This window comes from Massilia sp. Bi118 (assembly GCF_918697865.1).
Lineage (GTDB): Bacteria > Pseudomonadota > Gammaproteobacteria > Burkholderiales > Burkholderiaceae_D > Telluria.
The window spans coordinates 1-57671 of the sequence record NZ_CAKKMV010000022.1; the positions used below are offsets into that span (position 1 = coordinate 1).

The 57671-nt window shown below is 64.8% G+C and carries 43 protein-coding genes and 1 tRNA gene (1 of these 44 running past the window's edge); 33 read left to right on the top strand and 11 right to left on the bottom strand.

Annotation, left to right across the window (positions count from 1 at the left end):
* From LQV39_RS23985 to LQV39_RS24070, 18 genes are all read left to right on the top strand, one after another.
* The coding region (locus LQV39_RS23985; RefSeq protein WP_230023530.1) for an elongation factor Tu at positions 1-242 on the top strand (242 nt) is incomplete at its 5' end.
* Positions 243-350: 108 nt separating this feature from the next.
* A tRNA-Trp gene (locus LQV39_RS23990) sits at positions 351-426 on the top strand.
* Between the two features lie 37 nt (positions 427-463).
* Positions 464-853 (top strand): preprotein translocase subunit SecE, encoded by a 390-nt coding sequence (secE, locus tag LQV39_RS23995; protein WP_230029705.1) that lies wholly within the window; start codon positions 464-466, stop codon positions 851-853.
* Entirely contained in the window at positions 853-1467 is a 615-nt protein-coding gene (nusG, locus tag LQV39_RS24000; protein ID WP_230029706.1) for a transcription termination/antitermination protein NusG, read from the top strand. Before secE ends, nusG begins: the two co-directional genes overlap by 1 nt.
* Before the next feature lie 111 nt (positions 1468-1578).
* Positions 1579-2010, top strand: a complete 432-nt coding sequence (rplK, locus tag LQV39_RS24005; RefSeq protein ID WP_230029707.1) for a 50S ribosomal protein L11 — start codon at positions 1579-1581, stop codon at positions 2008-2010.
* The gene (gene rplA / locus LQV39_RS24010; RefSeq protein WP_230029708.1) at positions 2011-2706 is read left to right on the top strand and encodes a 50S ribosomal protein L1; all 696 of its coding nucleotides are present in this window, start codon (positions 2011-2013) and stop codon (positions 2704-2706) included. It abuts the gene before it with no gap.
* 285 nt (positions 2707-2991) lie between these two features.
* Positions 2992-3528 (top strand): 50S ribosomal protein L10, encoded by a 537-nt coding sequence (rplJ, locus tag LQV39_RS24015; RefSeq protein WP_230029709.1) that lies wholly within the window; start codon positions 2992-2994, stop codon positions 3526-3528.
* Between the two features lie 54 nt (positions 3529-3582).
* Complete coding sequence (gene rplL / locus LQV39_RS24020; RefSeq protein WP_230029710.1) at positions 3583-3957, top strand: 50S ribosomal protein L7/L12; 375 nt, start codon at positions 3583-3585, stop codon at positions 3955-3957.
* Positions 3958-4241: 284 nt separating this feature from the next.
* Positions 4242-8351, top strand: coding sequence for a DNA-directed RNA polymerase subunit beta (rpoB, locus tag LQV39_RS24025; protein ID WP_230029711.1), 4110 nt, complete (start codon positions 4242-4244; stop codon positions 8349-8351).
* A 155-nt stretch (positions 8352-8506) separates the two neighbouring features.
* Positions 8507-12754 (top strand): DNA-directed RNA polymerase subunit beta', encoded by a 4248-nt coding sequence (gene rpoC, locus LQV39_RS24030; RefSeq protein ID WP_230029712.1) that lies wholly within the window; start codon positions 8507-8509, stop codon positions 12752-12754.
* Positions 12755-13141: 387 nt separating this feature from the next.
* Positions 13142-16156 carry a TonB-dependent receptor gene (locus LQV39_RS24035; protein WP_230029713.1) on the top strand — a complete coding sequence of 1005 codons (3015 nt, stop codon included), beginning with the start codon at positions 13142-13144 and terminating at the stop codon, positions 16154-16156.
* A gap of 59 nt (positions 16157-16215) precedes the next feature.
* The gene (locus LQV39_RS24040) at positions 16216-16770 is read left to right on the top strand and encodes a cysteine hydrolase family protein (protein ID WP_230029714.1); all 555 of its coding nucleotides are present in this window, start codon (positions 16216-16218) and stop codon (positions 16768-16770) included.
* Between the two features lie 50 nt (positions 16771-16820).
* On the top strand, positions 16821-17405 hold the full coding sequence (locus tag LQV39_RS24045; RefSeq protein ID WP_230029715.1) for a helix-turn-helix domain-containing protein: 585 nt from the start codon (positions 16821-16823) through the stop codon (positions 17403-17405).
* A complete protein-coding gene (locus tag LQV39_RS24050) occupies positions 17402-17923 on the top strand; it encodes a GNAT family N-acetyltransferase (RefSeq protein WP_230029716.1) in 522 nt (173 codons plus the stop codon). Before LQV39_RS24045 ends, LQV39_RS24050 begins: the two co-directional genes overlap by 4 nt.
* Before the next feature lie 71 nt (positions 17924-17994).
* Positions 17995-18570, top strand: coding sequence for a superoxide dismutase family protein (gene sodC / locus LQV39_RS24055; RefSeq protein WP_230029717.1), 576 nt, complete (start codon positions 17995-17997; stop codon positions 18568-18570).
* 106 nt (positions 18571-18676) lie between these two features.
* Positions 18677-21388, top strand: coding sequence for an ATP-binding protein (locus LQV39_RS24060; RefSeq protein ID WP_230029718.1), 2712 nt, complete (start codon positions 18677-18679; stop codon positions 21386-21388).
* Between the two features lie 246 nt (positions 21389-21634).
* On the top strand, positions 21635-22651 hold the full coding sequence (locus tag LQV39_RS24065; RefSeq protein ID WP_230029719.1) for a hypothetical protein: 1017 nt from the start codon (positions 21635-21637) through the stop codon (positions 22649-22651).
* Between the two features lie 135 nt (positions 22652-22786).
* Positions 22787-23476, top strand: coding sequence for a LamG-like jellyroll fold domain-containing protein (locus LQV39_RS24070; protein WP_230029720.1), 690 nt, complete (start codon positions 22787-22789; stop codon positions 23474-23476).
* Between the two features lie 146 nt (positions 23477-23622).
* Here the strand turns inward: LQV39_RS24070 and LQV39_RS24075 are convergent, their stop codons facing one another.
* The 3 genes from LQV39_RS24075 to LQV39_RS24085 form a co-directional block, all read right to left on the bottom strand.
* Positions 23623-25245, bottom strand: coding sequence for a M28 family peptidase (locus tag LQV39_RS24075; RefSeq protein WP_230029721.1), 1623 nt, complete (start codon positions 25243-25245; stop codon positions 23623-23625).
* Between the two features lie 35 nt (positions 25246-25280).
* Positions 25281-27620 carry a M28 family peptidase gene (locus tag LQV39_RS24080; RefSeq protein ID WP_230029722.1) on the bottom strand — a complete coding sequence of 780 codons (2340 nt, stop codon included), beginning with the start codon at positions 27618-27620 and terminating at the stop codon, positions 25281-25283.
* A 78-nt stretch (positions 27621-27698) separates the two neighbouring features.
* Positions 27699-28370, bottom strand: coding sequence for an energy transducer TonB (locus LQV39_RS24085; RefSeq protein WP_230029723.1), 672 nt, complete (start codon positions 28368-28370; stop codon positions 27699-27701).
* A gap of 197 nt (positions 28371-28567) precedes the next feature.
* Here LQV39_RS24085 and LQV39_RS24090 point away from each other — a divergent pair, with 197 nt between their 5' ends.
* The 7 genes from LQV39_RS24090 (at position 28568) to LQV39_RS24120 (ending at position 36837) form a co-directional block, all read left to right on the top strand.
* Positions 28568-29218: a response regulator transcription factor gene (locus LQV39_RS24090; RefSeq protein ID WP_230029724.1), complete on the top strand. Its 651-nt coding sequence runs from the start codon at positions 28568-28570 to the stop codon at positions 29216-29218.
* A 145-nt stretch (positions 29219-29363) separates the two neighbouring features.
* On the top strand, positions 29364-30242 hold the full coding sequence (locus LQV39_RS24095; RefSeq protein WP_230029725.1) for a hypothetical protein: 879 nt from the start codon (positions 29364-29366) through the stop codon (positions 30240-30242).
* Positions 30239-31753 carry an ATP-binding protein gene (locus LQV39_RS24100; protein ID WP_230029726.1) on the top strand — a complete coding sequence of 505 codons (1515 nt, stop codon included), beginning with the start codon at positions 30239-30241 and terminating at the stop codon, positions 31751-31753. The genes LQV39_RS24095 and LQV39_RS24100 overlap by 4 nt, the downstream gene beginning before the upstream one ends.
* A 38-nt stretch (positions 31754-31791) precedes the next feature.
* Positions 31792-33480: a M14 family zinc carboxypeptidase gene (locus LQV39_RS24105; protein ID WP_230029727.1), complete on the top strand. Its 1689-nt coding sequence runs from the start codon at positions 31792-31794 to the stop codon at positions 33478-33480.
* Between the two features lie 22 nt (positions 33481-33502).
* Complete coding sequence (locus LQV39_RS24110) at positions 33503-35206, top strand: PQQ-dependent sugar dehydrogenase (protein WP_230029728.1); 1704 nt, start codon at positions 33503-33505, stop codon at positions 35204-35206.
* A gap of 149 nt (positions 35207-35355) precedes the next feature.
* On the top strand, positions 35356-35931 hold the full coding sequence (locus tag LQV39_RS24115) for a type IV toxin-antitoxin system AbiEi family antitoxin domain-containing protein (protein WP_230029729.1): 576 nt from the start codon (positions 35356-35358) through the stop codon (positions 35929-35931).
* Between the two features lie 3 nt (positions 35932-35934).
* Positions 35935-36837 carry a nucleotidyl transferase AbiEii/AbiGii toxin family protein gene (locus tag LQV39_RS24120; RefSeq protein ID WP_230029730.1) on the top strand — a complete coding sequence of 301 codons (903 nt, stop codon included), beginning with the start codon at positions 35935-35937 and terminating at the stop codon, positions 36835-36837.
* A gap of 58 nt (positions 36838-36895) precedes the next feature.
* Here LQV39_RS24120 and LQV39_RS24125 read toward each other — a convergent pair whose 3' ends face one another.
* The 3 genes from LQV39_RS24125 to LQV39_RS24135 all read right to left on the bottom strand — a co-directional run bounded on the left by LQV39_RS24125 (position 36896) and on the right by LQV39_RS24135 (position 40612).
* Complete coding sequence (locus LQV39_RS24125; protein ID WP_230029731.1) at positions 36896-38707, bottom strand: DUF885 family protein; 1812 nt, start codon at positions 38705-38707, stop codon at positions 36896-36898.
* A gap of 84 nt (positions 38708-38791) precedes the next feature.
* Positions 38792-39940: a branched-chain amino acid ABC transporter substrate-binding protein gene (locus LQV39_RS24130; protein ID WP_230029732.1), complete on the bottom strand. Its 1149-nt coding sequence runs from the start codon at positions 39938-39940 to the stop codon at positions 38792-38794.
* Positions 39941-40126: 186 nt separating this feature from the next.
* Positions 40127-40612, bottom strand: coding sequence for an Lrp/AsnC family transcriptional regulator (locus tag LQV39_RS24135; RefSeq protein ID WP_230029733.1), 486 nt, complete (start codon positions 40610-40612; stop codon positions 40127-40129).
* A 163-nt stretch (positions 40613-40775) separates the two neighbouring features.
* Between LQV39_RS24135 and LQV39_RS24140 the strand changes: the two genes are divergently transcribed.
* Entirely contained in the window at positions 40776-42866 is a 2091-nt protein-coding gene (locus tag LQV39_RS24140; RefSeq protein WP_230029734.1) for an aminotransferase class V-fold PLP-dependent enzyme, read from the top strand.
* A 150-nt stretch (positions 42867-43016) separates the two neighbouring features.
* The gene (locus tag LQV39_RS24145; protein WP_230029735.1) at positions 43017-43904 is read left to right on the top strand and encodes an outer envelope protein; all 888 of its coding nucleotides are present in this window, start codon (positions 43017-43019) and stop codon (positions 43902-43904) included.
* Here LQV39_RS24145 and LQV39_RS24150 read toward each other — a convergent pair whose 3' ends face one another.
* Positions 43905-44390, bottom strand: a complete 486-nt coding sequence (locus LQV39_RS24150; protein WP_230029736.1) for an Lrp/AsnC family transcriptional regulator — start codon at positions 44388-44390, stop codon at positions 43905-43907.
* 75 nt (positions 44391-44465) lie between these two features.
* On the opposite strand from LQV39_RS24150, the gene ilvB reads away from it, so the two are divergent.
* Together ilvB and LQV39_RS24160 are read left to right on the top strand one after the other, a co-directional pair.
* Positions 44466-46190, top strand: a complete 1725-nt coding sequence (gene ilvB, locus LQV39_RS24155) for a biosynthetic-type acetolactate synthase large subunit (RefSeq protein WP_230029737.1) — start codon at positions 44466-44468, stop codon at positions 46188-46190.
* A gap of 118 nt (positions 46191-46308) precedes the next feature.
* Positions 46309-47970 (top strand): CehA/McbA family metallohydrolase, encoded by a 1662-nt coding sequence (locus LQV39_RS24160; RefSeq protein ID WP_230029738.1) that lies wholly within the window; start codon positions 46309-46311, stop codon positions 47968-47970.
* A gap of 12 nt (positions 47971-47982) precedes the next feature.
* Here the strand turns inward: LQV39_RS24160 and LQV39_RS24165 are convergent, their stop codons facing one another.
* Complete coding sequence (locus LQV39_RS24165) at positions 47983-48558, bottom strand: TMEM165/GDT1 family protein (protein WP_230029739.1); 576 nt, start codon at positions 48556-48558, stop codon at positions 47983-47985.
* Between the two features lie 134 nt (positions 48559-48692).
* Between LQV39_RS24165 and LQV39_RS24170 the strand changes: the two genes are divergently transcribed.
* The gene (locus LQV39_RS24170) at positions 48693-50318 is read left to right on the top strand and encodes a serine hydrolase (RefSeq protein WP_230029740.1); all 1626 of its coding nucleotides are present in this window, start codon (positions 48693-48695) and stop codon (positions 50316-50318) included.
* A gap of 36 nt (positions 50319-50354) precedes the next feature.
* Here the strand turns inward: LQV39_RS24170 and LQV39_RS24175 are convergent, their stop codons facing one another.
* The 3 genes from LQV39_RS24175 to LQV39_RS24185 form a co-directional block, all read right to left on the bottom strand.
* Complete coding sequence (locus tag LQV39_RS24175) at positions 50355-51293, bottom strand: hypothetical protein (RefSeq protein WP_230029741.1); 939 nt, start codon at positions 51291-51293, stop codon at positions 50355-50357.
* A gap of 2 nt (positions 51294-51295) precedes the next feature.
* A complete protein-coding gene (locus LQV39_RS24180) occupies positions 51296-52831 on the bottom strand; it encodes a S1C family serine protease (RefSeq protein WP_230029742.1) in 1536 nt (511 codons plus the stop codon).
* Positions 52832-52919: 88 nt separating this feature from the next.
* Positions 52920-53693 carry a class I SAM-dependent methyltransferase gene (locus LQV39_RS24185; RefSeq protein ID WP_230029743.1) on the bottom strand — a complete coding sequence of 258 codons (774 nt, stop codon included), beginning with the start codon at positions 53691-53693 and terminating at the stop codon, positions 52920-52922.
* Between the two features lie 322 nt (positions 53694-54015).
* Here LQV39_RS24185 and LQV39_RS24190 point away from each other — a divergent pair, with 322 nt between their 5' ends.
* From LQV39_RS24190 to LQV39_RS24200, 3 genes are all read left to right on the top strand, one after another.
* Positions 54016-55653 carry a TldD/PmbA family protein gene (locus LQV39_RS24190; RefSeq protein ID WP_230029744.1) on the top strand — a complete coding sequence of 546 codons (1638 nt, stop codon included), beginning with the start codon at positions 54016-54018 and terminating at the stop codon, positions 55651-55653.
* An 18-nt stretch (positions 55654-55671) separates the two neighbouring features.
* Positions 55672-57009, top strand: a complete 1338-nt coding sequence (locus tag LQV39_RS24195; RefSeq protein ID WP_230029745.1) for a TldD/PmbA family protein — start codon at positions 55672-55674, stop codon at positions 57007-57009.
* A gap of 107 nt (positions 57010-57116) precedes the next feature.
* Positions 57117-57671, top strand: partial view of a TldD/PmbA family protein gene (locus tag LQV39_RS24200; RefSeq protein WP_230029746.1) — the start only. The gene runs 1083 nt beyond the window's last position; 555 of the gene's 1638 nt are visible here — the first part of the coding sequence; it begins with the start codon at positions 57117-57119; the stop codon falls past the right edge of the window.

The following is a 57671-nucleotide window of genomic DNA, read 5'->3' on the forward strand; positions in this document are numbered from 1 at the left end:
ACGAAGGTGGCCGTCACACCCCGTTCTTCAACAACTACCGTCCGCAGTTCTACTTCCGTACCACCGACGTGACCGGTTCGATCGTTCTGCCGGCCGACAAAGAGATGGTCATGCCGGGCGACAACGTATCGATCACCGTCAAGCTGATCGCTCCGATCGCGATGGAAGAAGGTCTGCGCTTCGCAATCCGCGAAGGCGGCCGTACCGTCGGCGCCGGCGTGGTTGCCAAGATCATCGCCTAAGTAACAAGCAGCACCCTCGGGAGGAACGATTCTGTTCCTCCCAACAACAGAGTATTGCGCGGTGCCACCGCACCGCGTATAATGCTCGATTCAGCTAGAAGTTTATGTAGGGGAGTAGCTCAATTGGCAGAGCGTCGGTCTCCAAAACCGAAGGTCGCGGGTTCGATTCCCTCCTCCCCTGCCACCGAATTCGGTGCTTAGCACCCGAAAGTAAATTAAGTATGTCTAATCAATCCGTGCAAACCGTCAGCACCTCGAATGACAAGTTCAAGGTAGCGCTGGCAGTGGTTGCTACGATTGCAGGCGTGGTTGGCTTTTTCATTCTGAAAGGCCAGAACAAACCAGCTCTGGTGTGCGCAGGCGCACTTGTGGCTGGTTTGGTCGTTGCCGTCCTGCTGTTGTGGACTTCCGCTACCGGTCGTGACTTCCTGGGCTTCGCCAAAGAGTCCGTACGTGAGACGAAGAAGGTTGTTTGGCCCACCCGCAAGGAAGCCACCCAGATCACCATGGTGGTCTTCGGTTTTGTGCTGGTGATGGCGATTTTCCTGTGGGGCACGGATAAGATTCTTGAGTTCCTGATGTACGACGTGATCCTGGGGTGGAAACAATAATGAGCGATAACGTGCAGCAAGATGACGTGCCGGGCAATGCTCCGGCACAAGACGCTGGTGCGCCGCTGAGTACTCCGGTCAGCAACAAGCGCTGGTACGTCGTGCATGTCTACTCCGGTATGGAAAAGAGCGTCATGCGCGGCCTGCTGGAGCGCATCGAGCGCGGCGGCATGCAAGAGCAGTTCGGCCAGATCCTGGTCCCGACCGAAGAAGTGGTCGAGGTCAAGAATGGCACCAAGTCGGTATCCGAGCGCCGCTTCTTCCCGGGCTATGTGCTGGTCGAGATGGAAATGACCGACGAGTCCTGGCACCTCGTGAAGAACACGCCGAAAGTCACCGGCTTCATCGGCGGCAAGAGCAACAAGCCGACCCCGATCCCGGCCCGCGAAATCGACAAGATCATGCAGCAGGTGCAGGAAGGCGTCGAAAAGCCCCGCCCGAAAGTGCTGTACGAAGTGGGCGAGCAGGTGCGTATCAAGGAAGGCCCGTTCACCGACTTCAACGGCAACGTCGAGGAAGTCAACTACGAAAAATCGAAGGTGCGTGTCACTGTCACCATCTTCGGCCGCGCAACTCCGGTGGAACTGGAGTTCGGGCAGGTAGAGAAAGTCTAAAACGCCGAATCGGAGCGTCGCAGCAGCAAGGCGGAATCCGATAAGAGGAGCTCCGCCTGATAAGTGGTACAGGTGGAGCGCTACCACTCAATCGAGAGATTAGGAGCCATCATGGCAAAGAAAATCATCGGTTTTATCAAGCTGCAAGTGCCGGCTGGTAAAGCAAACCCGTCCCCTCCGATCGGCCCGGCCCTTGGCCAGCGCGGTCTGAACATCATGGAATTCTGCAAGGCGTTCAACGCCCGTACCCAAGGCGTCGAGCCGGGCATGCCGATTCCGGTGGTGATCACCGCCTTCGCGGACAAGTCTTTCACCTTCGAGATGAAGACCCCGCCGGCAACCTACCTGATCAAGAAAGCCGCCGGCATCACCAAGGGTTCGCCGAAGCCGCATACCGACAAGGTCGGCACGCTGACCCGTGCCCAGGCTGAAGAAATCGCAAAAACCAAACAGCCGGACCTGACCGCTGCCGATATGGATGCTGCCGTGCGCATCATCGCCGGCTCGGCACGTTCGATGGGCATCACGGTGGAGGGTATCTAAATGGCTAAGCTGTCCAAGCGCGTCAAAGAAATGAAAGCCAAAGTGGATCGTAACAAGGTCTACGCTTTCGATAACGCCGTTTCGATCATCAAGGAATTCGCGACCGCCAAGTTCGACGAGTCGATCGACGTCGCCGTCCAGCTGGGCGTGGATCCGAAGAAATCGGACCAGGTCGTCCGCGGTTCCGTGGTTCTGCCGGCTGGTACCGGCAAGACCGTCCGCGTCGCCGTGTTCGCCCAGGGCGACAAGGCCGAGCAGGCTAAAGCCGCCGGCGCCGACATCGTCGGCATGGAAGACCTGGCTGAGATGGTTAAAGCCGGCAACATGCCTTTCGACATCGTGATCGCTTCGCCGGACACCATGCGTATCGTCGGTACCCTGGGTCAGATCCTGGGCCCGCGCGGCCTGATGCCGAACCCGAAGGTCGGCACCGTGACCCCGGACGTCGCTACCGCCGTCAAGAACGCCAAGGCCGGTCAGGTCCAGTACCGTACCGACAAGGCAGGTATCATCCACGCCACCATCGGCCGCAAGTCCTTCTCGGACGAGCAGCTGAAGAGCAACCTGGTCGCGCTGATCGACGCCCTGAACAAAGCCAAGCCGGCTTCGTCGAAGGGTATCTACCTGCGCAAGGTCGCTCTGTCGTCGACCATGGGCGCTGGCGTCCGTGTCGACCAGGGTACCCTGGCTGCCTAATTGGCAAGAATGTAGGGTGGGCACTCTGTGCCCACCAATACGCAAAGAATTAAGTCCTTGTAGAACATCACAAGGCGGATCTTTGGGCTGGCAGTGAAAGCTGCCAGGCAATCAAAGACCGTTGGGCCGAATGCAGCAGGCAGGCAGGAGGTTAATAGATCACCCAACGCAGATGGCGAACCCGAACAAGTTTTGTAGTCGATGCTATGTCGTACTTCTTAACTTCGGACGCCGTGTTCGAACCGATGCGGGGGATGTCCCTCACATCATTTAAGGAGATTGACCGTGGGTCTTAATCTGAATGACAAAAAGGTCGTCGTCGAAGAAGTTAGCGCAAAAGTAGCAACCGCGCAAACCATCGTCGTCGCCGAGTACCGTGGCATCCAGGTTAGTGCTCTGACGAAACTCCGTGCAAATGCTCGTTCGCAGGGTGTGTACCTGCGTGTTCTGAAGAACACGCTGGCACGTCGCGCTGTGGAAGGCACCCAGTTCGCCTCCCTGGCTGACTCCATGGTTGGTCCGCTGATCTACTCGATCTCGGACGACGCCGTGGCAGCAGCCAAGGTCATCAGCGACTTCTCCAAGACCAACGACAAGCTCAAGGTCATGGGTGGTAACTACGCTGGTAAGAATCTGGATGTCGCTGGCGTCAACGCGCTGGCAAGCATCCCGAGCCGTGAAGTCCTCATCGCCCAGCTGCTGGGCGTCATGCAGGCTCCGGTTTCCGGCTTTGCACGAGTTCTGGCTGCCGTGGCAGCACAAAAAGGCGAAGGTTCCGCAGCTCCGGCAGAAGCCGCAGCGGAACCGGCAGCGGCTGAATAAGCCCTGGCCTTTTTGCTCAAGTACTAATCACACACTAAATATTTGGAGTTTCAAATGGCAATTAGCAAAGAAGAGTTCCTGGACGCAGTTGGCGCAATGTCGGTCATGGAACTGAACGACCTGGTCAAGGCTTTCGAAGAGAAGTTCGGCGTGTCGGCAGCTGCAATGTCGGCACCGGCTGCTGGCGGCGGCGCTGCTGCTCCGGCTGCTGAAGAGCAGACCGAATTCAACGTCGTGCTGTCGGAAGTCGGCGCGAACAAGGTCGGCGTCATCAAGGCCGTCCGCGAAATCACCGGTCTGGGCCTGAAAGAAGCCAAGGACCTGGTCGACGGCGCACCGAAGACTGTCAAGGAAGCCCTGCCGAAAGCTGACGCTGAAGCCGCCAAGAAGAAGCTGGAAGAAGCTGGCGCCAAGGCCGAGCTCAAGTAATACATACGCAATGGGCGCCGGCAACGGCGCCCAAAGCCGGAGTCAAAGCTTGCAGACCCCCGCCGGAAGGTGGGGTATGCGGCTTTGGCTCTTTTGTCGTCCCTGCGACAAACACGCGTTAGCCCTGCAGTAGCAGTACCGAAGCACCGAAGTAATCGTAACACAGCAGTACGGCTGTCCTTATTACCTGGCCGAACGCGGCGAGATTTGAGGGCTTGCATGTGGTGGTCTCACCACTGGCAATCCCTGAAGTCTCATCCCTTTCTGTCACTCACGGAGTGTCCATGCACTACTCATTTACTGAGAAGAAACGCATTCGCAAGTCGTTCGCGAAGCGCGCCAACGTTCACAACGTTCCTTATCTCCTGGCCACGCAGCTGGAGTCCTACGAGAATTTCCTGCAAGCGGACGCAGCGCCGTCCGTGCGCAAGAACGAAGGCCTGCAGTCGGCTTTCTCCTCAATCTTCCCGATCGTGTCGCACAATGGCTTTGCGCGTCTCGAATTCCTCTCTTACGTGCTGGGTGACCCCGCTTTCGACGTCAAGGAATGCCAACAACGCGGCCTGACTTTCGCGTCGCCGCTGCGTGCGAAAGTGCGCCTGGTGATCCTGGACAAGGAATCGCCGACCAAGCCGGTCGTGAAGGAAATGAAGGAACAGGAAGTGTACATGGGCGAACTGCCGCTCATGACCGCCAATGGCTCGTTCGTCATCAACGGCACCGAGCGCGTCATCGTCTCGCAGCTGCACCGCTCGCCGGGCGTGTTTTTCGAGCACGACCGCGGCAAGACCCACTCCTCGGGCAAGCTGCTGTTCTCGGCACGTATCATTCCTTACCGCGGCTCGTGGCTGGACTTCGAATTCGATCCGAAGGACATCCTGTTCTTCCGCGTCGACCGCCGCCGCAAGATGCCGGTGACGATCCTGCTGAAAGCCATCGGCATGACGCCGGAGCAGATCCTCGCCAACTTCTTCGTGTTCGACAATTTCAACCTGCGTTCGGAAGGCGCGGAACTGGAATTCGTGGCCGAGCGCCTGCGCGGCGAAGTCGCGCGCTTCGACATCGTCGATCCGAAGTCGGGCAAGACCCTGGTGCAGAAAGACAAGCGCATCAACGCCAAGCATGTGCGTGACATCGACGCCGCCGGCATCACCTATATCTCGGTGCCGGAAGACTACCTGGTCGGCCGCGTGCTGGCCACCAACGTGGTCGACGGCGACACCGGCGAGATCATCGCCAGCGCCAACGACGAGCTGACCGACGAGCTGCTGGGCAAGCTGCGCGACGCCAACATCCCGGCGATCCAGACCCTGTACACCAACGACCTGGACCAGGGCGGCTACATCTCGCAGACCCTGCGCACCGACGACACCGCCGACCAGACCGCCGCGCGCGTGGCGATCTACCGCATGATGCGTCCTGGCGAGCCGCCGACCGAAGAGTCGGTGGAAGCCCTGTTCAACGGCCTGTTCTACAGCCCGGAACGCTACGACCTGTCGGCTGTCGGCCGCATGAAGTTCAACCGCCGTATCGGCCGTGACGAACTGACCGGCGACATGACCCTGTCGAACGAAGACATCCTGGCCGTGATCAAGATCCTGGTCGAGCTGCGCAATGGCCGCGGCGAAGTCGACGACATCGACCACCTGGGCAACCGCCGCGTGCGTTGCGTGGGCGAACTGGCCGAAAACCAGTTCCGCGCCGGTCTCGTCCGCGTCGAGCGCGCCGTCAAGGAGCGCCTGGGCCAGGCCGAAGCCGACAACCTGATGCCGCACGACCTGATCAACTCGAAGCCGATCTCGGCCGCAATCCGCGAGTTCTTCGGTTCGTCGCAGCTGTCGCAGTTCATGGACCAGACCAACCCGCTGTCGGAAATCACGCACAAGCGCCGTGTTTCCGCACTGGGCCCGGGCGGCCTGACCCGCGAGCGCGCCGGCTTCGAAGTCCGCGACGTGCACCCGACCCACTACGGCCGCGTGTGCCCGATCGAAACGCCTGAAGGCCCGAACATCGGCCTGATCAACTCGCTGGCACTGTACGCCCGCCTGAACGAATACGGCTTCCTGGAAACCCCGTACCGCAAGGTCGACGGTTCGAAAGTCACCGACAAGATCGAATACCTGTCGGCGATCGAAGAAGGCCGCTACATCATCGCCCAGGCAAACGCCGCGATCAACGAAGAAGGCCAGCTGGTCGACGAACTGGTGTCGGCACGTGAAGCCGGCGAAACCATCCTGGTCTCGCCTGAGCGCATCCAGTACATGGACGTGGCCCCGGGCCAGGTCGTGTCGGTGGCAGCTTCGCTGATTCCGTTCCTCGAGCACGATGACGCGAACCGTGCACTGATGGGCGCCAACATGCAGCGCCAGGCCGTGCCCTGCCTGCGTCCCGAGAAGGCGTTTGTCGGTACCGGCATCGAGCGTACCGTGGCGGTCGACTCGGGCACCACCGTGCAGGCAACCCGTGGCGGCCTGGTCGACTACGTCGACGCCGGCCGCGTGGTGATCCGCGTGAACGACGACGAGGCGCAAGCCGGCGAAGTCGGTGTGGACATCTACAACCTGATCAAGTACACCCGTTCGAACCAGAACACCAACATCAACCAGCGTCCGATCGTGAAAGTGGGCGATCGCGTGGCACGCGGCGACGTCATCGCCGACGGCGCCTCGACCGACCTGGGCGAACTGGCACTGGGCCAGAACATGCTGGTGGCCTTCATGCCGTGGAACGGCTTGAACTTCGAGGACTCGATCCTCATCTCGGAGAACGTCGTCAAGGACGACCGCTACACCTCGATCCACATCGAGGAACTGTCAGTGGTTGCCCGCGACACCAAGCTGGGCCCTGAAGAAATCACCCGCGACATCTCGAACCTGGCTGAGAACCAGCTGGCGCGTCTGGATGAATCCGGCATCGTCTACATCGGCGCCGAAGTGCAGGCCGGCGACGTGCTGGTCGGTAAGGTGACCCCGAAAGGCGAGACCCAGCTGACCCCGGAAGAGAAGCTGCTGCGCGCGATCTTCGGCGAAAAGGCGTCCGACGTGAAGGACACCTCGCTGCGCGTGCCGTCGGGCATGGTCGGTACCGTGATCGACGTGCAGGTCTTCACCCGTGAAGGCATCGTCCGCGACAAGCGCGCCCAGCAGATCATCGACGACGAGCTGAAGCGCTTCCGCCTGGACCTGAACGACCAGCTGCGCATCGTCGAAGGCGACGCCTTCCAGCGTCTGGAACGCCTGCTGGTCAACAAGACCGTCAACGGCGGTCCGAAGAAGCTGAACAAAGGCGCGGTCATCACCAAGGAATACCTGGCTGACCTCGACAAGTTCCACTGGTTCGACATCCGTCCGGCCGACGACGAAACCGCCAACGCACTGGAGGCGATGAAGGAGTCGATCAACGAGAAGCGCCACCAGTTCGACCTGGCCTTCGAAGAGAAGCGCAAGAAGCTGACGCAAGGCGACGAGCTGCAGCCTGGCGTGCAGAAGATGGTCAAGGTCTACCTGGCCGTCAAGCGCCGCCTGCAGTCGGGCGACAAGATGGCAGGCCGCCACGGTAACAAGGGTGTGGTCTCGCGTATCGTGCCGGTCGAAGACATGCCGTTCATGGCCGATGGTACCCCGGCCGACGTCGTGCTGAACCCGCTGGGCGTGCCGTCGCGTATGAACGTCGGCCAGATCCTCGAAACCCACCTCGGTTGGGCGGCGAAGGGCCTGGGCCTGCGTCTCGGCGAAATGATCAAGGCCAAGGCACAGACCGAGCAGCTGCGTGCCTTCCTGGGCAAGATCTACAACGAGACCGGCAAGTCGGAAGACCTGGACAACTTCAGCGACGAAGAGATCGTCGAACTGGCGAACAACCTCAAGAACGGCGTGCCGTTCGCGACCCCGGTGTTCGACGGTGCGCACGAAAGCGAAATCCGCCGCATGCTGGACCTGGCTTTCCCTGACGAGATCGCGACCCACCTGGGCATGACCCCGTCGAAGAACCAGGTCACGATGTACGACGGCCGCACCGGCGAAGCGTTCGAGCGCAAGGTCACCGTCGGCTTCATGCACATGCTGAAGCTGCACCACCTGGTCGACGACAAGATGCATGCCCGTTCGACCGGCCCGTACTCGCTGGTGACGCAGCAGCCGCTGGGTGGTAAAGCCCAGTTCGGCGGCCAGCGCTTCGGTGAGATGGAGGTGTGGGCACTGGAAGCCTACGGCGCCTCGTACGTGCTGCAGGAAATGCTGACCGTGAAGTCGGACGACGTGAACGGCCGTACCAAGGTGTACGAGAACCTGGTCAAGGGCGACCACGTGATCGACGCAGGTATGCCGGAATCGTTCAACGTGCTGGTGAAAGAGATTCGTTCGCTGGGTATCGACATCGATCTCGAGCGCAGCTAACACCAGGGCGAACCGCCGCCCTATGAGCCGTCGTCCCCGCGCAGGCGGGGACCCAAGTTTGGCGATATGCCGCGAACTTGGACCCCCGCCTTCGCGGGGGCGACGGAGAGGCAGCGGCAGTAGTACGTAAAGAATTCAATCACCCGGAGTGATAAATGAAAGCACTGCTCGATCTATTCAAGCAAGTTCAGCAAAACGAGAGCTTCGACGCCATCAAGATTGGCCTGGCGTCGCCCGAGAAAATCCGTTCGTGGTCCTACGGCGAAGTCAAGAAGCCGGAGACCATCAACTACCGTACCTTCAAGCCGGAGCGTGACGGCCTGTTCTGCGCCAAGATCTTTGGCCCGATCAAGGACTACGAATGCCTGTGCGGCAAGTACAAGCGCCTGAAGCACCGCGGCGTGATCTGCGAAAAGTGCGGCGTCGAAGTCACCCTGGCCAAAGTGCGCCGTGAGCGCATGGGCCACATCGAGCTGGCCTCGCCGGTCGCCCACATCTGGTTCCTGAAATCGCTGCCGTCGCGTCTGGGCATGGTCCTGGACATGACCCTGCGCGATATCGAACGCGTTCTGTACTTCGAAGCATATGTCGTGACCGATCCGGGCATGACGCCGCTGAAGAAGTGCCAGATCATGTCGGAAGACGACTACGCCGCCAAGTACGAAGAGTACGGCGACGACTTCACCGCATTCATGGGCGCCGAAGGCATCCGTGAACTGCTGCGCTCGATCGACATCGACCGCGAAGCCGAAGCGCTGCGCGTCGAACTGAAAGAGTCGAAGTCGGAAGCGAAGATCAAGAAATACGCCAAGCGCCTGAAAGTGCTCGAGGCGTTCCAGCGTTCGGGCATCAAGCCTGACTGGATGATCATGGAAGTGCTCCCGGTCCTGCCGCCGGAGCTGCGTCCGCTCGTCCCGCTGGATGGCGGCCGTTTCGCGACCTCCGACCTGAACGACCTGTACCGCCGCGTCATCAACCGTAATAACCGCCTGAAGCGCCTGATGGAACTGCGCGCGCCGGAAATCATTACGCGTAACGAGAAGCGCATGCTGCAGGAAGCAGTGGACTCGCTGCTGGACAACGGCCGTCGCGGCAAAGCGATGACCGGCGCCAACAAGCGTCCGCTGAAGTCGCTGGCTGAAATGATCAAGGGTAAGGGCGGCCGTTTCCGTCAGAACCTGCTGGGCAAGCGCGTCGACTACTCGGGCCGTTCGGTCATCGTGGTGGGTCCGCAGCTGAAACTGCACCAGTGCGGCCTGCCGAAGCTGATGGCCCTCGAACTGTTCAAGCCCTTCATCTTCAACAAGCTGGAGTTGATGGGCCTGGCCACCACGATCAAGGCGGCGAAGAAGCTGGTCGAACAGCAGGAACCGGTGGTCTGGGACATCCTGGAAGAGGTCATCAAAGAGCACCCGGTCATGCTGAACCGTGCGCCGACCCTGCACCGTCTGGGTATCCAGGCGTTCGAGCCGGTGCTGATCGAAGGTAAGGCAATCCAGCTGCACCCGCTGGTCTGCGCGGCGTTCAACGCCGACTTCGACGGTGACCAGATGGCAGTCCACGTCCCGCTGTCGATCGAAGCACAGATGGAAGCCCGCACCCTGATGCTGGCTTCGAACAACATCCTGTTCCCGTCGAACGGCGAGCCGTCGATCGTCCCGTCGCAGGATATCGTGCTGGGTCTGTACTACGCGACCCGCGAAGCGATCAACGCCAAGGGCGAAGGCATGCTGTTCCCGGACGTGTCGGAAGTCATCCGCGCGTACGACAACAAGGAAGTCGAACTGGCGACCCGCATCACCGTGCGTATCGTCGAGTTCCCGAAGAACGAGCAGGGCGGCTTCGACCAGACCCTGACCCGCTACGAGACCACGGTCGGCCGTGCGATCCTGTCCGAGATCCTGCCGAAAGGCCTGCCGTTCTCGGTGCTGAACCGCGCGCTGAAGAAGAAGGAAATCTCGAAGCTGATCAACACCTCGTTCCGCAAGTGCGGCCTGCGTGCGACCGTCGTGTTTGCCGACAAGCTGATGCAGTCGGGCTTCCGCCTGGCGACCCGCGCCGGTATCTCGATCGCCGTGGACGACATGCTGATCCCGGACGTCAAGAAGTCGATGATCGCGACCGCCGAAGCGGAAGTGAAGCAGATCGAGCAGCAGTACGCTTCGGGTCTGGTCACCGCCGGCGAGCGTTACAACAAGGTCGTCGACATCTGGGGCAAGACCTCGGACGAAGTCGGCAAGGCGATGATGGACCAGCTGAAAGTGGAACCGGTCACCAAGCGTGACGGCACCGAAGGCACCCAGGAATCGTTCAACGCGATTTACATGATGGCCGACTCGGGCGCCCGTGGTTCGGCAGCCCAGATCCGCCAGCTGGCCGGTATGCGAGGCCTGATGGCGAAGCCGGACGGTTCGATTATCGAAACGCCGATTACCGCGAACTTCCGCGAAGGCCTGAACGTTCTGCAGTACTTCATTTCGACGCACGGCGCCCGTAAGGGTCTGGCCGACACCGCGCTGAAGACCGCGAACTCGGGTTACCTGACCCGCCGCCTGGTCGACGTGACCCAGGATCTGGTGGTGATCGAGGACGATTGCGGCACCACCAACGGCACGCACATGAAGGCGATGGTCGAAGGCGGTGAAGTCATCGAGCCGCTGCGCGACCGTATCCTCGGCCGTGTGGCAGGTACCGACATCGTCAATCCGGAAACGCAAGAGACCCTGTTCGAAGCCGGCACCCTGTTGGACGAAGACATGGTGGAAGAGATCGAGCGCGTCGGTATCGACGAAGTCAAGGTCCGCACCCCGCTGAACTGCGACACCCGTTATGGCCTGTGCGCGAAGTGCTACGGCCGTGACCTGGGCCGCGGCATGCTGGTGAACAGCGGCGAAGCGGTCGGTGTGGTCGCTGCGCAGTCGATCGGTGAGCCAGGTACCCAGCTGACCATGCGTACCTTCCACATCGGTGGTGCGGCATCGCGTGCAGCGGTGGCATCGTCGGTCGAAGCCAAGTCGAACGGTACGGTCCGCTTCACCGCGACCATGCGTTACGTCACCAACGGCAAGGGCGCGCAGATCGTCATTTCCCGTTCGGGCGAAGTGCTGATCACCGACGACCACGGCCGTGAGCGCGAGCGTCACAAGGTGCCGTACGGCGCGACCCTGACCGTCCACGACGGCATGGTGGTGAAAGCCGGCGTCGCACTGGCAACCTGGGATCCGCTGACCCGTCCGATCATCACGGAATACGGCGGCACGATCAAGTTCGAAAACGTGGAAGAGGGCGTCACCGTCGCTCGCCAGGTGGACGAAGTGACCGGCCTGTCGACCCTGGTGGCGATCGATCCGAAGCGCCGCGGTTCGGGCAAGACCCTGCGTCCGCAGGTCAAGCTGCTGAACGAAGAGGGCCAGGAAGTCAAGATCGCCGGCACCGAGCACGCCGTGACGATCGGCTTCCAGGTCGGCGCGCTGATCATGGTGAAGGACGGCCAGCAGGCATCGGTGGGTGAAGTGCTTGCACGTATCCCGACCGAGTCGCAGAAGACCCGTGACATTACCGGTGGTCTGCCGCGCGTTGCCGAGCTGTTCGAAGCCCGTTCGCCGAAAGATGCCGGCATGCTGGCGGAAGTCACCGGTACGGTCGCCTTCGGTAAGGAAACCAAGGGCAAGCAGCGCCTGGAAATCACCGACATGGACGGCAACAAGCACGAGTTCCTGATTACCAAGGACAAGCAAGTGCTGGTGCACGACGGCCAGGTGGTGAACAAGGGCGAGATGATCGTGGACGGCCCGGCCGATCCGCAAGACATCCTGCGCCTGCTGGGTATCGAAGCGCTGGCCCGCTACATCGTCGACGAAGTGCAGGACGTGTACCGTCTGCAGGGCGTGAAGATCAACGACAAGCACATCGAGGTGATCGTTCGCCAGATGCTGCGCCGTGTCCAGATCGTCGAAGCCGGCGACACCGACTACATCGTCGGCGAACAGGTCGAGCGTTCGGAACTGCTGGAAGAGAACGACCGCGTCAACGCAGCGAACAAGCTGCCGGCAACCTACGAAAACGTGCTGCTGGGTATTACCAAGGCATCGCTGTCGACCGACTCGTTCATCTCGGCCGCATCGTTCCAGGAAACCACCCGCGTGCTGACCGAAGCGGCGATCATGGGCAAGCGCGACGGTCTGCGCGGCCTGAAGGAAAACGTCATCGTCGGCCGCCTGATCCCTGGCGGTACCGGTCTGGCCTTCCACCGCGCACGCAAAGAGAAAGAAGCGTGGGAAGCGGAAGAGCGCCAGGCGCTGCTGCAGCAGGAAAAGGCCAACATGGCTGCCGAGCTGCAGGCCATGGAAGACCAGCAGAACGCTGCGGCTTCGCTGGAACAGCACCACGGCGACGGCGAGTAATCTTCGCTTGAGCTTCAGCTTTTAGCCGCTGAAAACGGCTGATGAGAACGGCACCTTCGGGTGCCGTTTTTTTTCGTCTCGTCAATTCGATATGCATATGTTGTGCATATCTCATGCATACGTTGTATGTATGCAACTCTCACTAATTATTGCATTTGACACAATATTGCTATGAATGTTCTTATTGCCAGCTGAGCTTTCCTAATGGAAAAGAAAGCAAGTTCCGATACGGTTTTTTTCATCTGTAAAGAGTTGTAAAGAAACGCATGGGTTTGCCTGGAAGGCTTGTGAGTTCGTTGTTCGCTTGTCGCATCGCTCTGATTCAAAAAAAACACATTCAAGATTCAAGGGAGAGATACTTTGCACACAGTAAAACAAACGTCGAAGATGACCGCGCTGCGCCGGTCTGCCGTGTCGGTCGCAATCGGCATGTGCTTCATGGGCGCTGCGTGGGCTGCCGAGACCGGCGGCCTGCGTATTTCCATCGTCAGCCCACAAGGCAAGCCGGTGGCCGGTGCGACCGTGAAGATCAGCTCGCCGAGCAGCCTGGTGACCAAGACTGTCGTCACCGAAGCCGACGGCTCGGTCCGCGTTGCGGGCCTGGACCCGGCAACCGACTACAAGATCGAAGTGGTGGCCCCCGGCTTCTCGACCTTCAACGCGACTGACGTCTCGGTGGTCAGCGGCGCCAACCCCAGTGTGACCTACTCCCTCGCAAGCGGCGGCGGCGAAGGCCAGCGTGTGGTCGTGACCGGCTCGCGCGTGGTGCAGGTCGATACGACCTCCGCCACCGTCGGCACCATCCTGAACCTGGCCACCGTGGAAGCGCTGCCGACCGGCCGCAGCTACCAGAGCTATCTGCAGCTGGTGCCGGGCGTGAAGCCTTCCGCAGGCGGCAATCCTGCCTCGAAATCCGGCGTCAACTACTCGGACATCGGCGGCGCCACCGGCACCTCGACCGACAACGTCTACATCCTCGACGGCGTCGATGTCACCGACTCGAATACCGGTACCTTCGGTTCGAACATCAACTCCGAGATCATCCAGGAGCAGCAGATCCTGACCGGCGGCATCCCGGCCGAGTACGCCGGTGGTACGGGCCTGGTGTCGAAGGTGATCACCAAGTCGGGCGGTAACGAGTTCCACGGCTCCGTCAACTACTACTTCCAGAATGACAAGCTGGTTGCCGACAACAAGCACAACACCGCCTCCGCCTTCTCGACCTACGATTCCGCGGTCACCCTCGGCGGCCCGATCATCAAGGACCAGCTGTGGTTCTTCGGTTCGTTCCAGAAGAAGGGCCGCGACACCGACGTGGTCCAGTCGGACACCGGCGAATTCCTGCGCACGGTCAAGCGCGACGACAAGCTGGGCTTCCTCAAGCTCACCTGGCAGCCGACCGACAACGACCGCATCACGGCGTCCTTCTTCAATGACCCGACCACCATCAGCGGTTCGACCACGCCGTCGACGCTGAACAACCGCGACCGCAGCACAAAGCAGGGCGGCGACAACTACAAGGTCGAGTACTCGCGCGACATGGAGAACCTGCGCCTGAATGCGTACGCGTTCCGCCACGAAAGTGAAGTGTCGAATTTTGCGGCCGACAAATCGACGCTCAACAACGTCGTTTATTGCGCGGGCGCTGCGTGCGCAATTCGCATTCCTGCACTGAGCATCGCACAGAGCAGCCTGGGCGGCGCCGGCTCGGACGTCGTCTCGACGCGTAACCGTGACGAAATCGGCGCCAGCGGCGAGTATTTCCTCGAGACCGCCTCGGCCGGTACCCATACCTTCAAGGCCGGCTTCCTGAAGTCGGAAAACGAGTATTTCCGCGACTCCCGCGTCAGCGGCCCGGAAAAGGCGACCTACACCTCGATCGCATCGGGCAATGCCGGCGTCACGTTTACCCAGTTCATCGGCGGCGGCTGGACCGGTTCGAAACCGATCAGCGCTGTCGATATTCCGCGTATCATCACGGCCATCAACGGCAGCCCGGACAAGGCCTATTTCACCAACCTGCTCGACACCAACAAGGATGGCGCGGTTACCGATCCGGAGATCCGCGCCTACCAGTTCAACAGCACGGCCGCCAACCCGGGCGGGCAGGTGAACACCTACCGCAGCCGCGAAGCGCAGGCAGCGCCCTACGTGGTGAAAGCCACCGGCAAGGCGGCCTACCTCCAGGATACCTGGACGCTGAAGCAGCTGACCGTGAATGCCGGCGTCCGTGCCGAAGAGTGGGTGCATAAGGATTCGAAAGGCGCACAATCCGCCAAGTTCAAATGGGAACTGGCGCCGCGCCTGAGCGTGGTGTACGACCCGGTTGGCGATGGCCGCAGCAAGGTCTGGGGCTTCCTGGGCCGCTACTACGACCCGATCCGCACCAACATGTCCGACTTCGCAGGCAACCTGTCCGGTCCGGTGCTGGAAGAGCAGATCGCCCTCGGCGACAAATGGCTGACCTTCCGCACCCGTGGCGGCGACAAGACCCCGGATGCACTGTTCTCGCCGTCGACCAAGACGCCGCACACCGACGAGTTCATGCTCGGCTATGCGATGAACATCGGCAAGGACTGGACCGTATCGGCTACCTACACCAAGCGCCGTACCCGCGACGTGCTGGAAGACTACGACCTGGGCCTGTACTCGGACCCGACCCTGACCATCGCCACCGCGCCTGAAGGTGCTGCGGCGCCGGGCTCCGCCTACTACCTGCCGTATTCGTACTTCGGCTACTCGTCGAAGCCGAATTCGAACTACGTCCTCGGCACCCTCGCAGGCGGCAAGCGCGACTACCAGGGCATCGAACTCAGCTTCAGCAAGGCGAAGCGCGACAACTGGATGGCAGGCGGCTCGTACACCTACAACGATGCCAAGGGCAATACCAACTCGGACAGTAACGCCGACTTCCAGGGCGACTGGATCGCACTGGATCCGCGCGCACCGAATGCCTACGGCCCCCAGCCTGGCAACATCAAGCACCAGGCCAAGGCGTACGGCGCCTACTTCTTCGACAATGGCCTCGAGCTGAGCGGTGTGTTCAACTGGAACAGCGGCTCCCTGTACAGCCGTACCTTCGGCAGCTCCAGCCGCAACCTGCCGGAAATGGGCGATGCGTACCTGAACGGCGGCGTTGTCGACACCTGGATCCTGCCGGGCGCCATCGGCAGCCAGACCGCGCCGTCGTACTACACCCTCGACGTCCGCGCGAAGTACATCTACAAGCTGACCGCCAGCCAGAAGATCGAGTTCTTCGTCGACATCTTCAACCTGCTCGACAAGCAGTCGGTCACCGCCGTGCAGTCCCTGGTCGCCGGCAGCGCCGCCTTCAAGTTTGGCGAAGGCACCGACTGGGTCCAACCGCGCCGCCTGTACCTGGGCGCACGTTACACCTTCTGATCTGAACGATCGGAAGTCGTCTTGAGCTTTTGCCGGCCTCGCAAGGGGCCGGTTTTTTTATGACACCGACCGCACTGATCATCATCGACATGCAAAAGGGCATGCGCAGCGCCAGCCTGCCGCCCAGGAACAACCCGGACGCCGAGGACAACATCGCCCGCCTGCACGCGGCCTGGCGCGAGGCGGGGCAGCCGGTGGTCAGCGTGCGCCACATCAGCCGCTCGCCATCGTCCGTGTTCGCGCCCGGCCAGGAGGGCGTCGAGTTCCAGGCGCGTTTCATGCCGCTGGCGCACGAACACGTCGTCGAAAAAAATGTGCCGGACGTCTTCATCAACACCGGTCTCGAACATTGGCTGCACGCGCGCGGCATCCGGCGCCTGGTGATCGCCGGGGTCAGCACCAACAACTCGGTCGAGGCGAGCGCACGCACGGCCGGCAACCTGGGCTTCGAGACGGTGGTGGTAGCGGATGCCTGCTTCACGTTCGAGAAGCAGGACTTCGGCGGAACCTTGCGCAGCGCCGAGGAGGTGCATCTGATGGCGCTGGCCAACCTGGACGATGAATACGCCCGCGTTCTCTCCACCCAACAGGTCTTGAGCGAACAAGGCTGCTGATCCAATAAAATCCAGTTTACAGGATATTAATATCCACTATACTGGATGGCATGGACATCAACCAACGCATCGCCCAGCGCCTGCGCGAACTGCGCGACGCCCAGGGCCTCTCGCTCGCGCTGCTTGCCGAACGCAGCGGCGTCAGCAAATCGAATATTTCGCTGATCGAACGCGGCGAGAGCAGCGCCACCGCCACCGTGCTGGACAAGCTCAGCGCCGCGCTTGGCGTCACGGTCGCTTCGCTGTTCGAGAAGCCGGCCGAGGATGCGCCGTCGCCGGTCGCGCGTGTGCAAGACCAGCCGGTGTGGACCGATCCCGCTTCCGGCTACGTGCGCCGCAACCTGTCGCCGGCCATCTACTCACCGAACCAGCTGGTCGAAGTGAACTTCCCGGCGGGGCAGCGCGTGGCCTATGAAACCAGCACCCGCGACGTCGACGTCCACCAGCAGGTCTGGATCATCGAGGGCAGGATGGAAGTCAGCGTCGGCGACACGCAATGGACGCTGGAGACCGGCGACTGCCTGGCGATGCGGCTCGACCAGCCGATCGCCTACCACAACCCGACCGGCAAACCGGCGCGCTATCTGGTCTCGCTGGTCACGCAGGCGCACAGGGCGCCGAGGAGGGAAGCATGAACACCGGCCTGAGCGTGCGTACGCTGGCGGGCGAGGAAGCGCATGCGTGTATCTCGCAACTGGCCGACGTACTGCTCGATTGCGTCGAGGGCGGCGCCTCGGTGAGCTTCATGCTGCCGATGGCACGCGAGACGGCCGTCGATTTCTGGCGCAAGGTGGCCGATGGCGTCGCGCGCGGCGAGCGCACCCTGCTGGTCGCCGAAGACGGGGAAGGCATCGCCGGCACGGTCCAGCTGATCACCGACATGCCCGAAAACCAGCCGCACCGCGCGGACGTCGCCAAGCTGCTGGTGCACCGGCGCGCGCGCGGCGCGGGGATAGCCCGGGCCCTGATGGAATCGGTGGAGGAAGCGGCGCGCGGGCAGGGCAGGCGGGTGCTGGTGCTGGATACGGCCAGCCCCACCGCCGAACGGCTGTACGAGCGCCTGGGCTGGCAGCGGGTGGGCGTGGTGCCGGATTATGCCTGCATGCCGGATGGGGCCTTGTGTGCGACGAGCTTCTATTACAAGCATGTCTAGCGTCCGCCCTTGTCCATATCCTTGACATACACTGTCTCCGCTTCCTCATCCAAACCCTGAAAGGAGACGGTATGAACACGAACACCAAAGCCGCCCTGCTGGCCAGCACCCTCGCCGCAGCCGCGCTCGCAGCAGCAAGCGCCGCCGGCGCCCAGACTCCCACCCAGGCCGCCCAGCCCGGCAACAAGCTGCAGGCGCCGATGACCCTGGTGACCCCCGCCGGCACCGGCAAGATGATCGGCACGGTGATGATCTCGGAGTCCGACAAGGGCCTGGTGTTCACGCCGAACCTGAGCGGCCTGCCCGCCGGCCCGCACGGCTATCACGTGCACGAGAACGGCAGCTGCGGCGCGAATGAAAAGGATGGGAAGAAGGTGGCGGCGGGTGCCGCCGGCAGCCACTACGACCCGGCCGGCAGCAAGCAGCACCTCGGGCCCACCGGCAACGGCCACCTGGGCGACCTGCCGCCGCTGGTGGTGGGCGGCGACGGCCGCGCCACCGTGCCGGTGACGGCGCCGCGGCTCAAGACCCTGGCCGACGTCAAGGGCAAGGCGCTGATGATCCACGCCGGGGGCGACAATTACGCCGACAAGCCGGCGCCGCTCGGCGGCGGGGGCGAGCGCATTGCCTGCGGGGTGATCCAATAGGGGCGCAATGTAAAAATGATGCAACAGATGCATGCATTAATTTAACAATGCCTGCTATGATGGGCAGCTGAGCCGACTGTCCGGCTCAGTCCTGTTAATGAGCACTATGCCCTGGCCATTCGATCCCGCCACCTCCGGAGACACCCCGCTGCAGAAACTGAGCGAGATGGAGCTGCTGATGCAGCGCCATCCTTGGGAGAACACCGCCGTCGGGCCGGTCGCGTCCTGGCCGTTCAGCCTCAAGCTCGCGGTGCGCACGCTGCTCGACTGCCAGCTGCCCATGTACCTGGCCTGGGGCGACAGCTATACCCAGTTCTTCAACGATGCCTATGTCCCCATCCTCGGTGAAAAAATCGAGGGTGCGCTGGGCGGCGATGCGCGTGCTACCTGGCCCGAGATCTGGCCAGTGATCGGCCCGATGTGGGACGGCGTCAAGCGCGGCGAACCGGTCGGCTCGGATAATCTGGCCCTGACCATCAATCGCTACGGCTACTTCGAGACCTGCTGGTTCAATTATTCGTACAGTCCTGTTTATAGCGAACAGCGCAAGGTCGAAGGTGTGCTGGTTACCTTCGTCGAAACTACCGGCAAGGTGATGGCGGAGCGCCGCAACGCATTACAGGTTACGCTGACCGAGATCCTGCGCCGCGAGACCGACGCCGAAGCGCTGATGCACGCCGTCGGCCGCCACGTCAGCGAATATGCCGCCGGCGCGCTGGCGATCTATGCGACGGTCGACCACGCGGCCCAGGCGGCCGTGATCCGCGAACAGTGGCGCCAGGGGGCGCCGGACGGCGAACCGGGACGCGTGCTGCCGCTCGAGATGCTGGCCTTCGGCCGCGGCGCCCAGCTGCTGCGCGGCGAGACCGTGTGCGTGCCGGACGTCGAACAGGAAGCGGACATTCCAGGCGCCGGCGCCTGGCTGGCGCAGGGCATCGTCTCCGGCCTGGTGGTGCCGCTGATGGACGCCGATCGCCTGGAAGCCGTGATGGCGCTGCACGCGCCCGCCGCGCAACGCTGGGAAACCGCCGAAGTGCAGCTGCTGGAAGACAGCACGCGCCGCAGTTGGGAGGCCTTGCGCCGCATCCGCGCCGAGCAGGCGCTGCGCGACGAGACCCGCATCCTGGAGCTGATGAAGCACGCCACCGAGCAGCTGGCTTCGACCCTCGATCTCGAGCCTCTGGTGCAGGCGATCACCGACGCCGCGACCCAGCTGACCGGCGCCGAATTCGGCTCCTTCTTCTACAACCACACCAACGGCAACGGCGACGCCTACCTGTTGTACACCTTGAGCGGGGCGCCGCGCGAAGCCTTCCAGAACTTCGGCCAGCCGCGCGCCACCAAGGTGTTCGGCCCGACCTTCCGCGGCAGCGCGCCGATCCGCAGCGACGACATCACGAAAGATCCGCGCTACGGCTCGATGGCGCCGCACCACGGCATGCCGCCCGGCCACCTGCCGGTGCGCAGCTACCTGGCGGCGTCGGTGGTGTCGCGTTCAGGCGAGGTGATCGGCGGCCTGTTCTTCGGCCATTCGACCCCGGGCATGTTCAGCGCCCGCACCGAGGAGCTGATCGGCACCTTTGCCGGCCAGGCCGCGATCGCGATCGACAATGCGCGCCTGTACGACATGGCGCAGAAGGCGGCGCAGGAGCGCGAGAGCCTGCTGGCCAGCGAACGCGCCGCGCGCGCCGAGGCCGAGCGCCACAACAAGATGAAGGACGAATTCCTGGCGATGCTGGCGCACGAGCTGAGGAATCCCCTGGCGCCGATCACCAGCGCGGCCCAGCTGCTGCGCCTGCCCGAGGTGAACGAGGGCTTGCGTCTCAAAGCCAGCAACATCATTTCGCGCCAGGTGCGCCACATGACGGAGCTGGTCGACGACCTGCTCGACGTCTCGCGCGTCACCCGCGGCCTGATCAAGCTGGAGACCGAGGTGCTGGACCTGAACAAGGTCGCGATGGCAGCCGTCGAACAGGCCCGCCCGCACATCGAGGAGCGCCGCCACACGCTGACGGTCGACCTGCCGCGCGACCAGGTGCCGGTCGAAGGCGACCGCACGCGCCTGATCCAGGTGCTGGTCAACCTGCTCAACAACTCGGCCAAGTACACGCCGGCCGGCGGCCGGATCACCCTGTCCGTGACCCGCGACGGCGCGGCCAGCGCGGTGAGCGTGCGCGACAACGGCAGCGGCATCGACGCCCAGCTGCTGCCGCATATCTTCGACCTCTTCACCCAGGCCGACCGCGCGCCCGACCGTTCGCAGGGTGGGCTCGGGATCGGCCTGGCGCTGGTGAAGAGCATCGTGCGCATGCACGAAGGCAGCGTATCCGCGCACAGCGACGGCCCGCAGCAGGGCACCACGATGACGGTCACGCTGCCGCTCGCCCAGGCGCAGGCCGGCGAGACGCCGCGCGCCCAGCTGGCCGCCGAGACCCGGCCGCTGCTGGTCACCATCGTCGACGACAATCTTGACGCCGGCCAGTCGCTGGCGGTGCTGCTGCGCGCCCACGGCCACACGGTGCAGGTCTACGAGGACGCCTCGACCACGCTGCGCGCGCGGGAAGCCGAGAGCACCGAAGTCTTCATCCTCGACATCGGCCTGCCCGACATGACCGGCTACGAACTGGCGCGCCGCCTGCGCCGCCAGCCCGTCCACGCGGGGGCGGTGTTCGTGGCGCTGACCGGCTACGGCCAGGAGCGCGACCGCGAGCTGTCGCGCCAGGCCGGCTTCGATCATCACCTGGTCAAGCCGGTCGATATTGCGAAGCTGGCGCAGATTCTGGCGCGGGCGGGATCTCCTGTGGCGCCGGCGCACTAACCGTCGTTCCCGCGCCTTTACCGTCGTCCGCGCGCCTTCACCGTCGTGCCGGTCATTGACCGCCCCGACTTCCCGCGAAGGCGGGAACCCATGCTGAAGCTCCGAAGTCGGAATGTCGATGACAAACGGGCGCATCACACATATCGAATCCTGTCACTCAGCATGGGTTCCCGTTTTCACGGGAACGACGAGTTTGCGTAGCAGTGATTTGTTGACAATTAATTGCCAACCAATCAGTATTCGCCCATGTCCCGCAAAAAGAACAGCCGTCAGTGGGCCCGCCTGCGCATCCTGTGCTATGCGGGTCTCGACCTGATGACGATCGTCCCGGACGCCTTCGGGCTGGTGCGTGAGCTCATCCCGAATGCCTCCGCCCACCTGGTGCTGCGTCCGCAGCTGCCGGCGCAGCCGGTGCCGGACGCCGTCGAGGACGACGCCGTCTTTTCCCGGGTGCTGCCGCCGCCCGAAGGATACTTTTACAGCGACCACGCCAACTTCACCGCGCCCACCGCGCCGCCGGTCCACGTGCTGGAGACGGCGCTGGAAATCGGCGGCCGCAGGCGCGGCGAGATCGTCCTGTGGCGCGAAGAAGGCCCGGCCTTCGACCGCCATGACGAGGAAGACCTGGAGCGCGTCGCCGGCTACTTCGCGCACGTGCTGCGCAACGCGCCGGAGCTGGGCGCGGGCGGGGCCGGCGTGATCGAAGACGAAGCCATGCTGCTGGCCACCGGCGACGGCCAGATCCTCTACCTGAGCGACTCCGCCGGCGCTTTGCTGGACCAGCTGGCGGCGCAGGAGCGCCAGACTTTCGACCGCCGCACCGTGCCGCCCTTCTGCATGCGGCTGGTGGAGTCGGTGGTGCACGGCGACCGCTATCCCTGGCTGCTGCCGCTGGGGACCCTGGCGATGGGCGGCGGCATCCTCGAAGCGCGCGCCCAGTGGATGAGCGTGGGCGGCGCCGCGGCCCTGCACACGGGCGGCGATGCGGGCGCGGCCAGCCGCACGGTCGGCATCTTCATGAAGTTCGTGGTGCCGCTGCCGCTGCGCATCTGGCGCGCGATCGGCTCGGTCGAACTGTCGCCGCAGCAGGCGGAGGTGGCGTTCTGGATGGGCGTGGGCGGCGGCCGCGAATCGGCGCGCGCGAACATGGAAGTCAGCGACGCCGTGCTGCGCGACTGCGTGAAGGCAGTCTACGAAAAATTCGGCTGCTCGTCCGAGGCCGGCCTCCTGGAACAGCTGCGTCCCGCTATTTCTAGGATGTAAAAGGTAACCCCACCCATGGGGGTGGGAACTTGTTGCCCCAGCAATTACTATTTTTCCTGAGGGGAAACACGAAAAGGGCCGGCCCCGGACCGTGTTTCCCGATGATTTCAGCTTCAAGAACTCAGGGAAAATGACATGAAACTTCGCCAAGTACTGGCCGTGCTCGCGCTGTTCGCCGCCGTCGACAGCCATGCGACGCTGATCCATCAGTACGAGCTGAACGGCAGCCTGAAGGACCAGCTGGGCGGCCCGGACCTGGTGGCGAATGGCGGTTCCCTAAAGGCGCAGGGCTATGCCTTCCAGCCTAACCAGGGCCTGCAGCTGCGCGAAGACCTCGGCGCCGACTACACCATCGACATGGTCTTCCACCTGGACACGCTGGGCAACTGGCGCAAGATCGTCGACTTCAGCGACCTCAAGAAAGATATCGGCTTCTATGCGTCCGGCAGCGCCTTCTCCTTGTACGACTATGGCGGCAGCGCCGGCAGGATCGCCGCAAAACAGGATGTGCGTCTCACGCTGAGCCGCACGGCGGATGCGATCCTGAACGTCTACCAGGACGGCAAGCTCGTGGTGGCGCTGAACGACAGCAAGCATTACGCCGATTTCACCGGCCACTACGCGAACTTCTTCCGCGACGATAACAACGGCGGCGAAGCCACCGCCGGCGCGGTCGACTTCATCCACGTCTACGACAACGCACTCAACGCGGCCGAGGTGCAGCAGCTGCTGCAAGCCGGCCAGGTGGCCGAGCCGGCCAGCGCCTTGCTGCTGCTCTGCGGGATCGGCATGCTGGGCATTGCCAGGCGCCGCCGCCTGGCTTGAGGCGCGGCGCACGCGAGAGATCGCTTATTCCTTACAACGAACGAAAGGGGGCTCTATCGAGGTGATCAAAGACAGCTAGCTTGCACACAAAGACGGGTATTCCCGCGCAGCTTTTCCGGGCTGCGCGGGAATTCTATTTGCGCGTCTTATTTGTTTGCAGCGCGGGCTTTCGCAAACTGGTCACCCGCTTGCCAGGCCGGCATCGCCGGCGCATCGGCCACCATGCGGCCCAGGTTCAGCGTGTACTGCGCCTGCTGCACCATGCCGGACAGGTCCCAGTTCGGATCGTATTCGTCGCTGGCCTGGTGGTAGCGTGCGGAATAGGCCTTGCGTTTGGCGTCGCTGGCCTCCTTGTCCTTCACCCAGTCATGGCCGCTGCCGACCGAGAAAGCCGGCACGCCGGCCTTGGCGAAGCTGAAATGGTCGCTGCGAAAGTAGCCGCCGCTCAGGTCCGGATGGGCCGGCGCCACCGTCAGCTTCATCGCCTTGGCGGTGCTGGCGGCCGCCGCGCCCAGGGTGCTGCGTTCGCTGCCCTGCACGCTGACGTCCCTGACGGCGCCGACGAAGTTCAGGCTGTCCAGGTTGAGCGCGGCCGCGGTTTTATCGAGAGGCCACAGCGGACGGGCGGCATAGGCCGCGCTGCCCAGCAGGCCCTGTTCTTCCGCCGCCACCCACAGGAACATCTGGCTGCGCTTGGCCGGGTGGCGCACCGCTTCCTGCGCCATTGCCAGCAGGCCGGCGCTGCCCGAGGCGTTGTCGACGGCGCCGTTGAAAATCGTGTCGCCGCTGTCGCCCTGCTTGCCGAGGTGGTCCCAGTGCGCGCTGTAGATCACCAGTTCGTCCTTCAGTTTCGGATCGGTGCCCGGCACGATGCCGGCCACGTTGAACTGCTCCAGCGTGCGCACCGCGGCCCTGGTCTGGCCATGCACGCGGGCGTTCAGCGGCACCGGCTTGAAGGACTTGTCCTCGGCGGCGGCGCGCAGCGACTCCAGGTCCTGGCCGGCGGCGCTGAACAGGGCGCGCGCGCTGGCGTCCGTCATCCAGCCCTGCATGCCGGTGCCGAGGTCGGCGTCGGCCAGCTGGAAGCGCTCGGCGGTCCAGCTGTTCTGCACCACGCTCCAGCCATACGAGGCGGAGGCGTCGGTGTGGATCAGCAGCACGCCGGCGGCGCCGCGGCGCGCGGCTTCCTCGAATTTATAGGTCCAGCGGCCATAGTAGGTCAGGCCCTTGCCATTGAAACGGCCTGGCTCCGCGCCGGTCGGCGCCGGGTCGTTGACCAGCATGACCAGCAGCTTGCCTTTCACATCCAGGCCCTTGTAATCGTCCCAGCCGCCTTCTTCCGGCGCGGCGATGCCGTAGCCGACGAAGACCAGTTCCGCGTCCATGTCGTGCACCGGCTTCGCATCGCCCGGCGCCCACACCCAGTCTTTTGCGAAGCTCAGCGCCAGCGGCTTGCCGCCCGCGACCAGAGACACGGAGCTGTCCTGAGGCTGCGCCTTGACGCCGGCAATGCGCACGCTCTGGCGGTAGCTGCCTTTATTCGCCGGCAGCAGCCCGGCGGCCAGGGCCTGGTTCTCCAGATAGGCGACGGTCAGCTCGCCGCCGCGCTGGCCGGTGCCGCGGCCTTCGAGCAGGTCCGAAGACAGGAAGGCGAGGTGGGCGCGCAGCGGCGCCTCTTGAACGATTGCGGAAGCGACGGGCTTGGCCGCGTGCGCGGAAAAGGCCAGCGCCAGGCTGGCGGCGATGGCCGTGTGGACGATCTTGTGCATGGATTCCTGCCGAGTGAATGGAGTGCGCGGCCATTCTAGCGGAATAAAAGCACGTCGGCGGAGATCGTGGTGGCGGTTTGCGGCAGCAGGCGCGGAAGCATGCCGGCGGGGCGGGGCGGCAGGTCGCGTTCGGGCAGGCCGGGTATGCGCTCCTGGACGTAGACCAGGAAACCCGGTTCGCCGATGACGTCGATGGCGAAGTGCAGGTCGCGGTCCTGCATCCCGTGCAGGTCCAGCGTCCAGCCCCGGTAACGCCGGTCGGTCAGCACGCGGCCGTTGACGCTGGTCCTGATGGTCTCCGCGCCGACGATGCGCAGCACCAGTGCGGGCGCCCGGTTCTTCGAACGCAGCAGGAATTCGATGTGACGGCCGCCGTTGACGTACTCGCTCTTCTCGACGAGCAGGTAGGGGTAGGCGACGCTGTCGTCGCGTTCGGCGGCCGCATACCAGACCGGACTGCCGTCGGGGCCGAACAGATAGGGCAGCCGGTAAGGATGCATGGTGTTGGGGAAGATCCGGCGCGTCCAGGCATCCAGCGGCGCCGGCGGATACATCCAGAAGGCTTGCCAGCTCAGGGCGTCCTTGTAGTAGACCACGCGGTTCGGCTGCGGCAGTTCGGGCGGCGCCGGGTCGCCGCGGTGGGCCAGCACCATGCAGGCCCATACGCCGAGCAGCAGCGGCCGCACCAGCAGGCGCGCGCCGACTTCCGCCAGCAGTGGGCCGCACAGGGACGGCAGGCAGCAGGCCAGCACCGAGGGCAGCACCAGCCAGCTCGGCGACACGAACAGCAGGCTGTCGCGTGCCGCCGGCACGATCAGCAGCGCTGCCGGCAGCGCCGCCAGCAGCAGCACGATGCGCCGGCGCGCCGCCGTCCAGTCCTGCGCGCGGCGGCTGGCCAGGACCAGCCAGGCCGCCTGCGCCGCCAGCAGCGGCCAGGCCAGCACGTAGCTGGCGCCCGGCGCGAACCAGCTGACGACCAGCAGGGCGACGGTGAGCAGGCCGAGCGCGCCCAGCGTGGTGGCATTGACGCCGATCCGCCGCTGCAGGAGGCGCTGCAGGCCAATGAACACGGCCACCGGCAGTAGCGTGAACGCCAGCAGCTGCCAGCGCACGCCGGCATCCAGCGCCGGGCCCTCGGCCAGCAGGCCGGCGTCGTAGCGTGGCGCGAGCCCGGGCAGGAAATCGCGGACGATCCAGGCGCCGGCGGTGGCCAGGATCGCCATCGCCAGGCAGCCGAAGGCGCCGTGCACGATGTCGGTGCTGTCGACGCCCCTGCGCCGGATGCCGGCGCGGCAGGCGGTCACGTACAGCAGGCAGGCCAGCAGGCTCACCGGCCAGACCATCGGGTAGCCATAGTGCAGCACGCCCAGGCCGGGGAGGGCGAAAAACACCTGGCCGCGCGCTTCCGCTTCCGGCAGGGCGGCCGCGCCGAAGTGGCGCAGCAGGGCCAGCATGGTGTCGCCTTCGTGCTGCAGGCTGGCGCGGTCCAGGCGTTCGGGCACGTCCCAGGCGCCGCCGCCCAGCGGCCCGGCGGTGGTGGCGAAATGCAGCACCGCCGGCCCCGGTTCGGCCATCAGCGCCGCGCCTTCGTGATGCGGCAGCCTGTCATAGAGCGCGCCCATGAAGGACGAGCCCTGCGGGTCGGGCGCCAATGCGGACCAGGCGCCGACCGTAAAGCCGTCCGCGCGGTCGGCGCCGATCAGCTGCAGTGCGCCGCGGTTGCCGGGATTGTCGAAGCGCAGCGCGACCCTGGCGCGGCGCGCCCACGGGTGCGACTGCATGAAGCCGCGCGTGCCCAGCGCCTGGGCGGCATCGCCGTCGGTGAACACGGCCAGCACATCGTTGTCGAGCGCCGGACCGGCCTGCAGCACGCGCAGGGTTTCCAGCAGCGCCGCGCTGGAGGCGGCGCCGTCGGCCGCGCCCAGGCTGTCGGCGGCGGAATCGTAGTGGGCCAGCGCCAGCACCGCCGGCCTGGCGCCATGGCCGGCCACGATGCCGGGCTTCCTGACGACCACGTTATGGACTTCGGCCATGGTCACGCGCACGTTGGCGGTCATATCGCCGGATGCGGTCCGCACCATCCCGGTCTGCACCTCCGGCTCCAGCCCGATCGCGCGCAGCTGGACCAGCAGGTAGTCGCGCGCCTGCTGGTTGGACTTGCTGCCGACCGGGCGCGGCGCGCCGGCAATGGCCTGCACGTGAGCCTGGGCGCGCGCGGCGGAAAATCCGCCGGCGGCAGGCGTCCTGTCGGCCGCGGGCGGCGCGGGAAGATGGCGCGGGGCCAGCGCGAGCCAGGCCAGCAGCGCGCCGAGCAGGCATGCGGCGGCGAGACCCTGGTAGCCGGCGGCGCCGGGCAGGGTGGAATCGTGGGACATCGATACTCCAGGCGAAAAAAAGCCCGCCAGGCTGAGAGGAGAGCGGCGGGCTGAAAAGGAACGCGTTACATGACCGGCTTAGTCGAGCTTCCAGACATAGGCCAGCTGCGCCCAGCCGGCTTCCGGCGCACCGTTGCTCATGGCGGGCTTGAACTTGCACAGGCTGAGCGCATTCAGGGCGGCGCGGTCGAGAACCCGCGAGCCGCTTCCATGCTCGACGCGCGCCGAACTCACGCGGCCGTCGACGCCGACCAGCAGGGCCAGGACTGTGGTGCCGGTTTCGCCGTTGCGGGCCGCGCTGGACGGGTAGTCCGGCAGGGCGCAGCCATTGGCGTCGGCGAACACCGCGGCGTGCATCTGGCCGGTGTTGGCGCCGGGCTTGATGGCCGGCGGGCCTTCGACCGCGGGCTGGGCCGGGACGGACGGCTGCGGCGGCGTTTCGGTCTGCACGGCGGCCTGGATCTGCGGCGGCACCGGCGGCGGCGCCACCTCGACTTCGACCTTCGGCACCACGATTTCCGGCGGCGCCATCTGCTGCTGCACCGGCTTCGGCGGCTCGGGCGGCGGAGGCGGGGGCACGTGTTCCGGTTCAATCATCACCAGCACCTGCTCGGGCAGGCTGGAAATCGAGATATGCCGGGTGTTCATGCTGTGGACGAACAGGGTGCCGAGCACCACGTGCAAGCCGGCCACCAGCATGAACTTGGTGGTTTTGCTGCCACTACCATGGTTCGAGTAAGAGAAATGCATGGCCATCCTCCTTTGTTGTTGTCGAGCACGAAGCGGTTTTGTCTAATCTGTGGAATCAATATATGCTAGTAGCTAGCAATGTGTAAAGCGAATTCTTGGTAAATTTTCTTCCAGGCCTTGCATGCTCCGACTTCGTTGGTATTGCCGTACTAATATGGAATAATCACACCATTCACATGCCATAGAATGGTAAGCAGATGCCTAAAGAACAAAAGCCGATCCGCGTGATGCTGGCGGACGATCACCCGATCGTGATGACCGGTTTCGCCATGTCGCTCGGGGCCCAGGGGATGGAAGTGGTGGGACAGGCCAAGTCGCCGAGCGAGGCGGTGGCAATGTACGCCGAGCAGAAGCCGGACGTGGTGGTGCTGGACATCCGCTTTGGCACCGAGCTGACCGGCATGGACGCCGCCCAGAACATCCTGAAGACCGATCCGCAGGCGAAAATCGTGTTCCTCAGCCAGTTCGACCAGGACAGCCTGATCAAGGAAACCTACCGCATGGGCGCGCACGCCTTCGTGACCAAGGACTGCGACCCGGCCGACCTGGCCGAAGCCGTGCGCCAGTCGCACGCCGGCAAGCTGTACTTCCCGCCGCAGATCGCCGAACGCCTGGCCAGCCTGGCCGTGCGTGGCGACGTCTCGCCGCAGTCGATGCTGGACGAGCGCAGCCTGGAGATCTTCAGGCTGATGGCCGAGGGCCTGACCAACAACGAGATCGCCGAGCGCCTGAATCTGTCGACCAAGACGATCAGCAACATCAGCCAGTCGGTGAAGGAAAAGCTGGGCGTGCACCGGCAGGCGTATATCACCAAGCTGGCTGTGAAGCATGGCTTGATCCAGCCGTAATTTCGTGGGCTATGGACTTCGGATGCTCAGCATGGGGCGGACAGTGCAAAGGCACTGTCCGCGCGACCGCGGGAACGACGTGTTAGCTACGTCATTCCCGCGAAAGCGGGAATCCATACTCCGCCACCTGACACGCTGCCTTCTTTTGGCCAGCGCCCTTGCCGCCACAAGCGCCCACGCCGCCAAACCCACGCAGCAACCCGCCGAAGGCTTCCGTTTCCAGATCCTCACCGCCGACGACAGCACCGTCACCCGGCGCATCGCCGAGGATCTGTATAAGCGCCTGGTCCCGATCTTCTCTCCCTTCCGCACCGAGCTGGCCCAGCGCCGCCGCATGCTCTACGTGGCCATCGGTCCGGCGGCGCTGCGCGAGGTGGCGTCGCGGCGCTGCGACTGCGTGGTGATCTCCGCCTTCACCTCGAGCCAGGTCTACCGTGCCATCATGGCCCAGGCCGCGTACGGCGGCGCCAGCCCGGTGGCCAGCACCGCCGTCTACGCGGAACCTGCGCCCACCGACCAACTGCGCCTGGCCACGCTGCTCTACCGCCGCCCGGTGCGGGTGGGCGCCATCCTCGGCGCCGGCACCGCCTTCCTGCGTCCGGCGCTGGAAGCGGACAAGGTGGCGGTGCTGGAAGGCGGCAACGACGACGACATCAACCGCCTGCTGAACCAGATCGCCCAGACCGACGTGCTGCTGGCACTGCCCGACAGCGCCATCTACAGCACCGAAAGCATCCGCAACATCCTGCTCTCGACCTACCGCCACAAGCAGGGCGTGATCGGCTTTTCCGGTGACATGGTCAAGGCCGGCGCCCTGGCCACGACTTATTCGGAAATCGAGGACATCGACGCCCAGGTCGCCGAGATCGCCAGCGCCTACGTGGCCGGCGGCGAGCTGGCGGCGCCGCAGTTCCCGCGCTACTTCCGCACCATCGTCAACGAAGGCGTGGCGCGTTCGCTCGACCTGCGGGTGGACAAGGAAGTGCGCAGCTTTGCCCACCTGCCGCCGGCGTCCCAGCCATGAAACGCCGCGGTTCCTTCCTGCGGTTCTGGCGCGGCTGGAGCATCGGCCTGCGCATGGCCTTCATCACCATGCTGCCGGTGGTGCTGCTGTTCTCGTCCTTCGTCTCCTATTCCTGGTATTCGCACCGCGCCCAGGTGGACGAAGAGCTGGCCGAGCGCGGCCGCATCCTGGCGCGCGCGCTGGCCGAAACCAGCGAGTACAACGTCATCTCCGGCAACCTGTCCGACCTGCGCCTGACCATCAACGGGCTGGTGCAGTCGGACCGCAGCATCTACCGCATCGATGTGGTCTACACCAACGGCAGCAACGCCGTCAGCGTGGTCTCCGAGCACCCGATCTCGGCCGAGCCGCGCTTCTACGAGGCGCCGATCCGCAAGCAGGTGGTATGGATCAACCTGTTCTCGGACAACGGCACGCCGCACGTCTCGGCTTCCAGCGACACCCGTCCGCCCACGTTCGCCCCCGAGGTCGTCGGGCGGGTGCAGGTAACCATGTCGCCGACCAGCATGGTGGCCAAGCAGCTGCGGCGCTTCCGCATCGAGCTGGCGATGGCGGCGCTGGCGCTGGCCGCGAGCGGCTTGCTGGCTTATTTCCTGGCGCGCAGCCTGACGGTGCCGCTGCGGGAAGCGATCGCGGTGCTGCGCGCGATCCGCGGCGGCGACTACCGCGTCGAGCTGCCGGTCACCACCGGCGGCGAGGTCGGCGAGCTGCAGGCCTCGATCGGCGAGATGTCGGTCGCGCTCGACCAGTCCAAGCAGGACCTCGAGAACAAGGTGGCCGAGCGCACCCGCGACCTGCTCGAGTCGCGCAACGAGGCCCTGCGCGCCGACGCCGACAAACGCAAGCTGATCCAGAAGGTCAACAACATCATCGAGGACGAGCGAAAAACCATCGCGGTCGAGATCCACGACGAGCTGAATGCTTCCTTGATCGCGGTGCGCCTGGAGTCGCAGACCATCCAGCAGCTGGCGGCCAAGGCCGTGCCCGGGCCGGAGGTCGAGCAGATCCAGTCCAAGGCCCAGGCCATCACCAAGCTGGCGCTCGACCTGTACGCCAACGGACGGCGCCTGGTGCGCCGCCTGCGCCCGGAAGTGCTGGACATGCTGGGCCTGCACGGCGCGGTCGAGGAGATGGTCAGCCATTACCGCTCCAGTTCCGGCATCGCTTTCGAATTCCACACCGAGGGCGACTTTTCGCGCCTGAACAACGAGCTGGCGATTTCCGCCTACCGCATCGTGCAGGAAGCGCTGTCGAACATCATGAAGCATGCGCACGCCACCGCGGCCCACGTCAGCCTGGTGCTGTCGGATGACGACGACGCCCTGCACATCGAGGTCGGCGACGACGGCGAAGGCTTCGACCCGGCCCTGGCCTCGGAGGGCATCGGCATCATCGGCATGCGCGAACGCGTGTTCGCCGTCGGCGGCACGATACAGGTGCGCTCACGGCCGGGACGCGGCACCACGGTGACGATCAAGCTGCCACTCAAGGACGATACTGCGGTATCGTAACGGTCTCCGCACCACCATCACCATCACACACGGTCATCATGTCGAATGAATTGAAGACGCCTTTCGAAAAGGGCAACCAGAACCAGACCACCACCTGGGCCGATTGCATCGCCTGGTACGAGGAACTCGCCAAGCGCCACCCGCGCGTGCTGCGCTTCAGCCAGATCGGCACCTCGGATGCCGGCGTTCCGATCCACGCCGGCGTGATCAGCGCCGACGGTGTGTTCGACCGCTTCGAGATCAAGCGTGACGGGCGCCCGGTGTTCTTCAACAATAACGGCATCCATCCAGGCGAGCCGGAAGGCGTGGACGCCTGTATGGCGCTGGTGCGCGACTTCTGCCAGGAGCCGCAGCGCCTGGCCGCGCTGGGCCGCACCGTGTTCATCTTCATCCCGCTGTACAACGTCGACGGCGCCTTCAACCGCCAGAACACCTCGCGCGTGAACCAGGACGGCCCGGAGTCCTTCGGCTTTCGCGGCAACAGCCGCCACCTCGACCTGAACCGCGACTTCGTCAAATGCGACACCCTGACCGCGCGCGTGTTCAACGAGTTCTTCACGGCCTGGGATCCGGACGTGATGGTCGACACCCACACCTCGAACGGCGCCGACTACAGCTACACCATGACCCTGATCCAGACCCAGGCCGACAAGCTGGGCGGAGAACTGGGCGAATTCCTGCGTGGGACCATGCTGCCGGCCATGTACGCCGACATGGACAAGCGCGGCTGGCCGACCTGCCCCTACGTGAACCCGGTCAAGGACATCCCCGACGAGGGCATCGCCGACTTCCTCGAGACGCCGCGCTTCTCGACCGGCTACGCAGCCCTGCACCACACGATCGGCTTCATGCCCGAGACCCACATGCTGAAGCCCTTCGCCGACCGCTATCACTCGATGCGCGCGCTGGTCGAAACGGCGCTCGATTTCACGGTCGCCAACGGCGAGCAAATCATCGCGCTGCGCCGCGCCGCCAGGGAGCAGGGCCGTACGCGCCGCGAGTGGCCGATCCACTGGGCGATGGACGAATCGAATCCGTCCAGCTTCCGTTTCAAGGGCTACGAAGCGAAATACAAACCGAGCGTGCTGGGCGACTACCAGCGCCTGTGGTACGACCGCAGCGCGCCCTACGAGAAGGACATCGCCTGGTATACGCATTTCACGGCCGACGTGGTCGTGTGGGCGCCGCGCGCCTACGTGGTGCCGCAACAATGGCGCGAAGCGATCGAGCGCCTGCAGTGGAACGGCGTGCGCATGGAACGCGTGGAAGCGGACCGCGAGCAGGAGCTGGCCTGCTACCACGTGAAGTCGGTGAGCTCGCGCCCGAACGCCTACGAAGGCCACATGTTCCACGACGACGTGCAGCTGGAACGCCGCTGCGCCAGCGTTACCCTGCGCGCCGGCGACTACATCGTGCCGCTGGACCAGGACAAGGCCCGCTACGCGGTCGAGATGCTGGAGCCGCTGGGCCACGACAGCTTCTTCCGCTGGGGCCTGTTCAACAGCGTGCTGGAAAAGAAGGAAGCGTATTCGGACTATGTGTTCGAGGACGAGGCCGAGAAGCTGCTGCGCGAGGAGCCGGAACTGGCGGCCAAATTCGCGGAGTGGAAATCGGCCAACCCGTCGCTGCTGAACGACCAGGGCGCGGTACTGGACTTCATCTTCGCCAACTGCGCGCGCTACCGCGAGCCGGAGTGGCGCCGTTATCCGGTCTTCATGATCGACTGAGCGTTTCGATAAGGAGAAGAACATGCATCGCACCACCCTGGCGTTTCATGCCACCGCGCTGGCCTGGCTGATGGCGGGCGCCGCCCAGGCTGCCCCTTCGGCCGGGCAGACCTATTTCGAGCGCAACTGCGCCAGCTGCCACACGGTCGACCCCAAGCTGGGCTCGCGCGCCGGCCCCGGCCTGTACAACGTGGTGGGCCGCAAGTCCGCCGCGGTGGCCGGCTACAACTACACCGACGCGCTGACGAAAGCCGGCGCCGCGGGTAAAACCTGGACCCGCGAAGAGCTCGACGTCTTCCTGCGCGACCCGAGCAAGGACGTGCCGGGCACCGCGATGCCGATCGGGGTCGCCGATGCGAAGGCGCGCGGCGCCGTGATCGACTACCTGGCTGCGCAAAGCGGCAAGGCCGCTGCACCGGCCGCTCGTGCTGCAGCGCCGAAGACCGCAGCCGCCGCCGGCGAAAAAGCCGGCGCCTGGACCGAGGACAAGCCGGGCGACCTGCACCACCTCACCATCGACAAGCTGGCGGCGCCCTTCGCCAGCGAGAGCGCCGGCAACGGTCCGAAGGTCGCCGCGCGGCCAAGCGGCGCCATGCCGGCCGTGCCGAAAGGTTTCAAGGTCTCGACCTTCGCCGCCGATACCGGCAAGGCGCGCCTGGCGCTGCGTGCGCCTAACGGCGACATCATCCTGGCCGAAACGGGCAAGGGCCAGCTGAGCATCCTGCGCTCGAAGGACGGCGACAAGAGCGACAGCGCGAGCGTGTTCGCCACCGGCCTGTCGCGGCCCTACGGCCTGGCGCTGTGGCCGTCCGGCGCGAATCCGAAGTACCTGTACGTCGCCAACGTCAACTCGGTGGTGCGCTTCCCGTATGCGAATGGCGACCTGAAGGCCAGGGGCGAGCCGGAAACCGTCGTCGACAAGCTGAGCGACACGACCGGCGGCCACACCACGCGCACGCTGGCGTTCTCGAAGGACGACAAGACCCTGTTCGTGTCCGTGGGCTCGGCCACCAACATCGCCAGCGGCATCGGCAACAAGCCGGCGCAGCCGCTGGCGCAGTGGGAGAAGGAGCACGGCCTGGGCGGCGCCTGGGCCGAGGAAACGGACCGCGCCACGGTGCTGGCGTTCGACGTCGACGGGAAGAACCGCCGCAACTTCGCCAACGGCCTGCGCAACTGCGTCGGCATGCTGGTGCATCCGCAGACGGGCGACCTGTTCTGCAGCGTGAACGAGCGCGACGAACTGGGCGACAACCTGCCGCCGGATTACATCACGCGTGTCAAGCAGGGCGGCTTCTACGGCTGGCCATGGTACTACCTGGGCGACCACGAAGACCCGCGCCTGAAGGGCATCCGCCCCGACCTGAAGGGCAAAGTGACGACGCCCGACACCCTGATCCAGGCCCACTCGGCGCCGCTCGGCATGGTGGTCTACCAGGCCCCGGCGGGCGCGAAGCACGCCTTCCCGAAGGAGTACGAGGGCGACATCTTCCTGGCCCTGCACGGTTCCTGGAACCGCGGCATCCGCACCGGCTATAAAGTCATCCGCGTGATGATGAAGAACGGCGTGCCGACCGGCCAGTACCAGGACTTCATGACCGGCATGGTGCTGAGCGACCGTGACGTCTGGGGCCGCCCGGCGGCGGTGACGGTGGCGCAGGATGGGGCGCTGCTGGTGGTCGACGATGCCGGTGGGGTGGTGTGGCGGGTGACGCCAGAGAAGTAAGTTTTCATGTTTCGAAGCGTCGGTAGAAGTGGATATCTACCGACGTTTAACAACTCTGAATCGATTTTATGTTCTAAACCGTCGGATTTTATTGACATTTACCGACGATATGGAACAATCAGGGCATGAGGAAAAAGCAGTCACCTATCATGCTTCTGGCCGCCGAGCGCCCAACATTTCGCGCTTCCGACGCGGTGAAGCTTGGGACGCCACGCATTACCCTCACGCGTCTTGTTCAGCAAGGCGAACTTGTTCGCGTGGCGCGTGGCCTCTACGCTAGTAGCAAGCGCGATAGCACTGAACTGGACGGGCTACTCGAGGTTGCGGCGCAAAGCCGGCAAGGCGTTTTCTGTCTTCTAACGGCACTGCGCTTCCATCGGCTAACCACACAAGCCCCTTTTGAAGTATGGCTGGCAATCCCCAACAAGGCGCGCATTCCCAAAATCGATTATCCGCCAGTGCATGTCGTCTGGTATTCAGGACAAGCGTTGAGCGAAGGGGTCGAAACCCATCTCATCGAAGGGCAGTCGATCAGGGTTTATAGCGTCGCCAAAACCGTCGCCGATTGCTTCAAGTATCGGAACAAAATAGGTATCGACGTTGCTCTAGAGGCTCTTCAAGACGCATGGAAGAAAAAGCGTGTGACGATGACCGAGCTATACCATTTCAGCAAAATTTGCCGAGTGGAAAAAGTAATGCGTCCGTATCTTGAATCGCTCATTTAGCCGATGAAAAACGTGTCCGATTCAGTTCTTGCCAAACTCAAGACCAAGGCGAAACAAGAAAACGTCGACTATCAACAGATGCTTACACGCTACGGCCTGGAACGCATGCTGTATCGGCTTTCGCGATCTGAGCACGCGAGATCTTTTTTATTGAAAGGCGCTATGCTTTTCAACCTGTGGTTCGACATGCCGCATCGCCCAACCACCGATGTGGACATGCTCGGCTTTGGAACGCATGGTTTGGACGCCCTCGCGAATATCTTCAAGGATGTCTGTGCTGTCGCATGCGAAGACGGGATCGTCTTCGATCCCGGTACTGTGCAGGCCGAAGAGATTAGGAAGGACGCCAATTACGAGGGCGTTCGCGTGACCTTCCTGGGGCTCATCAACCGCGTTCGTTGCCCTATTCAGGTCGACATCGGATACGGGGATGCAGTAACTCCGCAGGCCCTTGAAATCGATTATCCGGTCCTGCTTGCCGATATGCCGAGCCCGACGCTGCGGGCCTATCCAAAGGACACGGTGATCGCAGAGAAAACCGAGGCAATCGCCAAGCTGGCCATGGCCAATACACGTCTCAAGGACTACTTCGACTTATGGGTATTGAGCCAGTACGTGGAATTTGAGGGCGAGGTTTTGCACCAGGCGATCGCCGCCACTTTTGAGAGAAGAAAAACAGCCATTACCGCCGAGCTGATTGGACTGTCCGATGACTTTGCCAGCGATGGAAGCAAAAACAGTCAATGGAATGCGTTCACCAGAAAAAATAAGTTGAACGCCCCGGTTTTGCCGGAGGTGATCCGGCAACTCAAGGAATTCATAGTACCAGTCCTGTCGAGCGTCGCTGAAGGCCAGGATTTTAAAATGCACTGGTCCGAAGCCGGTCCTTGGCGAACATCTGAATAAGCTGGGTGACGTGAGCGCTCATTCATTCCGAGCGCACGCCACCCGGCTTCACCGAGGCTTACTTCGACGCCGCAATCCAGCGGTCGACCTTCTTCTCCAGCAGCTCCAGCGGCAGCGTGCCTTCGCCCAGCACGATCTCGTGGAACTTCGGCAGGCTGAATTTCGAACCGAGTTCTTTTTCGGCGCGGCGGCGCAGTTCCTGGATCTTCAGCGAACCGATCTTGTAGCCCAGGGCCTGGCCCGGCCAGGCCATGTAGCGCTCGGTCTCGCTGCGCGCGATCGACTCCGGATAGCCGAGGGTATCGCGCATGTACTGGATCGATTGCTCGCGGGTCCAGCCCTTCGCATGCATGCCGGTGTCGACCACCAGGCGCACGGCGCGCAGCATCTCGTCGTTCAGGTGGCCGAACCAGTCTTCCGGCTTGCCGTACAGGTTCATCTCGGTGCCGAGCGTCTCCGCGTACAGCGCCCAGCCTTCGGTGAAGGCGTTGTTGCCGCCGAACTTGCGGAAGTTCGGTAAGCCCAGTTCCTGCATCAGGGCGATGTGGAAGTGGTGGCCCGGCTGGCCTTCGTGCAGGAACAGCGTGACCATGCCGGGGCCGCTGTACTGCGTGGGATCGTTCACCACGGTGAAGAACGCGCCCGGACGCGAGCCGTCGGCGGCCGGCGGAGTGTAGTGGTCCGAGGCCGTGGCGCGCGTCAGCTCCGGCTCCAGCCGGATGTCGAGCGGCGTCTTGGGACGCAGCGAGAACAGCGCCGGCAGCTTGGCGTTCAGCTGGGCGTTGAGCTTGCGGTAGACCTCGATGATTTCGCCCTCGGTCTTGAAGGGCTTGTACTTGGCCTGTTCCGAGACCCAGGCCGGCAGGCCGGCGGCCGGACCGGTGTAGCCCATCTGCGGGCCGATGCGCGCGTACTCGCTCTGGATGCGCGCCACTTCCTGCAGGCCGATCTGGTGGATCTGTTCCGGCTGCAGGCTTGTCGTGGTCTGGCTCGCCACGCGCACCAGGTACCAGTCCATGCCCTGCGGCAGGGCGCTCCAGCCGGTGCTGGTGCGGCAGGCCGGGATGTATTCCTTCTCCAGGAAATCGGCCAGGCGGACCAGGGCCGGATTCAGCTTGTTGGCGATGGCGGCGCGGTAGCCGGCCGCCAGCTTCTTCTTGTCGGCGTCCGGGAACGAAGCCGGCAGCTTCTTCGCCGGCGTGTAATAGATGCTGTCTTCGGGCTTGGCGGCCACCAGCTGCTTGAACTGGGGCAGGGCGGACAGCATGATGGCCTTGGGCTGCACCACGCCGCGCTTGATCCCTTCGCGCATGTTGGCGATGGCCTGGTCGATCCAGGGGCCGAGCTGGTTCAGGCGGCTCAGGTAGGCCTGGTAGTCCTTCACCGTGGCCAGTGGCTGGGCGCCTTCGCCGCCGGCGTAGTTCGCCAGCGTCACCGGCAGGGCGTCCATCTGGTTGAGCGGCAGCAGGTGCTCGGGGAAGGGCTCGAAGCGCAGCGCGGTGGTGAGTTCGTAGTCGAGGATGTCGTAGCTGGTCTGGTCGCGCTGCGCCAGGGCGTCGCGCTTGATGGCGTGCAAACGCTTCTGATAGTCCTTGTAGCGCGCGAACTGGGCGGCGCGGTTCTTCGGCGCGATCGACATGCCGATCTGGTCGTTGAAGCGGCTGTCGCCGCTCTCGCCGGCCGAGACCGGGTCGAAGCGCGCCAGCGCATCGTAGTACTCGTCGGCCAGCTTGTTCAGCTGCTTCGATTCGGCGCTGCCGGCGGTTTTCGCAACGGCGGCTGCCGGGGCAGCGGCTTCGATCGCGCCGGCGGGCGCGCAGGCGAGCATGGCGGCGCAAGCGAGCGCGCCCAGTGTCAGGATCTGTTTCATGTGTCGTGGTGCTTTGAAATGAATAAAGGCGGCGACAAGGATACGCTTGTCGCCGCCTGTAGGGCCAGTCTTTACGACGGCCGATTAGTAGCTGGCCAGCGGCGACAAGGCGCCGCCCTTGAAGGTGTACACGGTCACCGCGGTCTTTTTGAGGTTGCCGCTGGCGTCGTAGCCGTAGGTGCCGGCCACGCCCTGGTAGCTCATCGTGTGGAGAAGCTTGCTCACCGCGGCGGCGTCGACCGTGTTCGCGCTCTTGATGGCCTGGGCGATGAACATGGTCTGGTCGTAGAAGGCCGGCGCGTAGACGTCCGGCTCGCGCTGGAAGCGCTGTTTATAACGCTGCTTGAAGCCCGGGCCGCCCGGCTGCTTGTCGAGCATGGCGCCGGCCTGGGCGCACAGGACGTTTTCGCCGACCGCATCGCCGCCCAGCTTGGCCATCTCCGGGCTGCACAGGGTGTCGCCGCCGAGCAGGCGCACATTGGCCAGGCCGAGCTGCTTCATCTGGCGCGCCATCGGGGCGCCCTGCGGCGCATAGCCGCCGAAGAAGATCGCATCGACCTTCTTGGCGCGGAAGGCGGTGAGGATGGCGGCGAAGTCGCTGGCCTTGTCGTTGGTGAACTCGCGGCCGGCCACGTTCAGGCCGGAGGCGCGCGCCTGCTTCGCGAATTCCTCGGCGATGCCCTGGCCGAAGGCGGTGCGGTCGTCGATCACGCCGACGGTCTTGATCTTGAGTTCCTTGGCCGCGTAAGCCGCCATCGAGCCGCCGACCTGGTTGTCGCTGGCGACGATGCGGAACACGTTCGGATAGCGCGACTGCGTGATCTTGGGATTGGTGCCGACCGTCGACATCAAAATGCCGGCCTCGTTGTACACGCGCGAAGCGGGAATCGCGACGCCCGAGTTGTAGGGGCCGAGCACGAACTTGACGCCGGCGTCGGCGAATTTCTGGGCCACGTTCACGCCGGCTTTCGGGTCGCCCTGGTCATCCTCGGACATCAGTTCGAAGCGTAGGGTCTTGCCGCCCGCTTTGAGCTTTTGCGCGTTGAGTTCTTCGACCGCCAGGCGCACGCCGTTCTCGTTGTCCTTGCCGGCAAAGGCGTTCGCGCCCGACAGCGGGCCGCTCACGCCGATGCGCACCACTTGGTCCTGGGCCAGGGCGGCGGCGCCTGACGAGGCCAAAGCGGCGGCCAAAGCGGCCAGCGCCAGCGGCGCAATCTTGAAAATCGATGGCATTCTTGCTTGTCTCCGTTATGTTTCAACGCGCGCCATCATCGCACGATTCAGAGCACCTAACAAAGCCTCCATGGCGGCGTTGCATCGTCTCGCCGTACTAGCGTACTGTCTTCGTGGTCCGCCACTGCGGCGATGCGCCTTGCCCTGGAGGCTTTCCTAGGCGCTCTGTAAAACCTTCAGATAGGTTCAAGCGGCGAGTCCGTGCGAGATCAGTTCCAGCGGCAGCGCGGTGGTGCACTTGATCTGCTCCATCGAGAAGGCCGAGGAGACGCCGGCCAGTTGGGCGGTCTTGATCAGCTTCTTGTAGAAGCGGTCGTAGCCTTCGATGTCGGTGGTGACCACCTTCAGCAGGTAGTCGATGTCGCCGCTCATGCGGTGGAATTCGAGCACTTCGGGCAGGGAGATCACGGCCGAGGCAAAGCGCTCCAGCCATTTTTCGTCGTGCTCCTTGGCGCGCACGCTGACGAAGACCGTGACCGGCAGGCCGACCTTGTTGCGGTTGACGATGCTGACCCGGCTCTCGATGTAGCCCTCTTCCTCCAGGCGCTTGACGCGCTTCCAGCACGGGGTGCTGGACAAGCCGACTTTTTCGCTCAGCCCGGAAATCGACAGGGTAGCGTCCGCTTGCAGGGCGGCAAGAATCGCGCAATCGTACTTGTCGAGTGAGTTCATTTTATTTATGCAGTAAGAATGAGAATGCCAGTTCTTCTTTGAGGCGAAAACAAAGGAATTTTAGTACATCTTAACCTGCGTCAGTCCGTAACATATTACTCAAGTATGGAAGCTTGTGCGCATATTATTTTTTGTTTTTAGCAATTTTTTCGGCATTTAATTCATGAGTCACGATATCTACCTCGACGCCAACGCCACATCAAAGGTGCTGCCCGCCGCCGCCAGCGCCGCGCTCGAGGCGATGCAGGCCTGCTTCGGCAACCCGAGCAGCAGCCATGCGACCGGTCTGCGCGCCAAAGCCACCCTCGACGACGTGCGGGCGCGCGCGCGGCGCGTGCTGGGGGCGCCGAGCGGCCGGGTGATGTTCACCAGCGGCGCCACCGAAGGTATCCAGACCGCGGTGCTGTCGGCGCTGTGCGCGGTGCGCGAACGGCGCGCGGCGGGACTCGATGCCGGCGACCTGCTGATCTACGGCGCCACCGAGCACAAGGCGGTGTCGGAAAGCCTGGCGCACTGGAACCGCCTGCTGGATACCAATCTGACCCTGTGCGCGCTGCCGGTCGACGGCGCCGGCCGGCACCGGCTGGACCTGCTGCGCGAGCTGGCGCCGCGCGCGGCCATGGTCTGCACCATGGCCGCGAATAACGAGACCGGCGTGATCTCCGACCTGGACGGCATCGCCGCCGTGCTGCGCGAGCGTGCGGCGCACGCGTACTGGATGGTCGACTGCGTGCAGGCGCTGGGCAAGCTGCCGCTCGACCTGGCCAACTCGCGCATCGACTATGCACCCTTCTCGGGCCACAAGCTGTATGCGCCGAAGGGCATCGGCATGCTCTACGTGAAGGAAGGAACACCCTACACCCCGCTGATGATCGGCGGCGGCCAGGAAGCGGGCCAGCGCTCGGGCACCGAGAACATGGCCGGCATTGCGGCGCTGGGCGCCGTGCTGGCCGCGCTGGAAGAAGGCGACACCTTCCGCAGCCACGCCGAACTGGCCGCGATGCGCGCGCGCGTGGCGGCGGCGCTGGAGGAGGCCTTTCCCGGCATCGTCTACAACGCGCCTTTCGAACTGGCGCTGCCGACCACCCTGAATTTCGCCGTGCCGGACATGGCGAGCAAGGAACTGCTCGACCTGTTCGACGCCGCCGGCGTGCGCGTCAGCGCGGGCTCGGCTTGTTCCGCGGCCAAGGCCGCGCCCAGCTACGTGCTGGAGGCGATGGGCCTGCCGCGCTGGCGCACCAGCGGCGCCGTGCGCCTGTCCTTCGGGCCGCTGGCGACCGAGGCTTTCATCGACGAAGCCTGCGCGCGCATCCGCCGCTGCGGCCAGGCGGCGCGCCATCCGGCGCTGTCCGCCTCTAGACTCAGCGGCGACCGGCGCGGCCTGCTGCAGGTCAGCAGCGAGGGCCGCCACGGCTGGATCCTGTTCGACCTCGATGCAAACACCTGCGTGGCGATCGATCCGCCGGCCGGCATGGCGGCGCGGCTCGCGGCCCAGGTTCGGGACAGCGGCCTGCACATGCTGGCCGTGCTGGGCACCGGCGTCGATGCCGCCGGTGTCGACACCCGCGCCACGCTGCGCGCCGCCCTCGGACTGGACGCCGGTGAACAGGGCACGCTCGGCTGGCCGCGCGACGGCGGCATGGTGACGCTGGCCGACGGCAGCGCGGCGCCCGCGATCGCAGTCGGCGCCGAAGTGCTGGTGCGCCTGGCGGACGAGGATGGCAGCGGCGCCGCCTACCTGCTGGGCCACGCGGTCGGCGGCCGGCTGGATGCCGCCGCGGTGCGCCTGGCTTTCATCGGCGGCGCCGTCATGGCGGACGCCGAGGCCCAGGACCTGTCGCGCCTGATCGACGGCGGCACGGTGCTGTGCCATGGCCTCGACATCGGCGGCGCGCCCTGCACCACGGCGGAAGGCTTGCGCAAGGCCGGCCACACGCCGGGCGAGGCGCGGCAGCTGCGTCCGGAAGGACTGGACGACTTCCTGCGCATGCACGCGGATGCGCTGCTGGTCGACGTGCGCGAATCCTGCGAGCTGGAAGCGGGCGGCATCCGCCTGTGCGGCCGCGAGGCGCAGGCCTTGCCGCTGTCGCGCCTGGCCGAGCATCTCGACCAGCTGCTGGCGGCCCGGCGCCCGCTGGTGTTCGTCTGCCGCAGCGGCAACCGCAGCGCGCGGGCGGCGTCCTGCCTGCAGCGCCTGGGCCATCCGCAGGCCTGGAGCCTGACAGGGGGCGTGGCGCTGGCCGGCGCTCGCTGAGTCCGGACCGATTTCTTCCGAATCGTCGCCTGCCGCGCTGCGCGCCGGCGGGCCTTTGGCGCGCGCGCCACAAGCGCCCGCCGGCTGTGGCGGCTTCCCGCTACACTAGCGCTATCCCGGCCTTACTCACTCGATAACATAGGGAAAAAGATGAGCGAACGCAGCAACGCCGCGGCCCTGGCCGCCCTTGGATTCCTGGCTGTCGGCGCGAGCACCGCGCTGCCCGCGAGCGCCGCCGACTGGAGCGACACCGCCATCAGCTGGCGCTACGGACAGCGCTTCCGCGAGCCCTACAACCCGGCCGACATCAAGAAGCACATCTTCGCGCTGACCCACGCCAGCGGCTACAAGTACGGCTCGAACTACTTCAACGTCGACCTGCTGCAGTCGGACAGCAACGACCCCGGTTCGCTCAACCAGACGGACGGCGCCCAGGAGGCCTATATCGTCTACCGCCACACGCTCGACATCGGCGCGCTGCGCGGCGCCCCCATCGCCTATGGCCCCGTGAAGGGACTGGGCCTGGTGCTGGGCTTCGACTGGAACACCAAGAACGACGTCGGCTACAACTCGCGCAAGCGCATGCTGGTGGCCGGGCCGACCCTGATGTGGGACGTGCCGGGCTTCCTCAGCACCGGCATCCTGTTCCTCCGCGAGAGCAATGCGCCGAGCGGCGCCTTCCCGCCGATCTCCGAGGTGCGCGGCCGCTACACCTACGACTACCACCCGATGTTCTCGGCCAGCTGGGGCATTCCGATCCCCGATAGCTGGGCCTCCGGCTGGTCCTTCGAGGGCTACCTGAACTACATCGCCGCCAAGGGCCGCGACGAAGTCGGCAACCCGACCGGCGCCGAGACCAATCTCGACATGCAGCTGATGTACGACGTGGGGAGCCGCTTCGGGCAGCCGAAGAACCGCTTCCGCATCGGCCTCGAATACCAGTTCTGGAACAACAAATTCGGCAACACGGCGGCCACCACCGGCAGCCGCGGCCAGCGCGCCAGCACGCCCATGGTGCGCGCCGAATACCACTTCTGATCAGCCGGTCAGCGGCGTATCCGCCTTCTTCAGCGTGCGCAGCACGAAGCTGGATTTGCTGTGGCGGATACCCGGGATTTGGTACAGCTGTTCGCGCAGCAGCCGCTCGTAGTCGCGCGTGTCCTTGACCGCGATCCGGATGAAGTAGTCGTAGTCGCCCGAAATCAGGAAGGCTTCCAGGACTTCGGGAATGGATTCCAGTGCACGGGCGAAGGCATTCAGGGTCTCCTGGTTATGGCTGCCCAGCGTCACCTGCACGATCACCGTGTCCTGGTAGCCGATCTGCGCCAGGTCCACCTTCACGGTATAGCCCTGGATCGCGCCGCTGTCCGTCATGCGCTTGATCCGGTTCCAGCAGGAGGTGGTCGACAGCCCGACCGCCTTGCCGATCTCCTGCAGGGGCGTGCGCGAATCCTCGAGCAGGATGCGCAGGATGGCGCGGTCGTGGCTGTCGAAAATTTTTCCGTGATTCTCAATATTGTCCATAAATTTTTCAGTATTCAGGCGTAATTGGCTGAAATTATGAAGCACTTTCAGCGCCTGCGCCGATAAGATTCATGGATGAAAAATGACTTCCCGAGCGGGGCGCAGCTGCTGTTGCGCACCCTGATCGACGCCGGCGTCGATACCGTCTTCGGTTATCCCGGCGGGGCGGTGCTGCCGCTGTATGACGCCTTGTACCAGGAACCGCGCCTGCGCCATGTGCTGGTCAGGCACGAGCAGGCGGCGGTTCATGCTGCCGAAGGCTATGCGCGCTCGACCGGGCGCCTGGGCGTGGTCTTCGTCACCTCCGGACCGGGCATGGCCAATACGACCTCCGGCCTGCTCGATGCCCTGTGCGACTCGATTCCGGTCTTGTGCATCAGCGGGCAGGTCGCCACGTCCCTGATCGGCACGAACGCCTTCCAGGAGTGCGATGCGCTCGGCATTTCACGCGCGGTCACGAAGTGGAATGCGCAGGTCCGCAGCGTCGACGCCATCGCGGACACGATCCGCGCCGCGATTCGCCAAGCCACGCAGGGCCGGCCGGGGCCGGTGCTGGTCGATGTGCCGAAGGACCTTCAACTGGCGCGCGCTGCGCCGCCCGAGGTCCGTGCCGTGACTGCAGCCGCGCCCTTGCCGCCAGTCGCCGAGGCGCTGCTCGACCGGGCCGCGGCCTTGATCGCCGGCGCGGCGCGTCCCGTCTTCTACGGCGGGGGAGGGCTGATCAACGCCGGCGAAGAAGCCTGCGCCGGCTTCGCCGCGCTGGTGCGCATGAAGAACGCGCCGTGCACGCTCACGCTGATGGGGCTCGGCGCCTTTCCCGCCTCGGACCCGCGCTGGCTGGGCATGCTGGGCATGCACGGCACGCTGGAAGCCAACCTGGCGATGCACGAGGCCGACCTGGTGGTCTGCGTCGGCGCGCGCTTCGACGACCGGGTCACCGGCAAGCTCGCGGACTTCTGCCCCGGCGCGCGCATCGTCCACGTCGATATCGACCCCGCATCGATCGGGAAGATCGTGCGGGCCGACGTCGGCCTGGCCGGCGATTGCCGCGCCGTGCTGGCGGCCCTGGCGCGCAGGCTGGCGGCGATGGAGGCGCCGCTGGTATCGACGCCAGACTGGTGGCAACGCATCGAGAAGTGGCGCAAGGTGGGCAGCCTCGGTTTCAGCACCTCCACGCCGGCGATCGTACCGCAACAGCTGATGACGGCCCTCGCCGCCGGACTGGCCGGGCGCGACGCCATCGTCTCCACGGACGTGGGGCAGCACCAGATGTGGGCGGCCCAGTACCTGCGCTTCGATGCGCCGCGGCGCTGGCTGACCTCGGGCGGTGCGGGAACCATGGGTTACGGCATACCGGCGGCGATCGGCGCCCAGGTCGCGCATCCGGACAAGACCGTCGTGTGCGTGAGCGGGGACGCCTCCATCCTGATGAATATCCAGGAGCTGGCCACCGCGGTCCAGCATCGCTGTCCGATCAAGGTGGTCCTGTCGAACAACGGCTGCATGGGCATGGTGCGGCAATGGCAGGAGCTGCACCACGGCGCCCGCTACAGCCACAGTTATTCGGAAGCGCTGCCGGATTTCGTCGCGCTGGCGCGCGCTTTCGGCTGGCAGGCGCGCAGGGTCGAGCATGCGGACCAGCTCGAGGAGGCGCTCGCCGAGTGCCTGTCTTCAAGCGGTCCCTTCCTGCTCGACGTGGTGGTCCAGCAAACGGAAAACTGCTTCCCCATGATTCCTGCGGGGCGCGGGCACCATGAGGTCATGCTGGCCAAGGATCGCTTCTATGAGAGTGGCGAATAAGGGATTCAGCCGGGATATTCGCGCTGGCTTTATTTTTGTCAATTAACTAATAACAATTTAACATCGTTATGATCCGGTGATCAAGATGGGGGAGGGATGCAATTGCAAAAATTGCATCATGAAAACCTCATTCCCCACCTCCTCCCTGGCCTGGTCCGACTGCTTCGTGTTCGCAGCGGCCAGCTTCCTCCACCTTGCCGCTGCCGCTGCCGCTGCCGCAGCCTCGACAGCCGCCCCGCACGAGCACCAGGAATTCGAGGCCACGCTGGCCGCGCCCTATCACGGCGAGAACCATGCGGAGGCACGCACCTTCACGCTGTCCTTCGACTACCCGGGATTGCAGGGGCGGCGCAGCGTGCACTGGCGGCTCGAGCTGGTGGCGCCGGATGGCCGCCAGGTCGCACGCTGGCAGGGGCAGGCGACCCTGGCTGGCCGGCCGCTCGACGTCCCGGTGCGCTGGCAGGGGCGCGTGGCGAGCCGGCCGCCCGCACCCGGCGTGTACAAGGTGCGCCTGCGCGCGGCAAGCGGCAGCGAGGAAGTCGAGCAGGCCTGGGACATCGCCGTCGGCAGCCTGCCGGCGCCGGCCCTGCCGTCCTTCGCGCCGCTGCCCAGCCGGCGCGGCCTGCTGCAGGCGGCGCCGGCGCCGGGCGCGCTGCCCTATACCGTCTATTACGGCAACCTGCACAGCCAGACCCGCGACAGCGACGGCGGCGCCGCCCTCGACGATTGCCGCGGCGCGCAGGACCCGCAGACCGCGCCCTTCGGTCCGGACGCCGCCTTTCCCTATGCGCGCGAACATGGGCTCGACATGCTGATGGTCTCGGAGCACAACCACATGTTCGACGGCTCGGACGGGACGAAGGCGGACGCCGACCCGGCCGCGGCCAGGGCCCTGTACCAGGCCGGCCTGCAGACGGCGCGCGCCTTCAATGAAGCGCACAAGGATTTCCTGGCCTTGTACGGCATGGAGTGGGGCGTGATCAGCAATGGCGGCCACCTGAACATCTTCAACAGCGACGAGCTGCTGGGCTGGGAAAAGAACGGCAAGGGCGAGCTGCTGGCCGATACCCTCACGCCGCGCAACGACTACGGAGCGCTCTATACGCTGATGCGCCAGCGCGGCTGGATCGGCCAGTTCAACCATCCCTCACTGAAGGACCAGTTCAAGGTGAACGGCGTGGCGCTGGCATACACGCCGGACGGCGACGAGGCGATGGCGCTGTGCGAAGTGATGAACAGCACGGCCTTTTCGACCAACGACAAGGAAGGCGAGACCCGGCGCAGCAACTTCGAGACGGCCTGCAACAAGCTGCTCGAAGCCGGCTACCACGTCGCCTTCAGCAGCAACCAGGACAACCACTGCGCCAACTGGGGCGCGTCCTATACCAACCGTACCGCGGTGCTGCTGCCGGCCGGCGAAGTCCTGAGCCGCGACAGCTTCGTCGCCGCCCTGAAAGCGCGGCGCGTGTTCGCGACCATGGACAAGGAGTCGCAGCTGGTCTTGACGGCCAACGGCAGGCTGATGGGCGAACGCTTCGGCAACCGCGGGCCGCTGCAGTTGCGCGTGCAGTTCGCGAACGGCGCAGGACGGACAGCGGCCACGGTGGCGATCATGGAAGGAGTGCCGGGCCGGAACGGCATGGTGACGCAGATGGCGTCCGAGGCGACGGTGAGCATCACACCGTCACTGGGGCCGCACTTCTATTATGCGAAGCTGACCCAGGACGACGGCAAGGTGCTGTGGTCGGCGCCGGTCTGGGTCGACCAGGCGGCGGATTAGAAGCCGAGCGCCTCAAAAGCCCAAATTTCTTCCCGCGCCGAGCAGGGTAGCGACACCCAGCACCAGGAAGATCAGCGCCGCCAGCCCGTGCACGAGTGTCAAAGGCACGCGGCCGGCGATGCGGTCGCCGAAATACACAGCCGGCACGTTCGCCAGCATCATGCCCAGCGTGGTGCCGCACACCACCGCCACCGCGGACGAATAACGCGCGGCCAGGGCCACGGTCGCCACCTGGGTTTTGTCGCCCATCTCGGCCAGGAAGAAGGCCAGCACGGTGGTGAGGAAGACGCCGAAGCGCGCCGGCGTCGATGCGTTCTCGTCGATGTCGTCCGGGACCATGATCCAGGCCGCCATGCCGATGAAGGCCAGGCCCAGCACCCAGCGCATCACCTCGGGGCCGAGCAGCTTGCCGACCAGGGCGCCGACGGCAGCGGCAAAGGCGTGGTTGGCGATGGTGGCGACCAGGATGCCGAAGACGATGGGCAGCGGACGGCGGAAGCGGGCAGCGAGCAGGAAGGCCAGCAACTGGGTCTTGTCGCCGATTTCTGCGAGGGCGACGATGCCGGTGGAAACGAGGAAGGCGTCCATGGGAAGCGACAGGGCGGGAGAAGCAAAGGCGGGATCATAGCAGAGGCGGCCGTATTGCATCTTTCGGGCGCCAACACTAAGTGCTATCCTGCTCGCGCCTGTTTACTCAGCTTCGTCTCCAGCCAAGGAATTCCATGAACCGCATCGCAGCAGCCCTCCTGATCGCTTTCTCCGGCGCCGCCCTGGCGCAGACCCCGGCCGCCGTCGCGCCGGCAGCGCCCGTCGCTGCCAGCACCGCGCCGCTCCAGCTCACGAACCTGTCCGCCGACGTCGAGCGCGTCATGAAGCAGTTCGACGTGCCGGGCATCGCCATCGCCATCGTCAAGGACGGCCAGGTGCTGGCCACGCGCGGCTTCGGCGTGCGCAAGCTCGGGTCGCCCGAGAAGGTCGACGGCAAGACCCTGTTCGAAGTCGCCTCGAACTCGAAGGCCTTCACCGCCGCCGCGCTGGCGATGCTGGTCGACGAGGGCAAGCTGGCCTGGGACGACCCGGTGACCAAGCACCTGCCGGACTTCCAGATGTACGACGCCTATGTGACCCACGAGATGACGGTGCGCGACCTGCTGACCCACCGCAGCGGCCTGGGACTGGGCGCCGGCGACCTGCTGTGGTGGCCGACCACCAGCTTCTCGACCGACGAGATCATCCACAAGCTGCGCTTCATTGCGCCGAGCACCAGCTTCCGCAGCAGCTACGCCTACGACAACCTGCTGTACATCGTGGCCGGCAAGATCATCGCCGCGAAGTCCGGCAAGACCTGGGGCGAGACCATCCACGAGCGCATTTTGGCGCCGGTCGGCATGGCCACCACCACCACCAGCCTGGCGGAGAACGAAGGCAATCCGAACGTCGCCAACGCCCACAGCAAGATCAATGACAAGATCGCGGCCGTGAAGGCGATGCCGGTGCCGAACGCGGTCGGCGCGGTCGGCATCAACACCAACGCCGAGGACATCGCGCGCTGGATGAACGTGCTGCTGGCGGGCGGCAAGCTGCCGCAAGCCGGCGCCGACGGCAAGGAAGCGCGCCTGTTCAGCGAAAAGCAGGCGCGCGAACTGTGGACCGCGCAGACGCCGATGCGTACCGGCACCCCGAACGCGAAACTGGCCGGTACCAAGGCGAATTTCGCCGCCTATGGTCTCGGCTTCCAGCTGCGCGACTACCACGGCCGCCTGCTGGCGCTGCATAGCGGCGCGCTGCAGGGCTTCTATTCGAAAGTGGTGCTGGTGCCGGAAGAGAAGCTGGGCATCGCAATCCTGACGAATGCGGAAAGCGGCGGCTCGCTGAACGCGCTGCAGTGGCAGCTGCTGGGCCGCCTGGTGGACAGGGACGACAAGACCGACTGGATCGGCGCCGTCGCTGCGGTCGAGGACGAGATGCACGCGAAGGAAAAGGCGCGCCTGGCCAAGAATTCCGCGTCCCGCGCCGCCAAATCCCAGCCTTCGCTGGCGCGCACCGCCTACGACGGCGACTACCAGGATCCTTGGTACGGCATCGCCACCATCAAGCACGTCGGCGGCAAGCAGGTGCTGTCGCTGTCGCGCACGCCGGACCTGACGGGGGAACTGGAGCACTACCAGCACGACACCTTCATCGTGCGCTGGAAGGAGCGCAACTTCAACGCCGACGCCTACGTCACCTTCGCGCTGAACCCGGACGGCAGCATCGAGCGCATGAAGATGCAGCCGATTTCGACCGAGACGGATTTCAGCTATGACTTCCAGGATTTGAACTTCACGCCGGTGAAGAAGGCGCAATAACTCGTCGTTCCCGCTTTCGCGGGAATGACGGTAACTTTAGATCGGCGGCACCGGATTAAAACCAGACACCGCCCGATACTTCCCCGCGCTATACCGCAGCACCTGCCGCTGGTCGATCGCCACCGGCGGCGCCGCATAGGTGTCGGCGCGGCTGATCGCGCCCTGGTAGCGGATCGTGAAGTCGCCCGGGTGCTCGCGCGTGGCGTCGATCGTCCAGCTGCTCTCGATGGCATAGCAGTCGTGGCTGTTGGACGCGGTGTTGTCGTCCTTCGCCGCCGGATCCTGCGGATGCGGCTTGATCAGCGGCTGCAGACGGCGCACGCAGTCGGCGCTGCTGTCGACGTTGATGCCGGACAGCGCCATCTCGAGCGCCGGCTCGCGCCGCACCGTTCCCTTGTCCAGTTCATACATCGCCAGCCAGGTGCCGCAATAGCCCTGCCAGCAGCTGCCGTATTCGACCGCGATCGCCTGGCGCTGGCCGGCGAGCGGCACCGCGCGCAGGCTCGCTTCGCCGTAAAAGCCGCGCAGTCCGAACACGCCCTGGCGCCCGCTCAGCTTCCAGGCGCCGTCGTGCTGCTCGAACTGGTAGGCGGCCAGCGCCATCGGCGTGCCGTGGTTGGCGGCGCTCTTGCCGTCCTCGGCGGGCACCAGGCCGGCGACCAGGGTCAGGTGGCTGGCGTCGATGCGCAGCACCAGCCTGGGTTCGACCAGCACCTGGTTCGCGCCCACGGTCCAGGCGCTGCGCGCGGGATTGGTGGTCACGCCGGGCATGCGCGGCAGGGTGACGGTCTGCAGCCGGCCGGCCGCGCCCTCGCTCCAGCCGGGGAAGGCCAGCGCCGCCAGCTGGGCCGGGGTCACGCCGGTAGCGGCGGGCGCGGGCTGCTGCGGCGCCGCCAGCGCAAGGTCGGCCATTAACGCGGCGGCCATCGTCGCCAAGGCCAGCCAGGCCATCGAGTGCGGGAAGAAGCGGCGCATGTTCAGATATTCTTGCCGTTCCAGACCGCCATCATGTCCGGCGATCCCTGCGAGCGGATGCCGTTGTCGGACAGGATGTCTTCGGTGGCCTCGACCAGCGTCTTGCGCGGCAGGACCATGGTCTCGCCTTCGCGCTGGTCGAAGCGCAGCACTACCAGCTCGTCCTTCAGGTCGCGCAGCAGGGCCACCAGGTGGCGCAGGCTGCGCACCGGCACGCCGTTGACCGATTCCACCACCGAGCCGAAGCGGTTGCTGTAGCCGGCCACCAGCTTGTGCGGGAAGAAGGGCGAGCTGACCACCACCAGTTCCTCGTGACTGCTGCTGGGCGCTTCGCCGCGGCGCGTCACCAGCGGGCTGCCGTTGAAGCCGTAGGAGTTCAGCGTCGACGCGTTTGCGCTGATGAAGGAAAGGTACTCCTCGGTGGCGCGCGAGAACACGATCGGGCCATAGATGAAGTAAGAGGGATAGCCGCGGTCCAGGTCAGGAATCAGCAGCGGGCGCTTGCCGGCCACCGGCACCTGCACCTGCAGCGTCTTGCCGTCGCGGATCACGGTCAGCGGCACCTTGCCGTCCTTCGCCACCTGCTGCACGCGGTACTGGAAGCGCACGCGCAGGTTCGGCCCCAGCTTGACCATGCCCTGGTCGTCGACCGAGTAGTCGCCGATCCTGGTGATCAGGTCCCACTCCTTGAGTGGATAGGACGGGTCGCTGACGGTCGGCCGGTGCACCACCACGCCACGCAACGACTTGTCGATCTTGAGGTACTGGCGCAGCACCGGGTTCTCCAGGGTCTGGGTGTCGTCGCGCAACTGCGGCTTGCCGTCGTAGCGGCCGTCGGCGACGTCGCGCAGGAACAGCTCGACCTCTTCGTTCGGGATCACGTAGCCGATGTTGTTGGCGCTGGCGATGATGGAGTAGGCCAGGCCGACCATGCGGTCGCCGGCCACGATCGGGCCGCCGCTGTTGCCCGGGTTGATCGGGGCGTCGATCTGCACGCGCAGACCGGAAGCGCCGTAGAAGTAGGGGACGAATTCGACGCGCGAGACGATGCCCTTGGTGATCGACAGCGAGTTGCCGCCCATCGGATAGCCGTAGGCCAGCACCGCGTCGCGCACGTCGGGCAATACGCTGGCGCGCTTCAATGCCGGGTGTTCGTCGAAGAAGGATTCGTCGTCGAGCTTGAGGATGGCGAGGTCGATCCCGCGCGCGATCGCGACCACGGTGGCGCCGACCTTGTCGCCTTCCTCGCTGGCCTGCACCTGCACCTGGCTGGCGTAGCCGACCACGTGGGCGTTGGTGAGAATGCGCTTGCCCTCGATGACCACGCCGGAACCGGTGGCTTCCTGCGGCGTCGCCTTGGTCCACGGCCGGTAGGGGTCGGGACGGCGCATGGTCGTGAAGATCTTGACGACCGATTTTTCGATGCTGGAGCTGTTCGCGGGGCGGGTGGGAGGCGCCTTGGCGTCGGTGTCCTGGGCCTGGGCGGCGAGGGCGGAGGCGGCAAGCAGGGCCGCGGCGGCAATACGGAGCAATGTCATGCGCCGACTATACACTGCCGGGCCGCGCAAAAATTCACAAATACTCACTGCGGCGTCACATTCGCCGCAGCGAGCATCGATCGCGTGTTTACGGCTTCACGAACTTGAGCGTCATGCGGTCGCTCTCGCCGATGGCCTGGTATTTGGCGCGGTCCTCGTCCTTGTTGGTCAGGGTCGGCGGCAGCGCCCACACGCCGTTCTTGTGGTCGGCCTTGTCCTTCGGGTTGGCGTTGATCTCGGATTTCGCGGCCAGCTTGAAGCCGGCGCTTTCCGCCATCTTGATCACGTAGGACTCATGGACGTAGCCGCTCTTGGCCTCGGCATCCTGCGGAATGGATTCCGGCAGGCGGTGATCGGTCACGCCCAGCACGCCGCCCGGCTTCAGGCTGGTGTACAGCGCCTTGAACATTTCCTTGACCTTGTCGTCGCCCAGCTCGACGAAGTTGTGCACGTTGCGGAAGGTGAGCACCATGTCGACGCTGTTTGGCGGGGCGAAGTTGTAGCTGGACTTTGGCGGATTGAAGGGGGCGCGCACGACCTTGTCATAGACCGCCGGCCTGGATTCCAGCAGCGTTTTGGAGATGGGGCCGGCGCCGATCAGCTTGCCGTCCTGGCGCAGGTAGGGCGCCAGGATCTCGGTGTACCAGCCGCCTTCCGGCAGCAATTCGACCACGGTCATGGTTGGCTTGATGCCGAAGAAGCTGAGGGTTTCGTAGGGGTGGCGGTACTGGTCGCGCGCGACGTTGGCGGCAGTGCGTTGGCTGCCGGCGATGGCTGCACGCAGCTGGGCGTCGTCGGCGGCCTGCGCGGTGGCGGCCAGGCTGCTCGCCAGCAGGGCGGCGGCCAGGATGAATCGTTTCATTGTGTCGTCTCCAGGGTCGATGGCATCGGCGCCATGCCGTGCCGCCCGGCGATGATCGGCCAGGCCTCAGTTGTCGTCAAGTAAAGATGTGTATGTATCGCCGGCGTCCGAGCGGACAGTGCCCGGACAGTGCGCGGACACGCCCCAGCCGGACACTGGGCAGCCGCGTGTGCCGCAAACGGGGGCTCAAGCGCTTGGCATAAAGATTGCCTATTCAAAAACTTTACTTGCTGATATCGTTCAGCAGCGAAGAAGAAGTCCACGCGCAATACAACTAAAGAGCGGTCCGTCCGCCGGGCCACTGTCCACCTCAGGAGACGTCATGGAACGCCGTACCTTCCTCAACATCAGCGGCCTGGCTTTCGGCTCGATGCTGGTTCCCGTCTTCGGCCGCGCGATCGCCGCCGAAGAGCTGCTCAACCCGATGCCGCTCGCGGCCAAGAAGATGCTGGCCGATACCGCGCTGAGCGCCGCCACCAAGGCCGGCGCCAGCTACTGCGACGTGCGCATCGGCCGCTACCTCAACCAGTACGTGATCACCCGCGACCTGAACGTCGAGAACGTGGTCAACACCGAGTCGGCCGGTATCGGCGTGCGCGTGGTCTGCAATGGCGCCTACGGCTTCGCCGCCACCAACGACATGACCCCGGACGGCGTGGCCGGCGCGGCGCGCCAGGCGGTGGCGATCGCCAAGGCCAACGCCAAGCTGCAGTCGGAGCCGGTGCAGCTGGCGCCGGTCAAGGGCGTGGGCGAAGTGACGTGGGCGACGCCGGTGGTGAAGGACTGGCGCACCGTGCCGATCAAGGAGAAGGCCGAGCTGCTGATCGCCGCCAACAAGGCCGGCATGGAAGGCGGCGCCAACTTCATGCAGTCGATGCTGTTCCAGGTGAACCAGCAGAAGTACTTCGCCTCCACCGACGGCTCCTACATCGACCAGGACGTCCAGCGCCTGTGGGCGCCGCTGACCGCCACCGCGGTCGACAAGGCCAGCGGTAAATTCCGTTCGCGCCAGGGCCTGTCGGCGCCGGTCGGCATGGGTTACGAATACCTTGCCGCGCGCAAGGAAGACAAGATCAAGGCCGCCGGCGGCGTCGCCACCCTGTACACGAAGTCCTACGACATCATCGAGGACGCGCGCGCCGCCGGTCGCGACGCCAAGCGCAAGCTGACCGCCAAGTCGGTCACGCCGGGCAAGTACGACCTGATGCTCTCGCCCGAACACCTGTTCCTGACCATCCACGAATCGGTCGGGCACCCGACGGAACTGGACCGCGTGCTGGGCTACGAGGCCAATTACGCCGGCACCAGCTTCGCCACGCTGGATAAATGGGAATCGAAGAAATTTAACTACGGTTCGCCGCTGGTGAACATCGTGGCCGACAAGACCACCCCGGGCTCGCTGGGCAACGTGGGCTACGACGACGAAGGCGTCAAGTGCAAGCGCTGGGACATCATCAAGGACGGCACCCTGGTCAGCTACCAGGCCACGCGCGACCAGGCCCACATCATCGGCAAGACCGAATCGGACGGCTGCTCCTACGCGGACAGCTGGAGCAACGTGCAGTTCCAGCGCATGCCGAACGTGTCGCTCCAGGCGGGCAAGAAGCGCCTCACGCCGGACGAGATGGTCAAGGACATCAAGAAGGGTATCTACATCGTCGGCGACGGCTCCTTCTCGATCGACCAGCAGCGCTACAACTTCCAGTTCGGCGGCCAGCTGTTCTACGAGATCAACAACGGCAAGATCGGCCAGATGCTGGAAGACGTGGCCTACCAGGCGAACACCCAGGAATTCTGGAACGCCTGCACGGCCATCTGCGATGAGCGCGACTGGCGCATGGGCGGCTCTTTCTTCGACGGCAAGGGCCAGCCTCCGCAGATCTCCATCGTGTCGCACGGATCGGCTACCAGCCGCTTCAACGGCATCAACGTCATCAACACCGCCCGCAAGATCGGCTAAGGCAGGAGCACAACGACCATGACCATCCTGACCCAGGAACAAACCAAGCATATCTGCGACCGCGTGCTGTCGCTGTCCAAGGCCGACGAATGCAGCGTGACCGTGGGCGGCAGCCGCCAGGGCAATATCCGCTTTGCGCGCAACGCCGTCTCCACCGCCGGCCTGGCGGAAGACACGAACATCGCCGTGCAGGTCGCCTTCGGCAAGCGCCAGGGCATCGCCACCATCAACGAGTACGACGACAAGTCGCTGGAAAAGGTGGTGCGCCGCGCCGAAGACCTGGCCAGGCTGGCGCCGGAAAACCCGGAGTTCATGCCGGCCGTCGGCAAGCAGAACTACCGCGAATCAAAGACCTTCAGCCCGAAGACTGCCGCCATCGACCCGGATTTCCGCGCACAGTCCGCGGCCTACGCGATCGAAGCCTGCCGCAAGAATAAACTGGTGGCCGCCGGCTTCTTCACCGACAGCACCTCCTTCACCAGCGTCGCCAATTCGAACGGCGTGTACGGCCACCAGAATGAAACCGGCCTCGATTTCACCTGCACCGTGCGCACCGAAGACGGCCGCGGCTCCGGCTGGGTCAAGCGCTCGGCCACGGACGCCGCAAAATTCGACCCGCGCGAAGCGGCCGACGTGGCGATCGAGAAGGCGCTGCGCTCGGTCGACGCGAAAGCCCTGGAACCGGGTCGCTACACCGTGATCCTGGAGCCGGCCGCGACCTCCGAGCTGCTCGGCTTCATGCTGTTCGGCTTCGACGCCCGCCAGACCGACGAAGGCCGCAGCTTCCTGTCGAAGAAGGGCGGCGCCTCGCGCTTGGGCGACAAGCTGTTCGACAGCCAGGTCAACATCTGGGCCGACCCCTGGAATCCGGACGTGCCGGTACTGCCCTGGGACACCCAGAACCTGATCGCGCGCGAGCGCATGGACATCATCAAGGACGGCAAGGTCAACGCCCTGCAGTACTCGCAGTACTGGGCCAAGAAGAAGGGCGTGAAGCCGACCGCGACCCCGGGCAACATCATCATGGCCGGCACGGATAAAACCACCGCCGACCTGATCGCCAGCACCAAGAAGGGCATCCTGGTTACCCGCACCTGGTACATCCGCATGGTCGACCCGCAATCGGTGCTGCTAACCGGCCTGACCCGCGACGGCACCTTCTACATCGAGAACGGCAAGATCAAGTACCCGATCAAGAACTTCCGCTTCAACGAGAGCCCGGTGACCATGCTGAACAACATCGAGGAGATCGGCAAGCCGGTGATCATCGGCGGGGATGAGGTGCCGTTCCAGATGTCGATTCCGCCGATGAAGGTTCGCGACTTCAACTTCACTTCGCTGTCGGACGCGGTGTAATTATTCCCGTCGTCCCCGCGAAGGCGGGGACCCAAGTTTGCGTGCGTAACCGGTGCGCGTCCAACTTGGGTTCCCGCCTGCGCGGGAACGACGGCAGGAGATCGAATTTGGAACGCCGTACCTTCCTACACATGGCCGCCGGCACCGCCGGCGCCATGCTGGTCCCCGTCTTCGGCAACGCCATCGCCGCCGAGGAGCTGCAGTCAAGCATGCCGCTCAGCTTCAAGAAGGCGCTGGCCGACGCCGCCCTCAATGCGGCCACGAAAGCGGGCGCCAGCTATTGCGACGTGCGCATCGGCCGCTACCTGAACCAGTTCATCAACACGCGCGACCTGACGGTGCAGAGCGTGACGAACACCGAGTCCAGCGGCGTCGGCGTGCGCGTGATCGCCAATGGCGCCTACGGCTTTGCCGCCACCAATGCGATGAACCCGGATGCCGTCGCCGGCGCCGCGCGCCAGGCGGTGGCGATCGCGCGCGCCAATGCGAAGCTGCAGACCGAGCCGGTACGCCTGGCCCCGACCAAGGGCGTGGGCGAGGTGGCCTGGGCCACGCCCATCAGGAAGGATTGGCGCGTCGTGCCGGTCAAGGAAAAGGCCGAGATGCTGATCGCCGCGAACAAGGCAGGCCTGGACGCCGGCGCCAGCTTCATGACGGCCAAC

Excerpts from the sequence above, each read along its gene's own strand:
- rplL (WP_230029710.1), top strand. The coding sequence starts at position 3,583 with ATGGCAATTAGCAAAGAAGAGTTCCTGGACGCAGTTGGCGCAATGTCG.
- LQV39_RS24140 (WP_230029734.1), top strand. The coding sequence starts at position 40,776 with ATGAGTCACGATATCTACCTCGACGCCAACGCCACATCAAAGGTGCTG.
- LQV39_RS24085 (WP_230029723.1), bottom strand. The coding sequence starts at position 28,370 with ATGCATTTCTCTTACTCGAACCATGGTAGTGGCAGCAAAACCACCAAG.
- LQV39_RS24040 (WP_230029714.1), top strand. The coding sequence starts at position 16,216 with ATGACACCGACCGCACTGATCATCATCGACATGCAAAAGGGCATGCGC.
- LQV39_RS24090 (WP_230029724.1), top strand. The coding sequence starts at position 28,568 with ATGCCTAAAGAACAAAAGCCGATCCGCGTGATGCTGGCGGACGATCAC.
- rplA (WP_230029708.1), top strand. The coding sequence starts at position 2,011 with ATGGCTAAGCTGTCCAAGCGCGTCAAAGAAATGAAAGCCAAAGTGGAT.
- LQV39_RS24175 (WP_230029741.1), bottom strand. The coding sequence starts at position 51,293 with ATGCGCCGCTTCTTCCCGCACTCGATGGCCTGGCTGGCCTTGGCGACG.
- nusG (WP_230029706.1), top strand. The coding sequence starts at position 853 with ATGAGCGATAACGTGCAGCAAGATGACGTGCCGGGCAATGCTCCGGCA.
- LQV39_RS24135 (WP_230029733.1), bottom strand. The coding sequence starts at position 40,612 with ATGAACTCACTCGACAAGTACGATTGCGCGATTCTTGCCGCCCTGCAA.
- LQV39_RS24110 (WP_230029728.1), top strand. The coding sequence starts at position 33,503 with ATGCATCGCACCACCCTGGCGTTTCATGCCACCGCGCTGGCCTGGCTG.
- LQV39_RS24125 (WP_230029731.1), bottom strand. The coding sequence starts at position 38,707 with ATGAAACAGATCCTGACACTGGGCGCGCTCGCTTGCGCCGCCATGCTC.
- LQV39_RS24160 (WP_230029738.1), top strand. The coding sequence starts at position 46,309 with ATGAAAACCTCATTCCCCACCTCCTCCCTGGCCTGGTCCGACTGCTTC.
- secE (WP_230029705.1), top strand. The coding sequence starts at position 464 with ATGTCTAATCAATCCGTGCAAACCGTCAGCACCTCGAATGACAAGTTC.
- LQV39_RS24060 (WP_230029718.1), top strand. The coding sequence starts at position 18,677 with ATGCCCTGGCCATTCGATCCCGCCACCTCCGGAGACACCCCGCTGCAG.
- LQV39_RS24115 (WP_230029729.1), top strand. The coding sequence starts at position 35,356 with ATGCTTCTGGCCGCCGAGCGCCCAACATTTCGCGCTTCCGACGCGGTG.
- ilvB (WP_230029737.1), top strand. The coding sequence starts at position 44,466 with ATGAAAAATGACTTCCCGAGCGGGGCGCAGCTGCTGTTGCGCACCCTG.
- LQV39_RS24070 (WP_230029720.1), top strand. The coding sequence starts at position 22,787 with ATGAAACTTCGCCAAGTACTGGCCGTGCTCGCGCTGTTCGCCGCCGTC.
- rplK (WP_230029707.1), top strand. The coding sequence starts at position 1,579 with ATGGCAAAGAAAATCATCGGTTTTATCAAGCTGCAAGTGCCGGCTGGT.
- rpoC (WP_230029712.1), top strand. The coding sequence starts at position 8,507 with ATGAAAGCACTGCTCGATCTATTCAAGCAAGTTCAGCAAAACGAGAGC.
- LQV39_RS24045 (WP_230029715.1), top strand. The coding sequence starts at position 16,821 with ATGGACATCAACCAACGCATCGCCCAGCGCCTGCGCGAACTGCGCGAC.
- LQV39_RS24185 (WP_230029743.1), bottom strand. The coding sequence starts at position 53,693 with ATGAAACGATTCATCCTGGCCGCCGCCCTGCTGGCGAGCAGCCTGGCC.
- LQV39_RS24190 (WP_230029744.1), top strand. The coding sequence starts at position 54,016 with ATGGAACGCCGTACCTTCCTCAACATCAGCGGCCTGGCTTTCGGCTCG.
- LQV39_RS24130 (WP_230029732.1), bottom strand. The coding sequence starts at position 39,940 with ATGCCATCGATTTTCAAGATTGCGCCGCTGGCGCTGGCCGCTTTGGCC.
- rpoB (WP_230029711.1), top strand. The coding sequence starts at position 4,242 with ATGCACTACTCATTTACTGAGAAGAAACGCATTCGCAAGTCGTTCGCG.
- LQV39_RS24050 (WP_230029716.1), top strand. The coding sequence starts at position 17,402 with ATGAACACCGGCCTGAGCGTGCGTACGCTGGCGGGCGAGGAAGCGCAT.
- LQV39_RS24145 (WP_230029735.1), top strand. The coding sequence starts at position 43,017 with ATGAGCGAACGCAGCAACGCCGCGGCCCTGGCCGCCCTTGGATTCCTG.
- LQV39_RS24165 (WP_230029739.1), bottom strand. The coding sequence starts at position 48,558 with ATGGACGCCTTCCTCGTTTCCACCGGCATCGTCGCCCTCGCAGAAATC.
- LQV39_RS24180 (WP_230029742.1), bottom strand. The coding sequence starts at position 52,831 with ATGACATTGCTCCGTATTGCCGCCGCGGCCCTGCTTGCCGCCTCCGCC.
- LQV39_RS24195 (WP_230029745.1), top strand. The coding sequence starts at position 55,672 with ATGACCATCCTGACCCAGGAACAAACCAAGCATATCTGCGACCGCGTG.
- LQV39_RS24100 (WP_230029726.1), top strand. The coding sequence starts at position 30,239 with ATGAAACGCCGCGGTTCCTTCCTGCGGTTCTGGCGCGGCTGGAGCATC.
- LQV39_RS24170 (WP_230029740.1), top strand. The coding sequence starts at position 48,693 with ATGAACCGCATCGCAGCAGCCCTCCTGATCGCTTTCTCCGGCGCCGCC.
- LQV39_RS24080 (WP_230029722.1), bottom strand. The coding sequence starts at position 27,620 with ATGTCCCACGATTCCACCCTGCCCGGCGCCGCCGGCTACCAGGGTCTC.
- LQV39_RS24105 (WP_230029727.1), top strand. The coding sequence starts at position 31,792 with ATGTCGAATGAATTGAAGACGCCTTTCGAAAAGGGCAACCAGAACCAG.
- LQV39_RS24120 (WP_230029730.1), top strand. The coding sequence starts at position 35,935 with ATGAAAAACGTGTCCGATTCAGTTCTTGCCAAACTCAAGACCAAGGCG.
- sodC (WP_230029717.1), top strand. The coding sequence starts at position 17,995 with ATGAACACGAACACCAAAGCCGCCCTGCTGGCCAGCACCCTCGCCGCA.
- LQV39_RS24065 (WP_230029719.1), top strand. The coding sequence starts at position 21,635 with ATGTCCCGCAAAAAGAACAGCCGTCAGTGGGCCCGCCTGCGCATCCTG.
- LQV39_RS24075 (WP_230029721.1), bottom strand. The coding sequence starts at position 25,245 with ATGCACAAGATCGTCCACACGGCCATCGCCGCCAGCCTGGCGCTGGCC.
- LQV39_RS24035 (WP_230029713.1), top strand. The coding sequence starts at position 13,142 with ATGACCGCGCTGCGCCGGTCTGCCGTGTCGGTCGCAATCGGCATGTGC.
- LQV39_RS24150 (WP_230029736.1), bottom strand. The coding sequence starts at position 44,390 with ATGGACAATATTGAGAATCACGGAAAAATTTTCGACAGCCACGACCGC.